This window comes from Actinomadura soli (assembly GCF_005889715.1).
GTDB lineage: Bacteria > Actinomycetota > Actinomycetes > Streptosporangiales > Streptosporangiaceae > Spirillospora > Spirillospora soli.
Genome location: NZ_VCKW01000001.1, coordinates 111,258 through 159,491, shown reverse-complemented (window position 1 = coordinate 159,491; position 48,234 = coordinate 111,258). Strand labels below are relative to the sequence as shown.

At 73.6% G+C, this 48,234-nt stretch carries 44 protein-coding genes and 1 riboswitch (1 of these 45 cut by a window edge); of the genes, 25 read left to right on the top strand and 19 right to left on the bottom strand.

The features are described from left to right. Positions 1-211 precede the first annotated feature (211 nt). The gene (locus tag ETD83_RS00765; protein WP_407921459.1) at positions 212-1,147 is read right to left on the bottom strand and encodes a heme o synthase; all 936 of its coding nucleotides are present in this window, start codon (positions 1,145-1,147) and stop codon (positions 212-214) included. A 566-nt stretch (positions 1,148-1,713) separates the two neighbouring features. Between ETD83_RS00765 and tkt the strand changes: the two genes are divergently transcribed. The 12 genes from tkt to ETD83_RS00705 all read left to right on the top strand — a co-directional run bounded on the left by tkt (position 1,714) and on the right by ETD83_RS00705 (position 17,071). Next, positions 1,714-3,765 (top strand): transketolase, encoded by a 2,052-nt coding sequence (gene tkt, locus ETD83_RS00760; RefSeq protein WP_407921458.1) that lies wholly within the window; start codon positions 1,714-1,716, stop codon positions 3,763-3,765. An 11-nt stretch (positions 3,766-3,776) separates the two neighbouring features. Continuing rightward, a complete protein-coding gene (gene tal / locus ETD83_RS00755) occupies positions 3,777-4,892 on the top strand; it encodes a transaldolase (RefSeq protein WP_138643070.1) in 1,116 nt (371 codons plus the stop codon). After that, positions 4,889-6,574: a glucose-6-phosphate isomerase gene (locus ETD83_RS00750; protein WP_138643069.1), complete on the top strand. Its 1,686-nt coding sequence runs from the start codon at positions 4,889-4,891 to the stop codon at positions 6,572-6,574. The genes tal and ETD83_RS00750 overlap by 4 nt, the downstream gene beginning before the upstream one ends. Before the next feature lie 150 nt (positions 6,575-6,724). Beyond that, positions 6,725-8,407 carry a phosphoheptose isomerase gene (locus ETD83_RS00745; protein WP_138643068.1) on the top strand — a complete coding sequence of 561 codons (1,683 nt, stop codon included), beginning with the start codon at positions 6,725-6,727 and terminating at the stop codon, positions 8,405-8,407. Further along, the gene (locus tag ETD83_RS00740; RefSeq protein ID WP_138643067.1) at positions 8,404-10,059 is read left to right on the top strand and encodes a glucose-6-phosphate isomerase; all 1,656 of its coding nucleotides are present in this window, start codon (positions 8,404-8,406) and stop codon (positions 10,057-10,059) included. Before ETD83_RS00745 ends, ETD83_RS00740 begins: the two co-directional genes overlap by 4 nt. 33 nt (positions 10,060-10,092) lie before the next feature. Continuing rightward, positions 10,093-11,631 (top strand): glucose-6-phosphate dehydrogenase, encoded by a 1,539-nt coding sequence (zwf, locus tag ETD83_RS00735; protein WP_205717411.1) that lies wholly within the window; start codon positions 10,093-10,095, stop codon positions 11,629-11,631. 20 nt (positions 11,632-11,651) lie between these two features. Further along, on the top strand, positions 11,652-12,683 hold the full coding sequence (locus tag ETD83_RS00730) for a glucose-6-phosphate dehydrogenase assembly protein OpcA (RefSeq protein ID WP_138643066.1): 1,032 nt from the start codon (positions 11,652-11,654) through the stop codon (positions 12,681-12,683). Then, positions 12,680-13,459 carry a 6-phosphogluconolactonase gene (gene pgl, locus ETD83_RS00725; protein ID WP_138643065.1) on the top strand — a complete coding sequence of 260 codons (780 nt, stop codon included), beginning with the start codon at positions 12,680-12,682 and terminating at the stop codon, positions 13,457-13,459. The genes ETD83_RS00730 and pgl overlap by 4 nt, the downstream gene beginning before the upstream one ends. Positions 13,460-13,547: 88 nt before the next feature. Continuing rightward, positions 13,548-14,762: a L,D-transpeptidase gene (locus tag ETD83_RS00720; protein WP_138643064.1), complete on the top strand. Its 1,215-nt coding sequence runs from the start codon at positions 13,548-13,550 to the stop codon at positions 14,760-14,762. A 43-nt stretch (positions 14,763-14,805) separates the two neighbouring features. Continuing rightward, the gene (locus tag ETD83_RS00715) at positions 14,806-15,138 is read left to right on the top strand and encodes a cupin domain-containing protein (protein ID WP_138643063.1); all 333 of its coding nucleotides are present in this window, start codon (positions 14,806-14,808) and stop codon (positions 15,136-15,138) included. Between the two features lie 86 nt (positions 15,139-15,224). Next, positions 15,225-16,379 carry a sensor histidine kinase gene (locus tag ETD83_RS00710; protein ID WP_138643062.1) on the top strand — a complete coding sequence of 385 codons (1,155 nt, stop codon included), beginning with the start codon at positions 15,225-15,227 and terminating at the stop codon, positions 16,377-16,379. A 26-nt stretch (positions 16,380-16,405) separates the two neighbouring features. Next, the gene (locus ETD83_RS00705; protein WP_138643061.1) at positions 16,406-17,071 is read left to right on the top strand and encodes a response regulator transcription factor; all 666 of its coding nucleotides are present in this window, start codon (positions 16,406-16,408) and stop codon (positions 17,069-17,071) included. Here ETD83_RS00705 and ETD83_RS00700 read toward each other — a convergent pair. Continuing rightward, positions 17,068-18,615 carry an MDR family MFS transporter gene (locus ETD83_RS00700; RefSeq protein WP_138643060.1) on the bottom strand — a complete coding sequence of 516 codons (1,548 nt, stop codon included), beginning with the start codon at positions 18,613-18,615 and terminating at the stop codon, positions 17,068-17,070. The two genes, ETD83_RS00705 and ETD83_RS00700, sit on opposite strands and share 4 nt — an antisense overlap. Before the next feature lie 83 nt (positions 18,616-18,698). Between ETD83_RS00700 and ETD83_RS00695 the strand changes: the two genes are divergently transcribed. The 3 genes from ETD83_RS00695 (at position 18,699) to ETD83_RS00685 (ending at position 20,834) form a co-directional block, all read left to right on the top strand. Further along, on the top strand, positions 18,699-19,154 hold the full coding sequence (locus tag ETD83_RS00695) for a MarR family winged helix-turn-helix transcriptional regulator (RefSeq protein ID WP_138643059.1): 456 nt from the start codon (positions 18,699-18,701) through the stop codon (positions 19,152-19,154). A 35-nt stretch (positions 19,155-19,189) separates the two neighbouring features. After that, the gene (locus tag ETD83_RS00690; RefSeq protein ID WP_138643058.1) at positions 19,190-20,191 is read left to right on the top strand and encodes an RNA polymerase subunit sigma-70; all 1,002 of its coding nucleotides are present in this window, start codon (positions 19,190-19,192) and stop codon (positions 20,189-20,191) included. A 64-nt stretch (positions 20,192-20,255) separates the two neighbouring features. After that, positions 20,256-20,834 carry a dihydrofolate reductase family protein gene (locus ETD83_RS00685; RefSeq protein ID WP_138643057.1) on the top strand — a complete coding sequence of 193 codons (579 nt, stop codon included), beginning with the start codon at positions 20,256-20,258 and terminating at the stop codon, positions 20,832-20,834. A 37-nt stretch (positions 20,835-20,871) separates the two neighbouring features. Here ETD83_RS00685 and ETD83_RS00680 read toward each other — a convergent pair whose 3' ends face one another. Next, entirely contained in the window at positions 20,872-21,243 is a 372-nt protein-coding gene (locus ETD83_RS00680; RefSeq protein ID WP_138643056.1) for a VOC family protein, read from the bottom strand. 104 nt (positions 21,244-21,347) lie between these two features. Between ETD83_RS00680 and ETD83_RS00675 the strand changes: the two genes are divergently transcribed. Beyond that, positions 21,348-22,142 carry an SDR family NAD(P)-dependent oxidoreductase gene (locus tag ETD83_RS00675; protein ID WP_138643055.1) on the top strand — a complete coding sequence of 265 codons (795 nt, stop codon included), beginning with the start codon at positions 21,348-21,350 and terminating at the stop codon, positions 22,140-22,142. Positions 22,143-22,238: 96 nt separating this feature from the next. Here ETD83_RS00675 and pdxR read toward each other — a convergent pair whose 3' ends face one another. Further along, the gene (gene pdxR / locus ETD83_RS00670) at positions 22,239-23,627 is read right to left on the bottom strand and encodes a MocR-like pyridoxine biosynthesis transcription factor PdxR (protein WP_138643054.1); all 1,389 of its coding nucleotides are present in this window, start codon (positions 23,625-23,627) and stop codon (positions 22,239-22,241) included. A 46-nt stretch (positions 23,628-23,673) separates the two neighbouring features. Between pdxR and ETD83_RS00665 the strand changes: the two genes are divergently transcribed. From ETD83_RS00665 to ETD83_RS00655, 3 genes are all read left to right on the top strand, one after another. Next, positions 23,674-24,408 (top strand): metallophosphoesterase, encoded by a 735-nt coding sequence (locus ETD83_RS00665; RefSeq protein ID WP_138643053.1) that lies wholly within the window; start codon positions 23,674-23,676, stop codon positions 24,406-24,408. A 2-nt stretch (positions 24,409-24,410) separates the two neighbouring features. Beyond that, a complete protein-coding gene (locus ETD83_RS00660) occupies positions 24,411-25,166 on the top strand; it encodes an aspartate/glutamate racemase family protein (protein ID WP_138643052.1) in 756 nt (251 codons plus the stop codon). 83 nt (positions 25,167-25,249) lie between these two features. After that, positions 25,250-26,014 carry an isocitrate lyase/PEP mutase family protein gene (locus ETD83_RS00655; RefSeq protein ID WP_138643051.1) on the top strand — a complete coding sequence of 255 codons (765 nt, stop codon included), beginning with the start codon at positions 25,250-25,252 and terminating at the stop codon, positions 26,012-26,014. A gap of 9 nt (positions 26,015-26,023) precedes the next feature. Here the strand turns inward: ETD83_RS00655 and ETD83_RS00650 are convergent, their stop codons facing one another. Further along, positions 26,024-26,626, bottom strand: coding sequence for a GNAT family N-acetyltransferase (locus ETD83_RS00650; RefSeq protein ID WP_138643050.1), 603 nt, complete (start codon positions 26,624-26,626; stop codon positions 26,024-26,026). Beyond that, a complete protein-coding gene (locus ETD83_RS00645; protein WP_138643049.1) occupies positions 26,619-27,365 on the bottom strand; it encodes a carboxymuconolactone decarboxylase family protein in 747 nt (248 codons plus the stop codon). Before ETD83_RS00645 ends, ETD83_RS00650 begins: the two co-directional genes overlap by 8 nt. A 122-nt stretch (positions 27,366-27,487) precedes the next feature. Here ETD83_RS00645 and ETD83_RS00640 point away from each other — a divergent pair, with 122 nt between their 5' ends. Further along, positions 27,488-28,279: a class I SAM-dependent methyltransferase gene (locus ETD83_RS00640; RefSeq protein ID WP_230420605.1), complete on the top strand. Its 792-nt coding sequence runs from the start codon at positions 27,488-27,490 to the stop codon at positions 28,277-28,279. 18 nt (positions 28,280-28,297) lie between these two features. On the opposite strand, the gene ETD83_RS00635 is transcribed toward ETD83_RS00640, so the two are convergent. From ETD83_RS00635 to gap, 6 genes are all read right to left on the bottom strand, one after another. Next, positions 28,298-29,569, bottom strand: coding sequence for a serine hydroxymethyltransferase (locus ETD83_RS00635; RefSeq protein WP_138643047.1), 1,272 nt, complete (start codon positions 29,567-29,569; stop codon positions 28,298-28,300). A gap of 53 nt (positions 29,570-29,622) precedes the next feature. Beyond that, a riboswitch (ZMP/ZTP riboswitch) is annotated at positions 29,623-29,709 on the bottom strand. Between the two features lie 97 nt (positions 29,710-29,806). Next, positions 29,807-30,178, bottom strand: a complete 372-nt coding sequence (locus tag ETD83_RS00630; protein ID WP_131962259.1) for an RNA polymerase-binding protein RbpA — start codon at positions 30,176-30,178, stop codon at positions 29,807-29,809. 82 nt (positions 30,179-30,260) lie between these two features. After that, on the bottom strand, positions 30,261-30,497 hold the full coding sequence (gene secG, locus ETD83_RS00625; RefSeq protein ID WP_138643046.1) for a preprotein translocase subunit SecG: 237 nt from the start codon (positions 30,495-30,497) through the stop codon (positions 30,261-30,263). A gap of 151 nt (positions 30,498-30,648) precedes the next feature. Further along, a complete protein-coding gene (tpiA, locus tag ETD83_RS00620; protein ID WP_138643045.1) occupies positions 30,649-31,443 on the bottom strand; it encodes a triose-phosphate isomerase in 795 nt (264 codons plus the stop codon). Positions 31,444-31,445: 2 nt separating this feature from the next. Beyond that, complete coding sequence (locus ETD83_RS00615; RefSeq protein WP_138643044.1) at positions 31,446-32,633, bottom strand: phosphoglycerate kinase; 1,188 nt, start codon at positions 32,631-32,633, stop codon at positions 31,446-31,448. Positions 32,634-32,710: 77 nt separating this feature from the next. Further along, on the bottom strand, positions 32,711-33,715 hold the full coding sequence (gene gap / locus ETD83_RS00610; protein WP_138643043.1) for a type I glyceraldehyde-3-phosphate dehydrogenase: 1,005 nt from the start codon (positions 33,713-33,715) through the stop codon (positions 32,711-32,713). Positions 33,716-33,892: 177 nt separating this feature from the next. Here gap and ETD83_RS00605 point away from each other — a divergent pair, with 177 nt between their 5' ends. From ETD83_RS00605 to ETD83_RS00585, 4 genes are all read left to right on the top strand, one after another. Then, positions 33,893-34,660, top strand: a complete 768-nt coding sequence (locus ETD83_RS00605; protein ID WP_138643042.1) for a hypothetical protein — start codon at positions 33,893-33,895, stop codon at positions 34,658-34,660. Then, complete coding sequence (locus ETD83_RS00600; RefSeq protein WP_138643041.1) at positions 34,657-35,919, top strand: hypothetical protein; 1,263 nt, start codon at positions 34,657-34,659, stop codon at positions 35,917-35,919. The genes ETD83_RS00605 and ETD83_RS00600 overlap by 4 nt, the downstream gene beginning before the upstream one ends. Next, positions 35,909-37,138, top strand: a complete 1,230-nt coding sequence (locus tag ETD83_RS00595; RefSeq protein WP_138643040.1) for a hypothetical protein — start codon at positions 35,909-35,911, stop codon at positions 37,136-37,138. Before ETD83_RS00600 ends, ETD83_RS00595 begins: the two co-directional genes overlap by 11 nt. Positions 37,139-37,582: 444 nt before the next feature. Further along, positions 37,583-38,050 carry a hypothetical protein gene (locus tag ETD83_RS00585; protein ID WP_138643038.1) on the top strand — a complete coding sequence of 156 codons (468 nt, stop codon included), beginning with the start codon at positions 37,583-37,585 and terminating at the stop codon, positions 38,048-38,050. 3 nt (positions 38,051-38,053) lie between these two features. Here ETD83_RS00585 and whiA read toward each other — a convergent pair whose 3' ends face one another. The 4 genes from whiA to uvrC form a co-directional block, all read right to left on the bottom strand. Continuing rightward, entirely contained in the window at positions 38,054-39,034 is a 981-nt protein-coding gene (gene whiA, locus ETD83_RS00580; RefSeq protein ID WP_138643037.1) for a DNA-binding protein WhiA, read from the bottom strand. A gap of 62 nt (positions 39,035-39,096) precedes the next feature. Next, positions 39,097-40,062, bottom strand: coding sequence for a gluconeogenesis factor YvcK family protein (locus ETD83_RS00575; RefSeq protein ID WP_171063954.1), 966 nt, complete (start codon positions 40,060-40,062; stop codon positions 39,097-39,099). Positions 40,063-40,160: 98 nt separating this feature from the next. Then, on the bottom strand, positions 40,161-41,039 hold the full coding sequence (gene rapZ, locus ETD83_RS00570) for an RNase adapter RapZ (protein WP_138643035.1): 879 nt from the start codon (positions 41,037-41,039) through the stop codon (positions 40,161-40,163). After that, complete coding sequence (uvrC, locus tag ETD83_RS00565; RefSeq protein ID WP_138643034.1) at positions 41,036-43,084, bottom strand: excinuclease ABC subunit UvrC; 2,049 nt, start codon at positions 43,082-43,084, stop codon at positions 41,036-41,038. The genes rapZ and uvrC overlap by 4 nt, the downstream gene beginning before the upstream one ends. A gap of 198 nt (positions 43,085-43,282) precedes the next feature. Between uvrC and ETD83_RS00560 the strand changes: the two genes are divergently transcribed. After that, on the top strand, positions 43,283-44,530 hold the full coding sequence (locus tag ETD83_RS00560) for a mechanosensitive ion channel family protein (RefSeq protein ID WP_230420604.1): 1,248 nt from the start codon (positions 43,283-43,285) through the stop codon (positions 44,528-44,530). Here ETD83_RS00560 and ETD83_RS00555 read toward each other — a convergent pair. From ETD83_RS00555 to uvrA, 3 genes are all read right to left on the bottom strand, one after another. Beyond that, complete coding sequence (locus ETD83_RS00555) at positions 44,517-45,032, bottom strand: Rieske (2Fe-2S) protein (RefSeq protein ID WP_138643033.1); 516 nt, start codon at positions 45,030-45,032, stop codon at positions 44,517-44,519. The two genes, ETD83_RS00560 and ETD83_RS00555, sit on opposite strands and share 14 nt — an antisense overlap. A 102-nt stretch (positions 45,033-45,134) precedes the next feature. Then, positions 45,135-45,536, bottom strand: a complete 402-nt coding sequence (locus ETD83_RS00550) for a Rieske (2Fe-2S) protein (RefSeq protein ID WP_230420603.1) — start codon at positions 45,534-45,536, stop codon at positions 45,135-45,137. 339 nt (positions 45,537-45,875) lie between these two features. Further along, positions 45,876-48,234 carry the 3' portion of an excinuclease ABC subunit UvrA gene (uvrA, locus tag ETD83_RS00545; RefSeq protein ID WP_138643031.1) on the bottom strand. The gene runs 479 nt beyond the window's last position, so 2,359 of the gene's 2,838 nt are visible here — the last part of the coding sequence; the start codon falls outside the window, past its right edge — the gene reads right to left on this strand; it ends in the stop codon at positions 45,876-45,878.

Genomic DNA, 48,234 nt, shown 5'->3' with positions numbered 1-48,234 from the left:
CACCCAGAAGCCCGCCCCGCCGAGCGCGGCGGTCAGGCCGAGCGCGATGAGGACGCACACGCCCGAGACGGTCATGCCGAGGATCATGCCGAGCGGCGGCCGGCCCGGAACCCGGCCTTCGAGCACCGCCTTGGGGTCCACGTGCGTCATGTTGCGAAGCGTAACGGGAGGTTCCGGCGAACGGAGAGACGCCCGCGGCGGGAACGCCCGCCTAGGACAGGATCGGGTCGACGGCCACGGCCGTGAACAGCAGCGCCAGGTAGACGTTCGACAGGTGGAAGAACCGCATCGGCCGGAGGTGGACGCCCGTCACCCCGGCCCGCACCGCGCGGAGCAGCCGGTGGCCCTCGGCGAGGAACACCAGGCCGAGGACGACGGCGACGGCGCCGTACACCGGGCCCATCCCGGCGACCGGCCACAGCAGCAGCGAGCAGGCCACGGTGGCGTAGGTGTAGACGAGGCTCTCGGTGACGACGCGGCGCTCGGTGGCGACGACCGGCAGCATCGGGACCTTGGCGACCGCGTAGTCGTCGCGGTAGCGCATCGCGAGCGTCCAGGTGTGCGGCGGCGTCCAGAGGAACACGACGCCGAACAGGACCAACGGCGTCCAGGCGACGCCGCCGGTGACCGACGCCCACCCGATGAGGACGGGCATGCACCCGGCGATGCCGCCCCACACGACGTTCTGCGACGTCCGCCGCTTGAGCAGCAGCGAGTACACGAAGACGTAGAACAGGATCGCGAACAGCGACCCCGCGGCGGCGACCGGGTTGACGGCGAGCAGGAACCCGGCCGTGGACAGCACGGCGAGCCCGACGCCGAAGATCAGCGCGCGGGCCGGGGTGACCTGGTGGCGGGCCAGCGGGCGCCGCCGGGTGCGGCGCATCTTGGCGTCGATGTCGCGGTCGATGTAGCAGTTGATCGCGTTGGCGGCGCCGGCGGACATGGTGCCGAACGCCAGCGTCAGCAGCACGGTGGACAGCTCAGGGACGCCGCCGGACGCGAGGAACATCACCGGGATGGTGGTGATCAGGAGCAGCTCGATCACGCGCGGCTTCGTCAGGGCCACGTACGCGCGCACGCTCGCCCCGAACGTCCGCCGGACGGCCGGGGCCAGGTCGAGAGCCGGGTCTGCGGTCACCGGCACGAGCGGGGCCACGGACGCCCCCGCGTCGAGGTCGATCTCGACCTCGACTCCGCGCTTGTTGCTGAGCACCGTCACAATCGGGTCCACGTCCAACTAGGGATGAGAAAGTCGCGTACCACCTCGGCGGCGCCCCCGCGATCCGGGCCGGCCTCGGCTGGATGCAACTTCCGGCTTCTTCCTGCCGCGGCCGCTGTCGTCAACCGCGCAATCACTGTAGTGCGCCCCCTCCGGAGGCCACGCACCGGGTCGCCTGATCACCCCGCCGGATCCCCCCGGCGCGGGGGTTAGCCGCCGGTACGTCCGGGCAGGGGTGCTTGGCGATAGGCTCGCGATGGGCGAGTCATGATCTTCGCCGGTCACGGACGCGGCGTCGCACGGGACCGGCGGGAAGAGGCGCCGCGCCGCCGGACGTTACCGCTCATGGGGCGGACGCGCGCGGACGGCGCACAGAGCACAGTCCGTACACCGGTTCGAGAGGAGCCCGGCGTTCCGTGAGCAGGGCAAACAGCACGTTTGAGTGGTCCGACCAAGACCGGCGGGCGGTGGACGTGGTCCGCGCCCTCGCGATGGACGCGGTCGAGGAGGCGGGCTCCGGCCACCCGGGGACGGCGATGAGCCTCGCGCCCGCCGCCTACCTCCTCTTCCAGCGCTTCCTGCGGCACGACCCGACGGACCCGCACTGGCCCGGCCGGGACAGGTTCGTGTTGTCCTGCGGCCACTCCAGCCTGACCCTCTACATCCAGCTGTACCTGTCGGGCTACCCGATGACGCTGGAGGACCTGCGGGCCCTGCGCAAGTGGGGCAGCCTCACCCCCGGCCACCCGGAGTTCGGGCACACCGCGGGCGTGGAGACGACGACGGGCCCGCTGGGGCAGGGCATCGCGAACGCCGTCGGGATGGCGATGGCGGCGCGGCGCGAGCGCGGCCTGTTCGACCCCGACGCGCCGCAGGGCGAGTCGCCGTTCGACCACATGGTCTGGGCGTTCGCGTCCGACGGCGACGTCCAGGAGGGCATCAGCCACGAGGCGAGCGCCCTCGCCGCCCACCAGCGGCTCGGGAACCTGGTCCTGCTGTACGACGACAACCGCATCTCCATCGAGGACGACACCGCGATCGCGATGTCGGAGGACGTGCGGGCCCGGTACGCCGCCTACGGCTGGGACGTCCACTACGTCGACTGGACGGAGAACGGCGACTACGAGGAGAACGTCGCCGCGCTGGCCGCCGCGTTCGCCGCGGCGAAGGCCGAGACGTCCCGCCCGTCGTTCATCGCGCTGCGGACGATCATCGGCTGGCCCGCGCCGAACAAGAAGAACACCGGCAAGGCCCACGGTTCGGCGCTCGGCGACGACGAGGTCGCGGCGACCAAGCGGATCCTCGGCCTGGACCCGGCGGAGACGTTCCACGTCCCCGAGGACGTCCTGGCGCACGCGCGCGGGGTGTGCGAGCGGGGCCGCGCCGACCACGCCGGATGGAACAAGACGTTCGAGGCGTGGCGGTCGGCGAACCCGGAGCGGGCCGCCGAGTTCGACCGGGTCGCGTCCCGCGCGCTGCCGCCCGAATGGGCCGCCTCGCTGCCGGCGTTCGAGGTCGGCAAGGACATCGCGACCCGCGCCGCGTCCGGGCAGATCCTCGCCGCGCTGGCGCCGGTGCTGCCGGAGCTGTGGGGCGGCTCGGCCGACCTGGCCGAGAGCAACAACACGACGATGAAGGGCGAGCCGTCGTTCATCCCCGAGGAGTTCCAGACCAAGGAGTTCCCCGGGCACCGGTACGGCCGGACGCTGCACTTCGGCGTCCGCGAGCACGCCATGGCCGCGATCTGCAACGGCATCGCGCTGCACGGCGGCACCCGCCCCTACGGCGGCACGTTCCTGGTCTTCAGCGACTACATGCGTCCTGCGGTGCGGCTGGCGGCGCTGATGAAGCTGCCGGTCACATTCGTGTGGACGCACGACTCGATCGGCCTCGGCGAGGACGGCCCCACGCACCAGCCCGTCGAGCACCTGTGGGCGCTGCGGGCGATCCCGGGCCTGGACGTCGTCCGCCCGGGGGACGCCAACGAGACCGCGGTGGCGTGGCGGACGATCCTCGGGCACACCGACCGCCCGGCCGGCCTCGCGCTGACGCGGCAGAAGCTGCCGACGCTCGACCGGGGCGGCGAGCTGGCGTCCGCGGAGGGCGCCGCGAAGGGCGGCTACGTGCTGGCCGACGCCGACGGCGGGCAGCCCGACGTGATCATCATCGCGACCGGCAGCGAGGTGCAGCTCGCGCTGGAGGCCCGCGCCACGCTGCAGGCGGAGGGCACCCCGGCCCGCGTCGTGTCGATGCCGTGCGTGGAGTGGTTCGAGGCGCAGACCGACGCGTACCGGCAGGAGGTCCTGCCGCCCGGCGTGCGCGCCCGCGTCTCGGTCGAGGCCGGGATCGCGCTCGGCTGGCGCTCCTACATCGGGGACGCCGGCGAGGCGGTGAGCCTGGAGCACTTCGGCGCGTCCGCCGACCACAAGACGCTTTTCCTGCAGTTCGGCCTCACCTCCGAGCGGGTCGTGGCGGCGGCGAAGGCCAGCCTGATCAAGGCGAGCGTCAAGCACGCCGGGCGCGGCGAGACCACCGGCAACTAGGGAGAGGGACGATGAGCGACATTCTGAAGGCGCTCTCGGACGAGGGCGTGTCGATCTGGCTGGACGACATCAGCCGCGACCGGCTGAAGTCGGGCAACCTGGCGGAGCTGGTCAAGGACAGGAACGTGGTGGGCGTCACGTCCAACCCGACGATCTTCGCGAAGGCGCTGAGCAAGGGCACGGCCTACGACGACCAGGTCCGCGACCTGGCGGTGCTCGGCATGGACGTCGAGGAGGCGTCCCGCGCGATCATCACCCGCGACATCCGCTGGGGCTGCGACGTGCTGCGCCCGGTGTACGACCGGACGGACGGCCTCGACGGCCGCGTGTCGATCGAGGTCGACCCGAGGCTGGCCCGCGACACCCGCGCGACGGTCGCCGAGGCGCGGGTGCTGTGGTGGCTGGTGGACCGGCCCAACCTGTTCATCAAGATCCCGGCGACGAAGGAGGGCCTGCCGGCGATCACGGCGACGCTGGCGCAGGGCATCAGCGTGAACGTGACGCTGATCTTCTCGCTGGCGCGCTACGGCGAGGTCATCGACGCGTTCTTCGCCGGGCTGGAGCAGGCGAGGGAGAACGGGCACGACCTGTCGAAGATCGCGTCGGTCGCGTCGTTCTTCGTCAGCCGGGTCGACACCGAGATCGACAAGCGGCTGAAGAAGATCGGCACGGACGGGGCGAAGGCGCTGGAGTCCAAGGCGGGCCTCGCCAACGCGCGGCTCGCGTACGCGCTGTACGAGGAGAGGTTCGGCACGGACCGGTGGAAGGCGCTGAAGGACGCGGGGGCGCGTCCGCAGCGTCCGCTGTGGGCCTCGACCGGCGTGAAGGACCCCGACCTCGTCGACACGCTCTACGTGGACGAGCTGGTCGCGCCCGGCACGGTCAACACGATGCCGGAGGCGACGCTGGAGGCGGTGGCCGACCACGGTCAGCTGCGCGGCGACACCGTCCGCGGCGCCTACGACGACGCCCGCGCGCACATGGCGGCGCTGAAGGACGCCGGGGTCGACTACGACGACGTCGTGAAGGTGCTCGAGGACGAGGGCGTCGAGAAGTTCGCGGCCTCGTGGAAGGAACTGCTCGAGTCCATCACCGGCGAGCTGGACGCCAAGAGGGCCGGCGCGTGACCTCGGTGGTGACCGCCGGGGGGATCTCGGTCACCATCCGCGGCGCCGTCGTCGACGAGAGCGAGACGGTCCTGGACCGGCTCGTCTCCGACGGCGTCCCGGGGTCGCTGACGTCCGGGAACGCCAACCTGTGGGGGCCCGACGCGGCCCCGCTTGCCGCCCGCCGCCTCGGCTGGCTGGACCTGCCGGAGACCTCGCGGTCGCTGGCGGGCCGGCTGGCCGATCCGGCGGCCGAGGCCCGCGACGCCGGTCTCGACCGGGTCGTCCTCCTGGGCGCGGGCGGTTCCGCGCTCGCCGCCGACGCGATGTTCCGCACCCTGCTCCGCGACCCCGACGGGGGCGCCTCCGGAGGGACGGAGCTGATCGTTCTGGACACCTCCGACCCGCATGAGGTGTCGGGCGTCCTCGCCGGCGACCTGGACCGGACGCTCGTCGTCGTGGTGGGCGAGAGCGCCGAGGCGGAGTCGCTGCGCCGCGTCTTCGGGCGCGCGTTCACCGAGGCCGGGCTCGGCGGCGCCGAGCTGGCCCGCCGGTTCGTGGTCGTGGCGGAGGAGGGCTCCGCGCTCGCACGCGCCGCCCTGGACGCGGGGCATCACCTCGTCCACGCGGAAACCGACGTCGACTCGCGGTTCGGCGCGCTCGGCGCGCGGGGCGTCGTCGCCGCCGCGCTCGCCGGGGTGGACGTGACCGTCCTGCTGGACGAGGCGTCCCGGCTGGCCCGGGCGCTCCGGCAGCCGTACGACAACCCGGCGCTGGCGCTGGGCGCGGCGCTCGCCTCGTCGGCGCTCGGCGCCCGCGACAAGCTGGTCATCGCCGACCACGGCTCGGGTCTCGGCGGCTTCGCCGCGTGGGCCGAGCAGCTGGTCGGCGGGGCGATGGGCAAGGACGGCAAGGGCCTGCTGCCCGTCGTGGTGGAGAGCGTCGACGCGCCGGGCTTCGAGCTGGCCGACGACCTGCGCCGCGTCATCCTGGGCCGCCGCCCGGACGAGCCCGGCCCGGGACGCGAGGCCGGCGTGAGCGTCGCCGGTCCGCTCGGCGCGCAGTTCCTGCTGTGGGAGTACGCGGTCGCGGCGGCGTCCCGGGTGATCGGCGTGGACCCGTTCGCCGAGCCGGGCGCCGTCCAGTCGCTGGAGAGCACGGCGGCGCTGCTGCGCTCCGATGAGGGCGCGGCGCCCACGGTCGTGCGGCGGCCCCCGGAACTGGTGGCGGGCGCGGTGGAGGTGCACGCCCCGGAGGGCGCGCTGCGCGGCGCGCAGACCTTGACCGAGGTCCTCGACCTGGTTCTGGAGGACGTCCCGGACGGCGGCTACCTCGCCGTGGTCGCCTACCTGGACCGGGTCGGGGACGCGGCGGCGGCCGGGCTCCGGCCGCTGCTGGCCGCGCGGGGTGCGAAGGTCCGCCGGCGTCCGGCGCCCGTGACGTTCGGGTGGGGGCCGCGTTCGCTGCACACCGTCGGCCAGTACCACAAGGGCGGCCCCCAGAACGGGGCGTTCCTGCAGGTCACCGGTGCCGTCACGGACGACGTCCCGATCCCCGGGCGGCCGTACAGCCTCGGGGAGCTGCAGCTCGCGCAGGCGTTCGGCGACCTGCGGGTGGTCCGGTCGCTCGGCCGTCCCGCCGTCCGCCTCCATCTGCGCGACCGCGGGGAGGGCCTCGCCCAGCTCGCCGCGGCGCTCGCCTGATCGCCGACCGCCGATCCGACCCGCGGCCTGACCCACCGGCCTGACCCACCGGCCTGACCCGGCCGCCTGACCGGGCGGCGCGAAGAAGATCGATGGAGAAGGTCGCGAATGCCCTTTCTCTCCTGAAACGATGGGGGGCAGGAGGGTGCAGTGTCCGGATTCGACGTACTGACGCGCGGCGACGTGCTGGACTCGGCGCTGCGCGCGAGGGACTACCTCGTGAGCTGCGGCGTCCCCGGCGCGCTGGCCGCGAAGGACCCGCGGCTGTGGGGCCGCCGCGCGGTCGACCACAGCCGCCTCGGCTGGCTCGACCTGCCGTTCGCCTCCCGCGGGCTGCTGAACCAGGTGGACGGCCTGGTGGCGGAGGCGCGCTACTCGGGTCTCGACCACATCGTGCTGATCGGCGTCGGCGCGGAGAGCCTCGCCGCGCAGGCGATCATGGAGGCGCACGCGCCCCCCGGCGCCGAGCGGGACGCGAACGGGACCGGCCGCCCGGCCGGCGAGCTGACCGTCCTGGACGGCGGCGACACCGCCGCGCTCGCGTTCGCGCTGGAGCGGCTCGACCGGACGCTGGTCGTGCTGGCCAGCAAGGCGGGCGTGTCGCTCGAAGGCGACGCCTACCGCAGGATCTTCGCGGCCGCGTTCCGCGAGCGGGGCCTGTCGGAGCGGGAGATCGCGAGCCGGTTCCTCGTCATCACCGACCACGGGAGCCCGCTGCACGACTTCGCCCGGCAGTGCGGCTACCGGATCGGCCTGACCGACCCGTACCTGCCCGGTCACTACGGGGCGCTGTCGGCGTACGGGCTGGTCCCGGCCGTGCTCGCGGGCGCCGACGCGGAGCGGCTGCTGGAGGAGGCGGCGTCGCTGGTGCCGTCGCTCGGCAAGGACGAGGACAACCCGGGCCTGCTGCTCGGCGCGATCCTCGGCGGCTGCGCGCAGCAGGGGGAGGGCGGTCTCGCCCGCGACAAGGTGCTGCTGCGCGAGCCCGGCGGGACGGGCGCGCTGAGCGCCTGGATCTCCCAGCTCCTCGCGGTCGGCACGGGCAAGCGCGGCCAGGGCGTGCTGACGCTGGAGGCGCTCGGCGGGCGCGGCGCGTTCCCCGACGTGCACGGCGTGTCGATCAACCCGCGGTCGGCGGCCGACGAGGAGTCCGACACCTCGGTGTGGGCGCCGCTCGGCGCGCAGTTCCTGCTGTGGGAGTACGCGACGGCGGTCGCTGGCTGGCTGCTCGGCGTGAACCCGTTCGAGGCGGGCGGCACGGTCGTCCAGGAGGCGGAGGACGACGCGGCGGCGCTGCTGCGCACGGCGGGCGACGGGCCGCCGTCCGGGGAGCGGCCGGTGTACGTCGAGGACGGCATCGAGGTGCACGCCGACTTCCCGTGGCCGCCGGGCGCCGAGCTGCAGACCGTGCTCGGCGGGCTGGTGGCGTCCGTGCCGTCCGACGGTTACCTGGCGGTCATGACGTACCTGGGCGACTTCTCCGGCCGTTATCTCGCGCCGTCGCTCGCCCGCGCGTCCGGGCGTCCGGTCGCCTACGGGCCGGGGCCCGCCTACCCGCACGCCACCGGACCGGTGCACAAGGACGGCCGGGGCAACGGCGCGTTCCTCATCATCACCGGCGACCCGGCGCCGGGTGACGCGCTCGCCGCGCAGCCCGTCCCCGGCCGCCCCTACAGCCTGGCGAAGCTGCAGATCGCGCGGGCGCTCGGTGAGCTGCGGGCGCTGCGCAGGCGGCGGCTCCCGGTGATCCGGCTGCATCTGCGCGACCCGGTGGACGGCGCGGGCAGGCTCACCGAGGCGGTGCGGGCGGTGGCGGGAGCGCGCAGGCCGTGAGCTTCACCGCCGTCGTCTCGGGGGAGACGGCCATCACCGCCCGAGGGCCGCTCAGGGAGGCCGCCGAGCGGGTGCTGGGCCGGCTCTGGATCGACGAGGTGCCCGTCCGGCTCGCCTCGGAGGACCCGACGCTGTGGCCGTCCGCCGGGACCGCAGGGGCGGAGGGCCGCGCGCTGTGCTGGCCGAGTCAGCCCGGGCCGGGACGCGCCGCCCTGGAGCGCGCCGAGGAGCTGCGGCGGCGGGCGCGCGCGGACGGGCTGACCGAGGTCGCGCTGCTCGGGCACGGGGCCCCGGCCCGCGCCGCCGAACTGATCGTCGCGGCGCACCGCCGGGCCGCCGATGGCGAAGGCGGCGCGGACAGCGCGAACGGCGGCCCGCGCTCCCCCGCCGTGCCGCTCACGGTCCTCGACGGGCCGGACCCCGGCCCGGTGCTGCGCCTCGGCGACGACCCGGAGCGGCTGAACCGGACGCTGATCGTGGTGACGGGCGACGACCCCGGCTCCGACGCGCTCCGCCAGGTCCTCGACGGGATGCTCAGGGCCGGCCTCGGCCTGTCGCCCGCGGAGGCGGCGCGGCGGTTCGTCACGGTCGCCGAGCCGCGCGCCGCGGCCGCCAAGTTCGCCGCCGAGGCGGGCCATCCGCTGATCGAGGCGCCCGCGCCGACCGCGTTCGGCGCCCTGTCCCCCTACGCGCTGGTGCCCGCCGCGCTCGCCGGCGCCGACGTCCGCGCGCTGCTCGACGGCGCCACCGCCGTCCTGCCGTCGCTCACCCGGCCGGAGAACAACCCGGGGCTCGTCCTCGGCGCGATCCTCGGCGGCGCGGTCCGCGCCGGGCGGCGCACGGCCGTGCTCGGCGGCTATCCGGCGGCGCTGCCGGGCCTCGCGCGCTGGGTCGCGCTCCTGCTGGAGGAGACGGCGTGCGGACGGCTGACGCCGGTCGTCCAGGACGGCGGCCTCCCCCTGCGGCCCGGCGAGGACCTGTTCCTCGTGACGTTCGACGGCCGCCCCCGCCAGGACGACGCCACCGTCACCGGGCCGCTCGCCGCCCAGCTCGTCGTGTGGGAGTACGCCGCGGCCGTCGCGTCCTACCTGATGGAGCTGGACCCCCTCACACCGCGGCACGGCGCGGCCCCGATCACGCTGGACGACGGGTCGGGCGCGCCGCTCCTCGCCGACGGCGCCCCCGGCCGGGCCGTCGAGGTGTTCACGACCGTCCCGGAGCTGATGGCCGCGCCGGACCTGCCCGCCCTGATGGACGCGCTGGCCGCCCGGATCGGCGCCGACGAGCATCTCGCGATCGTCGCCTACCTGGACCCGGACGAGGCGCACGGGCAGGGCGCGCAGGTCCGCCGGCTGGCCGCGCTGCTCGCCGCCCGCTCCCGCCGCCCGGTCACCGTCGACTGGGGCGCGGGCCACCCCGCGATCTGGAATGATCACCGCGACGGGGGCGTATACCTGATGGTGACCGGGAACGTCGTCCGCGACGTGCCGGTCCCGGGCCGCCATCACCGGCTCGGCATGCTGCAGCTCGCGCGGGCGCTCGGCGACGCCAGGGACGCGCGCGCGGCGGGCCGCCCGGTGGTCCGGCTGCACCTGCAGAACCGCTGGGCGGGGCTCGCCCGGCTGCTCGGCTCCGCCAGAGAAGGGGAATGAGCGCGCAGTGCGACCACCGACGAAGGGGACCACGTGACCGACCCACTGATCAGCCCGGCCAACCCGCTCCGCGACCCCCGGGACAAGCGCCTCCCGCGCGTGGCCGGACCGTGCGTGCTCGTGCTGTTCGGCGTCACCGGCGACCTGTCGCGCAAGAAGCTGCTCCCGGCGATCTACGACCTGGCGAACCGGGGGCTGCTCCCGCCGGGGTTCTCCCTCGTCGGCTTCGCCCGCCGCGACTGGGAGCACGAGGACTTCCGCCAGATCGCCCACGAGTCCATCAAGGCGCACGCCAGGACCCCGTTCCGCGAGGACGTGTGGACGCACCTGTCGGAGGGCATGCACTTCGTCCCCGGGACGTTCGACGACCCGGGCGCGTTCGACGCGCTGTCGATGGCCGTCAAGGAGCTGGACGACACCCGCGGCACGGGCGGCAACTACGCGTTCTACCTGTCGATCCCCCCGAAGTTCTTCCCGAAGGTCGTCGAGCAGCTGCGGCGCAGCGGCCTCGCCGACCGCAGGGACGCGTCGTGGCGGCGGGTCGTCATCGAGAAGCCGTTCGGCCGCGACCTGAAGACCGCCGTCGAGCTGAACGACACCGTCCACCGCGTCTTCCCCGAGGAGTCGATCTTCCGGATCGACCACTACCTCGGCAAGGAGACCGTGCAGAACATCCTGGCGCTGCGGTTCGCCAACACGATGTTCGAGCCGATCTGGAACCGCTCGTTCGTCGACCACGTGCAGATCACGATGGCCGAGGACATCGGCATCGGCGGCCGGGCCGGGTACTACGACGGCATCGGCGCGGCCCGCGACGTCATCCAGAACCACCTGCTGCAGCTGCTCGCGCTGACCGCGATGGAGGAGCCGACGTCGTTCAGCGCGGAGGCCGTCCGGGCCGAGAAGGCGAAGATCCTGTCGTCGGTGCGGGTGCCCGGCGACCTGGAGGCGTCCACGGCGCGCGGGCAGTACGCGGCGGGCTGGCAGGGCGGCGTGAGCGTCAGCGGCTACCTGGACGAGGACGGCATCCCCGCCGACTCCCGCACCGAGACCTACGCCGCGGTCAAGCTGGAGATCGACAACCGGCGCTGGGCGGGCGTCCCGTTCTACCTGCGCACCGGCAAGCGGCTCAGCCGCCGGGTGACGGAGGTCGCGATGGTGTTCCAGCAGGCGCCGCACCTGCCGTTCTCCGAGACCGACACCGAGGAGCTCGGGCAGAACGCCCTGGTCATGCGGGTCCAGCCGGACGAGGGCATCACGGTCAGGTTCGGCTCGAAGGTGCCCGGCACGTCGATGGAGATCCGCGACGTCAACATGGACTTCGCGTACGGCGAGTCGTTCACCGAGACCTCGCCGGAGGCGTACGAGCGGCTGCTGCTGGACGTGCTGATCGGCGACCCGCCGCTGTTCCCGCGCCAGGAGGAGGTCGAGCTGTCCTGGCGGATCCTCGACCCGATCGAGGAGTTCTGGGCCGGCCGGGGCGGTCTCGACCAGTACAAGTCCGGCGGCTACGGGCCCGACAGCGCCGACGAGCTGATGGCGCGCGACGGGCGCACGTGGCGGCGGCTCTAGATCAACGAACGGGGCGTTAGATGAACATCGACCTCACGGGGACCACCACCCGGCAGATCCAGGACGCGCTGACGCAGTCCCGGCATCTGATGGGCGGTCCCGCCGTCGGCATGGTCCTCACCCTGATCATCGTGACGGACGAGTCCGCGCAGTACGACGCGGTGCGCGCGGCGACGGAGGCGGCGCGCGAGCACCCGTGCCGGGTGCTGACGGTGATCTCCCGCGACCCGCGCGGCGGCTCGTCCCGGCTCGACGCCGAGATCCGCATGGGCGAGACCGGCCCGGGCGAGACGGTGCTGCTGCGCATGTACGGCCCGCTCGCCGAGCACGCCGACTCGGTGGTCGTGCCGCTGCTGATGCCCGACACCCCGGTGGTGACGTGGTGGCCGGGCGGCAAGGTGCCGAAGGTCCCGGCGAAGGACCCGCTGGGCAGGCTGGCGCAGCGGCGGGTGACGGACTCCTACGCGGCCCGCGACCGGCTCGGCACCCTGGCGCAGCTCGCGGGCGGCTACCGTCCGGGCGACACCGACTTCACCTGGACGCGGCTGACGAACTGGCGGTCGCTGCTGGCCGCCTCGCTCGACCAGGACCACGACGAGATCGTGTCCGGCGAGGTGACCGCGGAGCCGGACAGCCCGAGCGCGGAGCTGCTGGCGGCGTGGCTGTCGATCCGGCTCGGCGTCCCGATGGACCGGTCGGTGTCGGAGGGCCCCGGCATCACCGGCGTCCGGCTGGCGACGACCGGCGGCGACATCGTGATCCACCGCCCGGACGGGCGGGTCGCGACGCTGTGCCGTCCCGGCCAGCCCGACCGCCAGGTGGCGCTGATGCGGCGCCCGATGTCGGAGCTGCTGGCCGAGGAGCTGCGGCGGCTCGACCCCGACGAGGTGTACCGCGAGGCCGCGGCCCGGTTCGCCAAGGACCTCGCGGGCGGGACGACGCAGGAGGGCGTCGCGAGCGAGCCGGTGTCGGCCACGGCGGAGGCGGCGCGGACCGAGCCCGCCAAGGACGAGGCCGCGGATCAGGGCCGCGACCACGCGGAGGGTTCGTGATCCCCCTGTCGGTCCTGCTGCACCGCGACCAGGACGTCCTCGCCGAGGCCGCGGCGGCGCGGCTCGTGACGCGGCTCGTGGACGCGCAGGCGGCCCGCGGCTCGGCGTCGGTCGTGCTGACCGGCGGCGGCGTCGGCACGGCGGTGCTCGCCGCGCTGGCCGCGTCCGGTGCCCGCGACGCGGTCGACTGGGGGCGCGTGGACGTGTGGTGGGGCGACGAGCGGTTCCTGCCCACCGGGGACCCGGACCGCAACGAGACCGGCGCCCGCGCGGCGCTGCTCGACCACGTCCCGGTCGATCCGGCGCGGGTGCACCCGATGCCGGCGGCGGACGGCCCGGACGGCGACGACCCCGAGGCCGCCGCCGAACGCTACGCCGTCGAGTTGCGGGCCGCTGCGCGTCCCGAGGACGGCGAGCCGGTGCCGCCGTTCGACGTGCTGATGCTCGGCGTCGGCCCGGACGCGCATGTCGCGTCGCTGTTCCCGGAGACGCCCGCGGTGCGCGACGAGCGCCCGGTCGTGGCGGTGCGGGACGCGCCGAAGCCGCCGCCGACCCGGATCTCGCTGACGTTCCCGTCGCTGCGCGCCGCGGAGGAGGTGTGGCTGCTGGCGGCGGGTGACTCGAAGGCCGAGGCCGTCCGGCTCGGGCTGACGGAGCCGTCGCCCGCCCGGGCCCCGGTCGCCGGGGCGCGGGGCCGGCTGGGCACGCTGTTCCTCCTGGACCGGGCCGCCGCCGCCCGCCTCCCGCACGGCGCGCAGGGCCTGGCGGCCCCTTGACCCTGACCAGGGGAAATCCGACCATTCTCCGTGCTTTCGCATGGCTCGCGTAAAACCGTGCATACCCTGACAAAGGGACGCGTCGAGCATGAGGAGGGCTCTGGTGCTGAAGAGCCGGACCGGAAGGGCGATCGCGGCGATCACGGGGGCGGCGGCCATCGCCGCCGCCGGCTGCTCGTCCGGAGGCGGCGGCGCCGGAGGCGACGGCGGCAAGGCCGAGGACGCGGTGAAGCTCGCCATCACGCCCGCGACCGGCGCCCAGCAGGTCGAACCCGACAAGCCCGTCACCGTCACCGCCGACAACGGCAGGCTGACGAGCGTCACCCTCACCTATGGCAAGAAGAACGCCAAGGCCGAAGGGAAGCTCGCGGCGGACGGCTCGTCGTGGAAGTCGTCGTGGAACCTGCGTCCGTCCACGACGTACACGGTGACCGCGCAGGGCACTGGCGAGGGCGGCAAGCAGACCACGGCGACGTCCACGTTCACGACGCTGACGCCGCAGCAGAAGCTGGAGAGCGGCATGTCACCGCTGGACGGCGAGACCGTCGGCGTCGGCATGCCGGTGCAGCTGCTGCTGTCCAGGCCGGTGAGCACGAAGGCCGGGAAGGTCGCCGTGGAGAAGGCCCTTGAGGTCAAGGCGTCCCGGCCGGTCGAGGGCTCCTGGAACTGGGTCAGCGACAAGGAGGTCGACTTCCGGCCCCGCGAGTACTGGCCGTCCGGGCAGAAGGTGAAGGTCGTCGCGCACCTGGCGGGCCTGAAGGCCGGTGAGGGCATGTACGGCATGAAGGACCGCAGCGTCTCCTTCACCGTCGGCCCGCAGCACGTCACCACCATCGACGCGAAGAAGCACCGCGCCACGGTCACCGACGGCGGCAGGACGGTCCGGACGATGAAGGTCAGCCTCGGCAAGCCGGGCCACGAGAGCTACAGCGGCACGATGATCGTCCAGGAGAAGGCGGGCCGCATCGTCATGGACTCCGCGACCACCGGCAACCCCGGCGAGTACCGGATCAAGACGAACTGGAACGTCCGGCTGACCTACAGCGGGACGTTCGTCCACTCGGCGCCGTGGTCGACCGACTCCCAGGGAAACGACAACGTCAGCCACGGCTGCGTGAACGCCTCCCCCTCGGACGCCAAGTGGTTCTACGACTTCGCCCAGCGCGGCGACATCGTCAAGGTGACCGGCACTTCGCGGCAGCTCCAGTTCGGCAACGGCCCAACGCCGTGGGCGAAGTCCTGGCAGGACTGGCTGGCCGGCGCCGCGACCGGTAAACCCGTCACCGCCGCGCCGCTCAGGTGACCCCCCGCGGGTCCGGTCCGCGCGTCCGGGCACACTAGGTCCCATGCAGAAGCTCTCGCTGGACGCACTGGTACGGGACCACTTGAAGCGCGCCGCGGGCGGCTCCACCGGACGCAGCGCCGAGACCGTCTACGGCGGGCATGAGCACGTCCTGCGGCAGACGCTCATCGCGCTCACGGAGGGGACCGTGCTGGCCGAGCACGAGAACCCGGGCGAGGCGACGGTCGCGGTCCTGCGCGGCCGGGTGCGGCTGGTGAGCGGCGAGCACTCCTGGGACGGCATCTCCGGCGACCTCCTCATCGTCCCGGACGCGCGGCACAGCCTGGAGGCCCTGGAGGACGCCGCCGTCCTCCTCACCGTCGCCAAACCCGGCTGAGGCCGGGGGCGGGCGGATACCAAAGTCGATGGGGCGCCTACCTGCGGCCACTGCGGGTGGCGCCCGCGCCGGTTAGCGTGGTCGGCGTGATTCTCCGCAGGTCCGCGCGCGAGTGGAGCCGCGACGCCGCCGTCGCGGCGGCCGCCCTGATGATCGGGCTGCTGGTGCTGGCGGGCTCCCGGGAGGACTACCCGGCGCCGCCGGGCTGGATCGACGACGTCCGGGAGGCCGTGTTCGGCGGCGCCGGCATCCTGGTGCTGGTGCTGTTCCGGCGCCGGTGGCCGGTGTGGGTCTCGCTGTTCCTGACGTTCTACGAGGTCACCAACTCCGTCTCGTGGGGCGCGACGGCGGTGAGCCTGTTCACCGTCGCGGTGCACCGCCGCTGGCTGGCGGCCGTGGCCCTCACCGCGCTGAACTCGGCGATCGTCGTGGTCCTGTTCCAGCTGACGGACGGTGCGATGACGACCCAGCGGGAGCGCTTGGAGGCGTCCCTGGTGTTCGTCCTCGGCTACGCGATGCTGGCCGCCGTCGGGATGCTCGTCCGGTCGCGGCGGCAGCTGATCGAGTCGCTGCACGAGCGGGCCCGGTCCGCGGAGTCGGAGCAGCGGCTGCGGGTCGAGGAGGCGCGGCTGCTGGAGCGGGAGCGGATCGCGCGCGAGATGCACGACGTGCTCGCGCACCGCATCTCGCTGCTGGCCGTGCACGCGGGGGCGCTGGAGTTCCGCCCGGACACGCCCGCCGAGCAGCGCGAGGCCGCCGGGATCATCCGGCAGAGCGCCTACGAGGCGATGGAGGACCTGCGCGAGGTGATCGGCGTGCTGCGAACCGACCCGCCCGGCGCCGACCCGGAGCGGCCGCAGCCGACGCTCGCGGACGTGTCCGGGCTCGTCCAGGAGTCGCGGCGCGCCGGGGGGAGCGTCACGCTGGACGAGAACGTCCCCGACCCGGACCGCGTCCCGTCCAGGGTGGGGCGGCACGCGTACCGGATCGTCCAGGAGGGGCTGACGAACGCCCGCAAGCACGCGCCGGGCGCCGCCGTCCGGGTCACCCTCGACGCGGGCAAGGACCTGGACATCGAGGTCGTCAACGCGGTCCCGCCCGGCCCGTCCGCGCTCGCCATGCCCGGTGCGGGCGCGGGGCTCGTCGGTCTCGCCGAACGGGTGGCGCTGCTCGGCGGCACGCTGGAGCACGGCCGCACCGGCGACGGCCGGTTCCGCCTGCACGCCCGCCTCCCGCTGTAGATCGCGGAGGGCCATAGGGTGGCGGGATGGACTCCCCACCCATCCGCGTCCTGATCGTGGACGACGACGCGCTCGTCCGGGCCGGCCTGTCGATGATGCTGTCCAACGACACCGGTCTCGACGTGGTGGGGGACGTCGCCGACGGCGCCGAGGTCGTCGCCGCCGTCAACCAGCACCGGCCCGACGTCGTCCTCATGGACATCCGGATGCCCCGGCTGGACGGCCTCGCGGCGACCGAGCTGCTGCGCGCCCGCCGCGACCCGCCCGAGATCATCATCCTGACGACGTTCGACACCGACGACCACATCATGCGCGCGATGCGGGCGGGCGCGAGCGGGTTCCTGCTGAAGCACACCCCGCCGCCGGAGATCGTCCGGGCGATCCGGCAGGTCGCGGCCGGTGAGCCGATGATGTCGCCGGCGGTGCTGCGCAAGATGATGTCCTACGTCGCCGACTCCGGCACCGACCCGCGCCAGGCCCGCGCCCGGGAGCTGCTGGGCCGGCTGAGCGACGGCGAGCGGGCCGTCGCCGCCCTCGTCGGACGGGGCCGGACCAACAGCGAGATCGGCGCGGAGCTGTCGCTCAGCGTCGCGACCGTGAAGGCGTACGTGTCGCGGCTGCTGACGAAGCTGGAGCTGAACAACCGGGTCCAGATCGCGCTGCTCGTCCACGACGCCGCCCTCGACGGTTAGCCCTTCGCCCCAGGCCCGGGGCCGCGCGGCGCGAGCGGGACGTCCGGCAGCAGCAGCGCCGCCGCGAACCCCACCGCGAGGAGGGGCAGCCCGGCCAGGAACAGGTCGGAGAAGGCCGCCGCGAACGCCTCGGCGACGCCGTCCCGCACCGGCCCGGGGAGCGTGTCGAGCACCTCGGGACGGACGGCGTCGCGGAACGCGGGGACGCTCCCGTCCGGGACGCGGCGTCCGACCTCCTCGGCGAACCGGCTCGACACGATCGCGCCGAACACCGCCATCCCGGCGGAGGTGCCGAGCATCCTCGTCGCGAAGACCCCGGCGCTCGCCGCGCCGAGATCGCGGCGCGGCGCGGCGTTCTGCGCGATGAGCATGACGACCTGCTGCGACAGCCCCGCGCCGAACCCGAGGACCGCCATGAAGCAGCAGGCGGTGAGCAGGCCGGTGCCGGTGTCCATGGTCGCGAGCAGCGCGACGCCCAGCGCGCTGAGCGCCATGCTCGCGGCGGGCAGGCGGTGGTAGCGGCCGGTCCGCGCGATGCGCCGCCCGGCGCCCATGGACGCGACGAGCAGGCCGGTCATCATCGGCAGGAGCAGCAGGCCCGACTCCGTCGCCCCCGCTCCCCCGACGACCTGGAAGAACATCGGCAGGTAGATCGCGAGCCCGAACCCGGTCGCGCCGCCCACGGCCGCGACGGCGCAGGCCACGGCGAACGACCGGTCGCGGAACAGCCGCGGCGGGATGACGGGTTCGGCGGCGGTCCGTTCGGCGAGCACCCAGACGGCGAACAGCGCCGCCGAGCCCGCGGCCAGCGCGAGGACGACCGGCGAGTCCCACGCGTACCGCGTCCCGGCCCAACTGGTGAAGAGCGTGAAGCAGGTGACCGCCGCGCCGAGCAGCACGATGCCCGCGTAGTCCACCGAACTCGCCCCGCCCGCCCCGCTGCCGGCCCGCGGCCCGCCCTCCGGCTCCGGCAGCCGCAGGAACAGGACGGTCGTGGCGATGGCGGCGAGGCCGAGCGGCAGGTTGACGTAGAACACCCACCGCCAGGACGCGTGGTCGGTGAGGAACCCGCCGACCAGCGGCCCGGCGATGCTCGACACGGCGAAGATCAGCGCCGAGCAGCCCTGGTACCTGGCGCGCTCCCTCGGCTCGAACAGGTCGCCGGTCAGCGCGAACATCGAGCTCATCAGGCAGCCCGCGGCGGCGCCCTGCACGACGCGGAACGCGATCAGCCAGTCCATGGACGGCGCCGCCCCGCACGCCGCCGACCCGGCCAGGAACCCGGCGAGCCCGGCGAGCAGGACGCCGCGGCGCCCGAACAGGTCGCCCAGCCGTCCCGACAGGGGCACGGTGACGCTGGTGGCCAGCACGTACGCGGTCGACACCCAGGCCATCCGGCCGAGCCCGCCGAGGTCCCCGACGAGCGCGGGCAGCGCGGTGCCGAGCACCGTCGCGTCCAGGGAGGACATGAGCCCGGCGAGCATCAGCCCGCCGAACACCACCAGCCGGTGCCCGTGGCTCATCGGCGTCGCGCTCGCAACCATATGCACTCCTCATTCATATGCTTTAGACACTTAAATGCTAAGCACATGCATATGAGCTGCGCAACCTAGCTAGACTGGTCGGCATGAGCGAGGAGGCACTGGACGCCGTCGAGCGGAGCATGGTCAAACTGCGGCGCGGCATGTCGCGGCAGCGGCTGGGCAGGGCCGCGATCCGGGATCACAACCTCCCCGTGGACGTCCAGGTCCTGCACGTCGTGGACGTCATCGACGAGGGCCCCGACGACGCCGGCCAGGAGATGAGCGTCGGGCTGGTCGCCGCTCGCCTCGGCGTCGACGCCTCGCGCGGCAGCCGCATCGTCGCCGAGGCCGTCAAGTCCGGCTACGTCCGCCGCGTCGCGTCCCAGGAGGACGGCCGCCGCATCCACCTGGAGCTGACCGCCGAGGGCCGCGCCGTCGTGGACGCCACCCGCCGCACCCGCCAGGAGCACTTCGCCAAGGCCATGAGCGACTGGACGGACGCCGAGCGCGCCGAGTTCGCCCGCCTCCTCGCCCGCTTCGTCCACACCTACGACGGCTGACGCCCCCGTCTCCCCCGACCGGCTAGGCTCCGCGTGTGGACGAGGCCGAACTCCTCACCAGGGCACGCGCCGGCGACGCGGCGGCGTTCGACGCCCTGGCCGACCGCTACCGGGGCGAGCTGAGGGCGCACTGCTACCGCATGCTCGGCTCCCTGCAGGACGCCGAGGACGGGCTGCAGGAGTCGCTGCTCGCCGCCTGGCGCGGCCTGCCCGGCTTCCAGGGGCGCAGTTCCCTGCGCACCTGGCTGTACCGGGTCAGCACCAACGCCTGCCTGCGGCTCGCCTCGAAGCGCCCGCCGCGCGTCCTCACGCCCGACCACGGGCCGCCGCGCAGCGACGTCCACGACCTCGGCCAGCCCGTCACCGGCCCGGTCTTCCTGGAGCCGTGGCCGGACGACGTCGCCGCCGACGAGCCCGGCCCGGAGGCGTCGTTCGCCCGCCGCGAGAACGTGGAGCTGGCGTTCGTCGCCGCGCTGCAGCACCTGCCCGCGACGCAGCGCGCGGTGCTGATCCTGCGCGAGGTGCTGGAGTTCTCCGCCGCCGAGGTGGCCTCGTTCCTGGATCTCACGCCGACCGCCGTGAACAGCGCCCTGCAGCGCGCGCGGAAGGCCGTCCAGGAACGGGTGCCCGGGCCCAGCCAGCAGACCGAGCTGTCCGCGCTCGGCGCGGACGGGCGGCGCGAGCTGATCGACGCGTTCGTCGCCGCCTGGGAACGGGCCGACGTGGACGCCCTCGTCGCGCTGCTCGCCGACGACGTCCGGTTCACGATGCCGCCGCTGCCCGCCTGGTTCGACGGCCGCGACGACGTCGCCCGGTTCTTCGCCGAGCGGGTCTTCGAGACGCCCTGGCGCCTCGTGCCCGTCCAGGTGAACGGGCAGCCCGGGTTCGCCTGCTACCAGCGGGGGCCCGACGGCCGCTTCCGGACCGGCGCGATCAACGTCCTCAGCCTCCGCGACGGCCGGATCACCCGGATCACCGCCTTCCTCGACCCCGCGCTGTACCCGCTGTTCGGGCTTCCGGAAGAACTTCCGTCCTGACCGATGAGTCCGCGGCGCACCGTGTCTCTCCTCCTGTGAAACGCGAAACCACGAGGAGAAACCGATGCGCAAGCTGATCGTCGCCAACATCGTCTCGCTGGACGGCTACTACGAGGGCCCCGGCAACGACGTCATGGCCCTTCCCTTCCACGACGCCTTCAGCGAGTACAACGCCGAACGCCTCCGCGCCGCCGACACGGTCCTGCTCGGACGCAGCAGCTTTGAGGGCTTCAAGAGCTACTGGCCGCACATCGTCGACGACGCGTCCCAGGCTCCTGTCGAGCGCGAGATCTCCCGGCACATGAACGCCGTCGACAAGGTCGTCGTCTCCGACACGCTCACCCCGGCCCGGACGGCGCCGTGGCACAACACCGAGATCGTCGGGCGCGCGGACGCCCATGCCCGCGTCGCCGGGCTCAAGAACGCCCCGGGCAAGGAGATCCTGACGTTCGGCAGCCACACGCTGTGGAACGACCTGCTGTCCGCCGGCCTGGTCGACGAGCTTCACCTGATGATCGGCCCGGCCTTCCTCGGTGCGGGGACGCCGGTGTTCGGGGGCCGGTCGCCCGTCCGGCTCCGGCTTCTGGAGGCCCGCCCGCTGCCCGGCGGCCACCTCGTCCTCACCCGCCACGCCCCGGCCTGACCGCCGGAGCGTCGCGGCAGGGGCGTGGCCGGACGCGTCAGCCGAGGCGCCGCCTCAGCAGACAGAACTCGTTGCCCTCGGGGTCGGCGAGGACGACCCAGCTCTCCTCGCCGGTCTGGCCGACGTCGGCGCGCCGCGCCCCGGCGGCCAGCAGCCGTTCCAGCTCGGCGTCCTGGTCGCGGTCGGTGGGGTTGACGTCGATGTGCAGCGGCAGCTTGCCGGACTTCGGATCCTCGCTCAGGGAAAGGATCAGCGTCGGCTGGAGCCCGCCGAAGCCCTCCCGGGGACCGATCTCCACGTCGCCGTCCTCCCGGTGCAGCACCACGAATCCCAGCACCTCGCACCAGAACTCCGCCAGCGCCTCCGGGTCGCGGCAGTCGAGCACGAGCTCACTGATCCGACACGCCACCGCCGGGCCCCCGTTCCCTCACGCAGGATCGAATGTACGGCCCGCACCTTAACACCGGCCGCTGACGGCGGGATCGTCGGTGGCCACGGCTAGGGTCCCGAGCCATGGATCTTGAGCTGGGAGGACGGAAGGCGCTGGTCACGGCGAGCAGCGGGGGCATCGGCGCGGCGGTGGCCGTGCGGCTGGCGGCCGAGGGATGCGCGGTGCTGGTCCACGGCCGGGACGCGGCACGCGCGGAGGCGGTCGCCGGACGGGTGCGGTCGGCGGGCGGCACCGCGCAGGTCGTGCTCGGCGACCTCACCGACGATGGCGCGGCGGCCGAGGTCGCCGGACGGGCCGCGGCGTGGGGCGTGGACGTGCTGGTCAACAACGCCGGACCGGTCGCCGAGCACGACTGGGACGACGCCGGGCCCGCGGTGTGGCTGGAGGCGATGAACGGCAACGTCCTGTCTGCCGTCCGCGTGATCCGGGCCGTCCTGCCGGGCATGCGCGAGCGCGGCTGGGGCCGGGTCGTCAACCTGGGGAGCCGGGCGGCGACCACTCCCCTGCCCAACCTGGTCGGGTACTCGGCGGCCAAGGCGGCGGTCGTCAACCTGACCACGAGCCTGGCCCGGCACCTGGCGGGCACGGGCATCACGGCGAACACCGTGAGCCCCGGCGTGATCGTCACCGACGGGATGCGCAGGCTGTTCGAGGACGGCGCCGCCCGTCGCGGCCGGCCGCGGCGGTGGGACGAGCTGGAGCCGCTGGTGACGGCCGAGTACGCCCCCAACCCGACCGGCCGCCTCGGCACCGCCGACGACATCGCCGCCACCGTGGCGTTCCTGGCCAGCCCGCTCGCCGGCTACATCAACGGGATCGACCTCCGCGTGGACGGCGGCCTCGTCCCCGTCCCCTGACATGAACGAGTGGGCGCATGCCCACTAAGGGCGGCGCCTTCACCGCGACCTGCACCACCCTGGCGATCACCGCGACCCGCCAGAGCTGACCGGGTCTCACGCCAGGGCGGCGCAGAGGGCGTCCAGGGCGCTCGGGTAGGCGGAGCCCAGAGGCGTGCTGTAGCCCACGATGAAACCCTGCGGGCGCCCGGACGGGTCCTGCCAGTGGTCGCGGAGAGGCATCAGGGCGAGACCGAGTTTCCCGGCGCGTTCCAGGACCGCAGGCTCATCGGGGCCGCCGTCCGGCAGGAGGACGAGAACGTGCAGCCCGGCGGCGACGCCCTGGACCCGGACGTGCGGGACGCGGTCGCGCAGCGCCGCCGCCAGGCGGTCGCGTCGGCGGCGGTAGCGCAGCCGGGACGCGCGGACGTGCCGGTCGTAGGCGTGCGTGCGCAGGAGGTCGGCGAGGACGAGCTGCCCGAGCGACTGCGTATGGGCGTCGGCGAGGCGTTTGGCCTCGGTCACGGGTTCGACCAGGTGCGCGGGAAGGACCAGCCAGGCCAGGCGCAGCGCGGGGGCGAGGGTCTTGGACGCGGTCCCGGCGTAGACGACGCGGCCGGGCGCCGTGCCCTGCAGTGCCCCGACGGGACGGCGGTCGAAGCGGAACTCGCCGTCGTAGTCGTCCTCGACGATCGTCCCGCCGGTGGCGCGGGCCCAGGCGGCGAAGGCGCGCCTGCGGTCCGGGTGGAGCGTCGCGCCGGACGGGTACTGGTGCGCCGGGGTGAGGACGGCCGCGCCCGCGCGGTCGAGCGCCTCGGTCCGGGCACCGAACTCGTCCACGGGCAGCGGGACGATCTCCGGTCCGTGGCGGCGGACGATCTCCCGGTGGAACGGGTGGCCCGGCTCCTCCATCGCGACCGCCGCCGTCCCGCCACCGGCGAAAACCCCGGCGAGCAGGCCGAGCGACTGCGCGTATCCGGACGTGACGACGATCCGGCCCGGGTCGGCGTGGACGCCGCGGGCCCGCCCGAGATAGGCGGCGAGCGCCTCCCGCAGCTCGGGGCGGCCGCGCGGGTCGCCCAGCGCGTACACCTCGGGCGGCGCGGCGGCCATGACGCGCCGGGTCGAGCGCAGCCATGCCTGCGCGGGGAACGCGCTGAGGTCGGGCCGTCCCGGCAGGAAGTCGTGAACGGGGGCGCGAGCACCCGGCGAAATGTCCGGGCCCGCCGGCGCGGGCCGGGCGGTCTCCGCGACCCGCGTGCCCGAGCCGGGGACGGTCGTCAGGTAGCCCTCGGCCGCGAGCTGGTCGTAGGCGGCGGTGACCGTGCCGCGCGACAGGCGGAGCTGGGCGGCCAGGGCGCGCGTCGACGGGACCGTGTCGCCGGGGGCGAGCCGCCCGGACCGGACGGCGGCGCGGAGGGCGCGTTCGAGGCCCGCCCGGCGGCCACCGGACGTGTCGGGATCCAGATGCAGGTCGATCCCCGAACCGGCCCAGTCTTTCGGCATGAAACCGGATCTTAATCGTGGTCCGATGGTGGCCTAGTTTCGCGGCATGCTCGTTTTCGCCCAGCTCAGCGACACGCACCTGGACGGCGGCGACCTCCGCCTCGACCGGGCGGCGCGGGTCATGGCGCGTGTGAACGCCCTGCCGCTCGACGCCGTCCTCGTCACCGGCGACATCGCCGACCACGGCACGCCCGCCGAGTACGCGCAGGCGCGCGAGGTGCTCCGGTCCCCGCATCCGGTCCTGATGTGCCCCGGCAACCACGACGCGCGAGGCCCGTACAGGGAGGCCCTCCTGGACGAACCATGCGGTGCCCGCCCGATCAACCGGGCGCACAAGGTGGCAGGCGCCCTGTTCGCGATCTGCGACTCCACAGTCCCCGGAAAGGACCACGGATTCCTCGACGACGAGACGATCGACTGGCTCGACCGGCGACTCACCGCTGAGCCCGACGCCCCGGCGTTCGTCTGTTTCCACCATCCGCCGGTGTCGCTGAACATCCCGTACGTGGACGAGATCCGGCAGTTCGGCGAGGAACGGCTCGCGGCGGTCATCGCGCGGCATCCGCGGGTCGTGGCCGTCCTGTGCGGGCACGCGCACACGGCGGCGGCCACGACGTTCGCCGGACGGCCCCTGCTCGTCGCACCGGGCGTCGTGTCCACCCTGAGGCTGCCCGGCGAGGACGGCGGCATCGCCGACTATGACGCACCCCCCGGGTTCGCGGTCCACGTGCTGGACGATGATGGGCGCCTGACCACGCACTTCCGCACCGGACAGGACTGAACATGCAGCACCTCGGCATCCTCGCCCACAGCATGGAAGGCGCCGCGCTGTGCCTCCGCGCCTTCTGCCAGGAGGGTTTCCGGGAACTGGGCCCCGACGACCACCCGGACGTGACGCTCGACCTCATCGCGCTGGCGCGGAGCATGCCCGCGTGGGACGCCGGAGACCACGACCCGATCCGGGTGACGCTGGCCGGGAGCGTCCGGCGGCTCGCGGCGGCGGGCGCCGGCTTCTTCGTCTGCCCGGACAACACCGCGCACATGGCGCTCGAACGTCCCGGCGCCGACCTGCCGCTGCCCGGCCTGCACATCGCCCAGGTGGTGGCCGAGCAGGCCGTCCGGGACGGCCGCGCCCGCGTCGGCGTCCTCGGCACCCGCTACACCATGGACGGTCCCCTCTACCCCCGGGAGCTGGCGGCGCGCGGCATCGCCGCCGAGGTCCCGGACGCCGCCGACCGGGAGACCGTGCACAGGATCATCTTCGAGGAACTGGTCAACGGCGTCTTCACCGACGGCTCGCGGCGCGAGTACGCCCGCGTCATCGCCCGGCTCGCCGACCGGGGCTGCGACGCCGTCGCGCTGGTGTGCACCGAGATCCCGCTGCTGGTCACGCCCGGCGCCTCGCCGCTGCCGACGCTCGACTCCACCCGCCTGCTCGCCCGCGCGGCGTTCGAGGTGGCCGCCGGCCGCCGCCCCCTCCCCACGTGGCGCGGCGGCCCCGCCGACGCTTCGCCCGCAGGCGAAGCGAACCGAGCCTAGATTCGGGGGGTGGAGAGCACGGACCCGGATCGTTTCGATCCCGACCGGCGGGAAGGTCCCCACCTGACGTTCGGAGGTCCACGGTGAGCTTCCACGATCTGCACCACGGTGATCGTCCGCTGCTGCTGCCGAACGCGTGGGACTTCGCCAGCGGAGCGGCGCTGGTCAAGGCAGGGTTCCCCGCGGTCGGGACGACGAGCCTCGGCGTCGCCGCGGCCGCCGGGAAGACCGACGCGGCGGGCGACACCCGCGACGAGACGGTCGCGCTCGCCCGCGTCCTGTCGCGCCTGCCCGTCCCGGTCACCGTGGACATCGAGGGCGGGTTCTCCACCCGGGTCGCGGACGTCGCCGAACTCGTCACCGAGCTGGCCTCGTTCGGGATCGCCGGGATCAACCTGGAGGACGGCCGCGCCGACGGGACGCTCGCCCCGCTCGACCACCAGACCACCGTCATCGCCGCCGTGAAGCGGGCCGCGCCGCAGGTGTTCCTCAACGCCCGCACCGACACGTTCTGGCTGGGCGACCCGGACCGGGACGAGACGCTGCGCCGGGCGCGCGCGTTCGCGGACGCGGGCGCGGACGGGATCTTCGTCCCCGGGATCGTGGACGACGCCGACCTCCGCGCCGTTCTCGTCGCCGCGGAGGTGCCGCTGAACGTGCTGTTCATGCCCGGCAAGACCGAGTACGAGCGGCTGGCGCGCCTCGGTGTCCACCGCGTGAGCACCGGCTCGCTGCTGTTCCGCAAGGCGCTGCAGGCCGCGGTGGTCACGGCCCTCGGCGTCACCGGAGAGAGCGGCGATCACCCGGCGCTCTCCTACGGCGACGTTCAGGGCCTCGTCCGGGATTGAGCGGCTGGCCTAGGGAACGGCGTCGACGATCCGGCGGGTCCCGATCCAGCGGGAGCGTTCGGCGGCGTAGTAGGCGGCGCCGTCGGGCCCGGCGGGGCCGTCCGGACGGCGGCGCATCCCGAGCTGCAGCGCGATCTCCGCCGACGCGGGGTTCGCCGTGTCGATCTCGGCGGTGACCCGGTGCACGCCGACGACCCCGAACGCGTAGTCGAGCACCGCGCGGGACGCCTCGGCCGCCAGGCCCTGGCCCCACCGGTCCGGTTCCAGGCTGTAGAGGATCTCCACGTCCACGCCGTGGCCGAGCGGGCCGTCGTGGTGGCTGAGCCCGGCCACGCCGATCAGCGGCTCGCCCGCCGCGGGCGTCCGGACGTCGGCGCCGTCGATCCCGCCGGGCCACCGGGCGGGACGCAGCGCCCACAGCCCGTAGCCCTCGGTGGCGAAGTCCCGCTCGCTGGAGTCGATGATCTCCGACACCTGGACGGCGGAGATCAGCCGGTCGTGGAAGAGGTGCCGCCGGACGAGCGGGCCCGTCCAGTGCGTCAGCAGCGCGCCGTGGTCGCTCATGGACACCGGGCGCAGCACGAGCCGCACCGTGCGCAGGACCTCACTCATGCCCGTCCTCCGGCAGGCCGCCCGCGGCGGGCCACTCGGGCGCGGGCTCGCCGTCCGGGACGCCGACCCGGAACACGCGCAGCTGCAGCGCCAGCGCCCGGTAGTACCCGACGAGCGTGACCAGCTCCACGACGGCGGCGCGGCCGAGCGTGGTCGCCGCCTCGGTGAACACGGCGTCGCCGAGATCGCCCTCGGCGACGAGCTGCCGGGTCGCCTCGTACACGACGCGCTCGCGGACGTCGCCGAGCATCGGCGCGCGGCCCTCGCGGAGCGCGTCCATCTCGCCGTCGGCGAGCCCGGCGCGGCGGCCGATCCGCTCATGTGCGTACCACTCGAAGTCGGACCGCAGGTGCGCAGCGACGACCAGCGTCGCGATCTCCCGTTCCCGCCTGGTGAACGCGGTGCGGAACCGCAGCGCGGCGCCGAGGTCCTGCAGCGGCAGCCCGACGGACGGGCTGTAGAGCATCGCGTTGAAGGGGCCGAGGAGGCGCCCGGACTCGTCGGCCAGGCCGAACGGCGGTTCGGTGACCGCGGAGTCCGGGGAGTCCGGGGAGTCCGGGGAGTCGTCCGGCCAGGAGGGGGCCGTGCGGCCGGAGCCGCGCGGACCGCCGGTCACCGCCTCGTACACGGTCAGCTGCTCGTCGCTGAGCGAGCCGGGGAGCAGCAGCGGGAGCCGGGTCGTGGACGGACCGCGCGCAGGTCGGTCGTTGACGTGCTCACCGCTCACGGGGTCGATCACTTACCGCACGCTAGGCGGTCGGCCCGGGCGGCTCAAGTCCCGTCCGGAATGTGAAACCCCCGCCGCCACGATGACGTGGCGATCACGTGACACCGGCCTCGACCCGCCTCCGGGCTGGCAGGATGGCCCGGGTGAGCGGCATCTACGACGACCCATGGGCGTACGAGCTGGCGTGCTCGTTCCGCGACGTGCCCGCCGAGGCGGACGCGCTGCTCGGCTGGTGCGCCGAGCACGGCGCGCGGCCCGCGTCGGTGCTGGAGCTGGCCGCCGGGCCGGCGGAGCACGCCCGCGAGTTCGCCCGCCGCGGCCTCGCCGCCACCGCGCTCGACCTGAACGCGGAGATGTGCGCGTACGCCGAACGCGAGGCCGCGCGCGACGGCGTCGAGCTGACGGTCGTCAAGGACGACATGACCCGGTTCGACCTGGGCCGCCGCTTCGACCTCATCGTGACCATGCTGGACTCGACGTCCCACCTGATGACGCTGGACGCGCTGGTCGCGCACCTGCGCCGGGTCGCCGCGCACCTGTCCCCCGGCGGCCTGTACATCGTGGAGATGTCGCATCCGCGCGACCGCCTCACCGACGACCCCACCGTCAGCTCGGGCTGGACGGTCGAGCGCGGCGGCGTCCACGCCACCGTGCGGTGGGGCGAGCCGGGCGACCGGCTCGACCCGGTCACCCAGATCGCCGACGACCACGTCACGATGACCATCACCGGCGACGGGGACACGCGGGTGCTGCGCGACGTGGTCCCCTACCGCTTCTGGACGGCCACCGAACTGGACGCCGCGATCCGCCTCGCGGGCGGCCTGGAGACGCCGGCCCGGCACGGCGACTTCGGGGTCGGCGCGGACGCGGTGCCCCTCACCGACCCCGCCGCCTGGCGCATGATCACGATCCTGCGCGGCGCGTAGCCCCACGACGCGCCGGGGTTACGGCGTGGCCGTCCAGCCGGGCATCGGGTAGGGCGCGAGCAGCTCGCGGACCTGCCCGGCGACCCGCTCGACGACGCTCTCGTCCTGCTTGGCCGCGGCCTGCACGACCTCGTCCATCCAGGCCGCGACCTGCGGCATGTGCTGCTCGCCGAGCCCGCGGGTGGTGAGCGCGGCGGTGCCGGCGCGCAGCCCGGACGGGTCGAACGGCTTGCGCGTGTCGAACGGGACGGCGTTGTAGTTCAGCTCGATCCCGGCGCGGTCGAGGGCCTGCGCGGCGGGCTTGCCCCCGATGCCCTTGCTCGTCAGGTCGATCAGGATGAGGTGGTTGTCGGTGCCGCCGGAGACCAGGTCGTAGCCGCGGTCCATCAGCGCGGCGGCGAGGACCTTGGCGTTCGCGACGATCTGCCGCGCGTACGCCGCGAACCCGGGCTGCGACGCCTCCTTCAGCGCGACGGCGATCGCGGCGGTGGTGTGGTTGTGCGGGCCGCCCTGCAGGCCGGGGAACACGGCCTTGTCGACCGCCTTCGCGTGCTCGGCCGTCGACATGATCATCGCACCGCGGGGGCCGCGCAGCGTCTTGTGCGTGGTCGTGGAGATCACGTCGGCGTGGCCGACCGGGGAGGGGTGCGCGCCGCCCGCGATCAGGCCCGCGATGTGCGCGATGTCGGCGGCCAGCACGGCGCCGGCCTCGCGGGCGATCTCGGCGAACGCGGGGAAGTCGATCGTCCGCGGGATCGCGGTGCCGCCGCACCAGATGAGCTTCGGCCGCTCCTTCAGCGCCAGGTCGCGCACCTGGTCCATGTCGACGCGCCCGGTGTCGGCGCGCACCTCGTACCGGACGGGCCGGAACCACTTGCCGGTGGCCGACACCGACCAGCCGTGCGTGAGGTGCCCGCCCATCGGCAGCGACAGGCCCATCACCGGGTCGCCGGGCTCCAGGAACGCCATGTAGACGGCGAGGTTCGCGGGCGACCCCGAGTACGGCTGGACGTTGGCGTGCTCGACGCCGAACAGCGCCTTCGCGCGGTCGATGGCCAGCGTCTCGATCGGGTCGACGAGCTGCTGGCCCTCGTAGTACCGCTTGCCCGCGTAGCCCTCGGAGTACTTGTTGGTCAGGACGGTCCCGGCGGCCTCCAGGACGGCGGGCGACACGTAGTTCTCCGAGGCGATGAGCCGGAGCTTCTCGTACTGGCGGCGCGCCTCGGCCTCGACGAGCCCGGCGATCTCGGGGTCCTGGGCGTGCAGGTGGGGAACGGCCGGTTCGTGCATGGGATGCCTCCGCGCTGTCCGCGCCGGGGTTCGGGCACCCCGGCGGATGGGGACCCGTACACCCAGGCGCGCGGTGTGCGGACTACTTTCGCTCCCCGGTGGTCAACTCCACCTTGACTGCGCCAGTCGCGTGCCCGCCATCATACCGGCGCGGGCCCGCCCGCTCAGCCCAGGCCGGAAAGCGCACGGCCCGGCCCCCTCCGGGGCCGGGCCGTGCGATGGTCGGTGCGCGGGCCGTCAGCGGCTCGCGGACTCCAGCGCCTTCTTGACGGCGGCGCGCTTCTGCCGGAGCTTGGCCAGCGCCTCTTCGAGGATGGCCTCGCCGTCCTCGTCGCTGCGGCGCTCCTTCACGTACGCCAGGTGCGTCTTGTACGGCTCGGTCTTCGGCGGGGCCGGCGGGTTCTCCGAGTCCTGCCCGGCGGGGAACCCGCAGCGCGGGCAGTCCCAGGTCTCGGGGACCGCGACGTCCGTCGCGAAGCTGGGCCGGGTCTCGTGCCGGTTGGCGCAGTAGAAGGTCACCCACACGCGGGGGGCGGCGTCACCGCGTTCCGCCTCTCCCATCGGACCGGCCCCGACACGGCTGCCCCGAATCGCGTTGCCACTACCCACGGAATACTCCTCGCTTGGTCTTCCGCCGCCGCCCGTGACCTCCTGGGACGGCGCGGCGCTCGCATTGGTCGGAACGGGTGGCTCAGGCGTCGCCCTTGAACAGGAGCCCGAGCGCGACGATCGAGGCGAACCACAGGACGCCGACGGCGATCGTCAGCCTGTCGAGGTTGCGCTCTACCACGGACGACCCGCCCAGGGACGACGAGATACCGCCGCCGAACATGTCTGAGAGTCCGCCGCCCTTGCCCTTGTGCATGAGGACGAGGACGACCATCAGCAGGCTCGTGACGATGAGCACGATGGACGATGCGATGATCACGATTCTTCAGCGCCTTGTCTGTAGTTCAGGACGGTCTGTAGTTCAGACGGTGGGTCAGGCCGGGCGGTTTACCCGTCAGCTACGAAGGGTACGACGAACATCCCGCTGGTTCGGCAAGAACCCCCAGTTCACGCGGAATTGATCAGTTTGATCAGACGGGGAGATCCCGGTACCGGCAGATTTTGACGAATTCTCCCGGGTCCAGGCTGGCACCACCGACCAAGGCGCCGTCCACGTCGGACTGCGCCATGAGCTTGGCGACGTTGCCGCCCTTCACCGAACCGCCGTACAGGATACGCACCTGGTCGGCCACTCCGCCGTCGTAGAGCTCGGCGAGCCGCGTCCTGATGGCCGCGCAGACCTCCTGCGCGTCCTGCGGGGTGGCGACCTCGCCGGTGCCGATCGCCCAGACCGGCTCGTAGGCGATCACGGTGCGCCGCACCTGGTCGGCGGTGATCTTCTCCAGGCCGCCGTCGAGCTGCTCGATGACGTGCGGGACGTGCCCGCCCGCCTTGCGGACCTCCAGGCCCTCCCCGACGCACAGGATCGGGGTGAGGTCGGCGGAGAGCGCGGCCTTGGCCTTGGCGTTGACGAGCGCGTCGTCCTCGGCGTGGTACTGGCGGCGCTCGGAGTGCCCGACGACGACGTACGCGCAGCGCAGCTTGGCGAGCATCGCCGCGGAGATGTCACCGGTGTAGGCGCCGGAGGCGTGCGGGGAGACGTCCTGCGCGCCGTACTGGATCGCGTACTTGTCGGCGTCGATGAGGGTCTGCACCGAGCGGAGCGCCGTGAACGGCGGGATCACGGCGACGTCGACGGCGTCGTAGTCGGCCTCCTTGAGCGCGAACGCCATCTTCTGGACGAGCGCGATCGCCTCGAGGTGGTTGTTGTTCATCTTCCAGTTGCCCGCCATCAGCGGTTTGCGGGCGGGTGTCGCGGGGGCCATCGTCAGTCCTCCAGGGCCTGCAGGCCGGGCAGCGCCTTGCCTTCGAGGTATTCGAGGCTGGCGCCGCCGCCGGTCGAGATGTGGGAGAAGGCGGCCTCGTCGAAGCCGAGCCGCCGGACGGCCGCGGCGGAGTCGCCGCCGCCGACCACGGTGAACGCGCCGGAGTCGATGAGGCCCTGCGCGACGGCGCGGGTGCCGTTGGCGTACGGCTCCATCTCGAACACGCCCATGGGGCCGTTCCAGAAGACCGTGCGGGCGTCCGCGAGGCGCGCGGCGAACAGCTTGCCGGACTCGGGGCCGATGTCCAGGCCGAGCCGGTCGGACGGGATCGCGCCGGCGGCCACCACGCCGTGGTCGGCCTCGGCGGAGAACGCCGTGGCGGCGACGATGTCGACCGGGAGCACGAACTCGACGCCGGCGTTCTCGGCGCGCCGCAGGTACTCGCGGACGGTGCTGAGCTGGTCCTCTTCGAGGAGGCTCTGGCCGACCTCGTGGCCCTGGGCCTTGAGGAACGTGAAGACCATGCCGCCGCCGATCAGGATGCGGTCGGCCTTGCCGAGCAGGTTGTCGATCACGCCGAGCTTGTCGGACACCTTGGAGCCGCCGAGGGCCACCGCGTAGGGGCGCTCGACGTCCTCGGTGAGCTTCCTCAGCACCTCGACCTCGGCGGCGATCAGCCCGCCGGCGGCGTGCGGGAGCCGCTTCGGCACGTCGTACACCGACGCGTGCCTGCGGTGCACGGCGCCGAACCCGTCCCCGACGTAGATCTCGGCGAGCGCGGCGAGCCGGTCGGCGAACGCGCCGCGCTCGGCGTCGTCCTTGCTGGTCTCGCCCGGCTCGAAGCGCAGGTTCTCCAGGAGGGCGACGCCGCCGTCCGCGAGGCCGTCAACGGCGGCGCGGGCGGAGCCGCCGACGACGTCGGCCGCGAACGCGACGTCAGCGCCGAGCAGTTCGCCGAGCCGCGCCGCGACGGGGGCCAGCGAGAACTCGGGCTTGACCTCGCCCTTGGGACGGCCGAGGTGGGCGCAGACGATGACCTTGGCGCCCCTGGCCCGCAGCGCCTCGATCGTCGGCAGGCTCGCCCGGATCCGCCCGTCGTCGGTGATCGCGCCGTCCTCAAGCGGAACGTTCAGGTCGGCCCGGACGAGGACGCGGCGGCCTCCGACGTCGAGGTCGTCAATGGTGCGCATCGGGATGCGGTGTCCTTCCGTACACGGCCGCGCCGTGGCCGCACCGTCGTGCGCGGCCACGGCGCGAAGGGCTGCGGTTACAGCTGCGAGCCGACGAGCTTGACCAGGTCGACGAGCCGGTTGGAGTAGCCCCACTCGTTGTCGTACCAGCCGACGACCTTGACCTGGTCGCCGATGACCTTGGTCAGCCCGGAGTCGAAGATGCAGGACGCCGGGTCGGTGACGATGTCGCTGGAGACGATCGGGTCTTCGGTGTAGGTGAGGTAGCCCTTCAGCGAGCCCTCCGCGGCCGTGCGGAACGCCTCGTTGACCTCGTCCACCGTGACCTCGCGGGACAGCGTGACGGTGAGGTCGGTGGCGGAGCCGGTCGGCACCGGGACGCGCAGCGCGTAGCCGTCCAGCTTGCCCTGCAGCTCGGGCAGCACCAGGCCGATGGCCTTGGCGGCGCCGGTGGAGGTCGGGACGACGTTCAGCGCGGCGGCGCGGGCGCGGCGCAGGTCCTTGTGCGGGGCGTCCTGGAGGTTCTGGTCCTGCGTGTAGGCGTGGATCGTCGTCATCAGTCCCTTCTCGATGACGAAGCTGTCGTGCAGGACCTTCGCCAGCGGGGCCAGGCAGTTGGTGGTGCACGACGCGTTGGAGATCACCGTGTGCTTGGCCGCGTCGTACTTGTCGTCGTTCACGCCGAGGACGAGCGTGACGTCCTCGTTCTTCGCCGGCGCGGAGATGATCACCTTCTTGGCGCCGTTGTCGGCGTGCACCTTGGCCTTGGTCGCGTCGGTGAAGAACCCGGTGGACTCCACGACGACGTCGGCGCCGACGTCGCTCCACTTCAGGTTGGCGGGGTCGCGCTCGGCGAACGCCTTGATGGACTTGCCGCCCACGACGATCTCGTCGGCGGTGGCGCGCACCTCCGCGGGGAAGCGGCCGAGAATGCTGTCGTACTTGAGCAGCTGGGCGAGCGTGGCGTTGTCGGTCAGGTCGTTGACCGCCACGATCTCGATGTCGGCTCCGGACGCCTTCACGGCCCGGTAGAAGTTCCGGCCGATCCGGCCGAACCCGTTGATGCCTACTCGGATGGTCACGGAACGGCTCCTCGCACGTCTGATCGCCCGGTGGTCAGCCGGACTGTTCAACTCCGTCTGGTCGGGGGTCTCCCCCGGCCTCGACCCTATCCAATGACCCGCGGGTAGCCCGACACCGGTGGCGCGGGAGATCAGCCGGTGAGGGCGTTTCGCCGATCATCAGTAGAATCGCGCCCCATGCGCCCCGGCCGGTTGTTCCTCCTTGCCCTGAGCGGGGCCCTGACCTGCATGTTCACGGGCCTGGCCGGGCCCGCCGCCGCGGCGCCGCTGGAACGTGCCGATCAGCCGTCCCGCGCCGATCACCTCGCGGCGGCGCTGCGCCGCGACCCGGTGTACGTCACCGACCACGCGCCGCGGTCGCTGCCGCCGGACGCCGCCGCGCGGATCAGGGCGTCCGTCGCCCGGCTCGGCGTGCCCGCCTATGTGGCGGTGACGCCGACCGTCGGGCTCGGGGAGGAGAATCCGGCCGACTCGCTCGCGGCGCTGCTCCGCGACCGGCTGGGCAAGGACGGGGTCTACATCGTGGTGGACCCGTCCGGCGGGCACGGCGAGGCCCGGCAGTTCGGCGGCTCCCGGCGCCTTCCCGTGGACGACGCCTGGTGGGCCGCGAAGTTCGAGCTGCCCCACGACGTGAGCGCCCCCGACATGGTCGGGCGGTTCGTGGACGTCGCCCTGTCCGGCCGGGCCAGGGAGCGGCGCGATCATCCGCGTCCGAGGCCGGAGTCCGCGACCCGCAAGGCGCTGAACGCCGACGACGAGGCGGATCGGCGGGCCGACCATGTCGAGATGGCCGCGTTCGGCGGTGGCGCCGCGCTGAGCGGGCTGCCGCTGCTCGGCCTGCTGGTCGTGCGACGCGTCCGCCGGGGGAAGAGAAGCCAGGGCAACGGCAGCCAGGGACGCGGCCGGCGCAAGGGCAAGCGGGGCCGCGGCAGGGGGCGGACATGAGGCGGGCGGCCGGCGTCGCGGCGCTGCTCGCCGTCCTGGGCATGGGCGTGGGGCCGGTCGCGGCCGCCGCGGACGATCCGCCGCACGCCTACCAGCGCCTCGACCGGGTCTCCGCCGCGCTGGCCAGGGACCCGCTGTTCGTCGACCCCGACGTCGGCGCCGCCCTCGACGAGGCCGAGCGCGGACGGGTGCGCCAGGCCGTCCTGAAGGCCGCGAGGCAGATCGGCACCCCCGTCTACGTCGTCGTGATCCCGAACCCGGCCGACTCGGAGTCGCAGGGCCGCGACGACGCGTTCCTGTTCGCCCTGCACGACCGGTCGCGCAGGGACGGGCTCTACCTGATGGTCAATTCGCGCGGGCGCCTTGAGTCCGAGGCGTTCCAGGTGCCGCGCGACTACGACTACTCGCCGCTGGACGAGAACGAGCCGGGCTCCTCGCGTCCGGCCGACTTCGACCGCCCGTTCGAGGGGCTCGCGGACCGGCTCGTCCAGCGGCTGAACGGCTACGCCGTGGCACCCACGGCATCGCCGTCCACGCCGAGGCTGTACTCCAGCCCCGATCCGTTCGGGGAGGAGAACAAGCTGACGCCGCGCGACGCCGAGGTCTCGGGCCCGCTCCTCACCGGTCTCCTGCTCGTCGGGCCGCTCACGGCCGCGCTGCTGTACTGGGCGGGCATCGGCGTCCTCGCCCTGGTCCGCAGGAGGCGGTCCGTTCCGGGCGAGGTCGAGAGGCATCCCTGGGCGCCCAGGAAGCCCGGGATGCGGTGGCTGCGGCGCAACGCGTCCAAGGAACTCGGGCGGCTCCGCGGTCTGCTCGCCACGGCCGAGGCGGAGCGCGGGCGCCCCTTCGCAGTGTCGGCCTACGACGCCGCGCAGATCCTCTACGACGACGCCAAGGACGACGAGGAGCGCGCCATCGACCTCGTCGGCGTGATCGTGCTGGCCCGGCGGGGGCGCGTCGCGCTGACGCGGAACGTCGCCTCCCCGCCCGTCCCGTGCCTGGTGAACCCGCTGCACGGCGACTCGGCCGGGCGCGCGTACGTCCCGAAGCTGGACGGCGACGGCGTCCTGCCGAAACCGTGCCCGCTCTGCGGCGCCTGCCAGCAGCGCGAGCGCCGGAACGGGCTGCGGAGGCATCACCTCATGGAGATCGGGGGCCGTCCGCACACCGCGGTCCCCGGCGTGTGGCGTGATGCGGCGTGGGGCGCCAGCGGCAAGAAATTCCTTCCTCGTGTGATGAGGTACCTGGGTGTTGAGTGAACCGTCCCCCGGCGAACGGCTGGCCGCCGCGCTGCGCCGCTCGCCCATCTACGTCGATCCGTCGATCGCGTCCGCGCTGCCGGGCGCGGAGCGGCGCAGGCTCGCCGCCAGGTTCGCCAAGGCGCCGGCGCCGGTCTACGTGGTCCTCGTCCCGCTGGTCACGGGCGGCACCTGGGCGGACGCCGACCAGCTCGCCTCCGTCGTGCACGACCGCCTGGGCCGCGACGGGATCTTCATCACCCTCCGCGAGGGCGGCGAGGACCTGACCGCCCGCGAATGGGGCGGCGACCACCAGGCGCGCGACGCCGCCTGGGCGGTCAGCCTGGACCGCGCCATGGACGACACCCCGCTCGCGGCCCGGCTGTCCCGCGTCGCCGACCTGATCATCTCGGGCACCGGCAAGCAGGAGTACGACCGGATCTCCGCCGAGATCGACCGGCGCCACAAAGCCCGGCAGGGGGCCGCGAGCCGCACCGGCGAGCCCCGTTCCGGCCGGGCGGACGACGACGACGGCGGCCTGGCCCTCCCCCTCGGCGCGGGCGCGGCGGGTCTCGCGGTCGTGGGCGTGGGCGGGTTCCTGCTCTGGCGGCGGCGCCGGATGGCGTCCGTCCGCCGCGAGGGCGGCGGCCTGCTGATGCCCCGCACGGTGTTCGCCACCGCGCTGCGGGCCAACGAGGACCAGCTGCGCGAGCAGGCGTCCCGCGAGGTCATCGCGTTCGGCGAGCTGCTCGACGAGACCACCGTGCCCACCACCGGCGAGCGGGCCCGCGCCCTGATGACCGGCGCGCTGGACGCCTACCAGGCCGCCGGCAAGACCCTCGACGCCGCCCGGGGCGTCCCCGACCTGGCCGGGGTCCTGGTGCTGCTCGACCAGGGGCGCGACGCCTTCGCGTCCGCACAGGCGGTCGCGAACGGCGACCCGGAGATCCCGCCGGTCCCGCTCTGCTTCTTCAACCCGCTCCACGGGGACGCCGCAACCAGGATCGCCTGGCGTCCTGTCGGCTCCCGCAAGAGCCTCCGGGTCCGGGCCTGCCGGCCGTGCGCCCGCGCGGTCCGCGGCAAGGAGGCACCGGACGTCCTCATGGACCGCCGGGACGGCCGCGACGTCCCCTACTACGAGGCCGACCCGGCGGAGAGCGTCTGGGCGGAGACCGGCTACGGGCAGCTCCGCGACGACCTCGTCCACCGCGTCCTGCGCGGGGACGCTACCCCGCGCTGAACGGCAGCCGTTCGAGCATCCTCCCGCGGGCGTCGAAGACGGTGAGAACACCGTGGACGGGGGCTCCGGTCTTGGGCGGGGTGTACGCACGCGGCCTCGTGGTGAACAACGTGACGGGGCCCTTGGGCGTGGTCCGGCGCACACAACTTGCCGTGTCGCCGCACGCGAACCGCATCCGGGCGCCGCCCGCGTAGCGGGCCTCGAAGGCGACGGCGTCGTCCGCCGCGATACCGGTCCAGGAGACCTCTCCGGCGCCGCGCCCGCCGCCGTAGTCGGCGTACGTCCGGGCGCCGTCCGGGGACGCGGCGTACGGCCGGCAGGCGAGCCGTCCTCCGACGCCCGTGACGCGCGGCGACGGCGCTGACCGGCCACAGGTTCCGGCGCGGCGCCGACACGTTCTCGTTCACCGACACCGCCTTCACGGGGACCGTCCGGTCGCGGTCGGTGCTCGCCGCGTCCGGCCCCGACGCCCTCGTGGTGCTGGACGACGTGCGCTCGCCCGTCCCGCACCCCGTGGAGCAGCTCTGGCACCTGCCGCCCGCGTTCACCGCCGTCCCGCGCGGGACGGGCGCCGTCGCCACCGCCGGACGGGTCCGCGTCCACTTCCTGCGGATACCGCTGCCGGGCACGGCCGCGTCGCCCGCCCGGACCGTCCGCGGGTCGCTGGACCCCCTGCAGGGGTGGGTCGCGCGAGGTCACCGGAAGAAGGCGCCCGCGCCCGTCGTGTCGCTCCCGGCGCGGGGGTCGCGGGTGCGGACGCTGACGCTGATCGCCCCCGTCCGCGGCACGGAACGGCCGGGCGTGCGCGTCCGCCCGCTGCCCGGCGGCGGTGTCCGCGTGGACGCGTCGTTCTCCGGTCACCGGCTCGGCTTCGTTGCCGGGCCCGACGGCGGCCTCCACCGCGTCCGCTGAGGGTCAGGGCGCGAGCATGTCCGCGGTCAGGTTGGCCTCCGTGCCGGGGATGCCCTGGTCCCCGGCGCGCTTGTCGGCCATGGCGAGCAGGCGGCGGATGCGGCCGGCGATGGCGTCCTTGGTGAGCGGCGGGTCGGCGAGCTGGCCGAGCTCCTCCAGCGACGCCTGCTTGTGCTCCAGCCGCAGCTGCCCGGCCTTGACCAGGTGCTCGGGCGCCTCGTCACCGAGGATCTCCAGCGCGCGGGCGACGCGGGCACCGGCGGCGACGGCGGCGCGGGCGGAGCGCCGCAGGTTCGCGTCGTCGAAGTTCGCGAGCCGGTTCGCGGTGGCGCGGACCTCGCGGCGCATCCGGCGCTCCTCCCAGGCGAGGACGCTGTCGTGCGCGCCGAGCCGGGTGAGCAGCGCGCTGATCGCGTCGCCGTCGCGGACGACGACCCGGTCGACGCCGCGGACCTCGCGGGCCTTCGCGTGGATCTTCAGGCGGCGGGCCGCGCCGACCAGCGCGAGCGCCGCCTCCGGGCCCGGGCACGTCACCTCCAGCGACATGGACCGGCCCGGCTCGGTCAGCGAGCCGTGCGCGAGGAACGCGCCCCGCCACGCCGACTCGGCGTCGCACGCCGCGCCCGCGACGACGTGCCGCGGCAGGCCGCGCACGGGCCGCCCGTTGTTGTCGATCAGCCCGGTCTGCCGGGCGAGCGACTCGCCGTCCCGGAAGACGCGGACGACATAACGGTTGCCTTTACGCAACCCGCTCGGCGCGAGCACGACGACCTCGGAGGTGTGCCCGAACACCTCCGCGATGTCCTTGATCAGGCGCCGGGCCGCGACTCCGGTGTCGATCTCGGCCTCGATCACGATGCGCCCGCTGACCAGGTGCAGGCCGCCCGCGAAGCGCAGCAGCGTCGAGACCTCGGCCTTGCGGCAGCACGGCTTCATGATCGTGAGCCTGCCCAGCTCGTCCTTGACCACACCGGTCATCGCCATGAGTTGGACCCCTCCCCCTATCGGACTCCCAGCAGTGTCGCCGATCGCGGCGGCACCGGGCGTCACTCACTGAATATCTGTACGAAGGCTTGGGCCAGACGGGCGGGTTCATGGCGCGGGGACCCGTCCTCGGCGGCATCATCGGCGGCGACGTCCGCGAGGACGAGGCGCCCGCCGATCTCCTGGACGGCCTTGTCGAGCGCCGCCGGGTCGTCCACCACCCCGCGGTCGGCGAGGACGACGTCCACGCTCAGGTCGGGTGCGTGCGCCCGCAGGACCTCCAGGTGGGTCTGCGGGGAGAAGTCGTCGGTCTCGCCGGGCTGCGGCGCGAGGTTCAGCGCGACGGCGCGGCGGGCGCGGGAGCCGGCCAGGGCGCGGGCCAGCGCCGGGACCTTCAGGTGCGGCAGGACGCTGGTGAACCAGGACCCGGGCCCGAACACGATCCAGTCGGCGTCGTCGACGGCGGCGAGCGCCTCGGGGCAGGCGGGCGGGTCGGCCGGGACGAGCGAGACGCCGAGCACGCTGCCGGGCGTCTTCGCGCACGCGACCTGCCCCTTGACGTGGGTGATCTCGTCGGGCCTCGACGGGTCGGCGCCGCGGACCTCCGCGACGATGTCCATCGGGACGGCCGCCATCGGCAGGACCCGGCCGTGCGCGCCGAGCAGCCGCCCGACCCAGTCGAGCCCGTCGACCGCGCCCTCCTGGCCGAGCAGCTCCCACAGCGCGACGATGAGGAGGTTCCCGACCGCGTGGCCCCGCAGGTCGCCCTCGCTGCGGAAGCGGTGCTGGACGACGTCGCGCCACGTCTGGCCCCACTCGTCGTCGCCGCACAGCGCGGCGAGCGCCATGCGCAGGTCGCCGGGCGGCAGCACCCCCAGCTCGCGGCGGAGCCGCCCGCTGGACCCGCCGTCGTCGGCGACGGTGACGATCGCGGTCAGCCGGTCGGTGACGCGGCGCAGCGCCGACAGCGAGGCGTAGAGGCCGTGGCCGCCGCCGAGCGCGACGACCTTCGGGCCGTTGGGCTTCACCGTGCCGTCGACCTGCTCTCCTCGTCCGGGACCGCCGGGCGCCTGATCCTCACCCGGGGGTGCGGGGGTCGGCCCCCGCAAGGGACCGGACGGGAATTCTACTCGCGGCCGAGGTCGCGGTGGGCCACCTGCACCTCGATGCCCTCGTCCCGCAGCCGGGCGGCGATCTGTTCCGCCATGGCCACACTACGGTGTTTGCCGCCGGTGCAGCCCACGGCCAGGGTCACGTAGTGCTTCCCCTCGCGCTCGTAGCCGTCGGCGAGGAGCCGCAGCACCTCCGCGTAGGCGTACAGGAACTCCTTGGCGCCGCGCTGCCCGAGGACGTAGTCGCGGACGGCGGCGTCGCGGCCCGTCTTCGGCCGCAGCTCCGGCACCCAGTGCGGGTTCGGCAGGAACCGGCAGTCGACGACGAGGTCGGCGTCGACGGGCAGCCCGTACTTGTAGCCGAACGACACGACGGTCGCGCGGAGGCTGGTCTCGCCGGTGTCGTTGCCGAAGAACCCGATGATCTTGTTGCGCAGCTCGTGCACGTTGAGGCCGCTGGTGTCGATCACCAGGTCGGCCTCGGCGCGGACCTCGCGGACCAGCTCCCGCTCGCGGGCGATGCCGTCGACGAGGCGGCCGTCGTCCTGCAGCGGGTGCGGGCGGCGGACGCTCTCGAACCGGCGCACCAGGTCGGCGTCGTTCGCCTCCAGGAACACCACGCGCGGGTGGACGCCGCGCGCCTCCAGCTCGGCGATGGAGGAGTGCAGATCCTCGGTGAAGGCGCGGCTGCGGACGTCGACGACCACGGCGATGCGGGGCACCGCGTCCTTCACCCGGCCGCCGAGGTCGGCCATCGTGGCCAGCAGGCCCGGCGGCAGGTTGTCGACCACGAACCAGTCGAGGTCCTCCAGGGACTTGGCCGCGGTGCTGCGGCCCGCCCCGGACATGCCGGTGACGATCACGATGTCCGGGATCTTCGTCTCGCTGGTCATGACCCTCTCCCCGTGTGCTCCCCGTCGTTTCCGCCCGTCGCGGCGCCGCCGGGCCCGCCGCCCCCGCGCGGGGCCGCGGCGCCGTGCAGCGCCGCGACGATGCCCTCGGCGCTGCGCCGGCCGATCCCCGGGACCTCGGCGACCTGCTCCGGCGTCGCGTCCCTCAGCCGCTTCAGCGAGCCGAAGTGCTTCAGCAGCGCCGCGCGGCGCGCCGGGCCCAGACCCGGAACGTTATCGAGTTCGCTCACCGTCATGGACTTGGACCGCCGCTGCCTATGGAACGTGATCGCGAACCGGTGCGCCTCGTCGCGGACCCGCTGGACGAGGAACATGCCCTCGCTGTTGCGCGGCAGGATCACCGGGTCGCCTTCGCCGGGCAGCCAGATCTCCTCCAGCCGCTTGGCGATGCCGCAGACGGCGATGTCGTCGACGCCCAGCTCGTCCAGCGCCCGCTGCGCGGCGGCGACCTGCGGCGGGCCGCCGTCGACGACGACGAGGTTCGGCGGGTAGGCGAACTTGCGCGGCCGGCCCGTCTCCGGATCGATCGGCTGGTGCGCCCCCTCCTCGATTTCATTCTGGGGGGACGACCCCCCAGACCCCCCGGCAACCGATTCGGGAGGATCTCCCAGATGGTCGAGCTCGCCCATCTTCTCGCTTTCGGCGAGGTACCGCTTGAACCGGCGGGTGATGACCTCGTGGATGGAGCGGACGTCGTCCTGCCCCTCCACGGCCTTGATCGTGAACCGGCGGTACTCGCTCTTGCGGGCCAGGCCGTCCTCGAACACGACCATCGACGCGACCACGTTGGTGCCCTGCAGGTTCGACACGTCGTAGCACTCGATGCGCAGGGGCGCGTCGTCCAGCTCCAGCGCGTCCTGGATCTCCTGGAGCGCGCGGCTGCGGGTGGTGAGGTCGGACGCGCGGCGCGTCTTGTGCTGCTTGAGCGCCTCGTGCGCGTTGCGCGCGACCGTCTCCAGCAGGGACTTCTTGTCGCCGCGCTGCGGGACGCGGAGCCGGACGGGCCCGCCGCGCTGCTCGGACAGCAGCTCGGTCATCGCCTCCTCCTCGGGCGGCAAGGCCGGGACGAGCACCTCCCGCGGCACCGATTCGCTCTCGCTGTAGATCTGGATGAGGAAGTGCTCGACGAGGTCGGCGGTGGTGACGTCCTCGACCTTGTCGACGACCCAGCCGCGCTGCCCGCGGATCCGGCCGCCGCGGACGTAGAAGACCTGGACGGCCGCCTCCAGCTCGTCCTCCGCGAACGCGATCATGTCGCAGTCGGTGGTGTCGGCGAGGACGACGGCCTGCTTCTCCAGCGCCCGTTCGAGGGCGCGGACGTCGTCGCGGAGCCGGGCGGCGCGCTCGTACTCCTGGGACGCGGCGGCCTCGCGCATTTCGCGTTCGAGGCGCTTGGTGAACCGGGTGGTGTGCCCGGCCATGAAGTCGCAGAAGTCCTCGGCGAGGAGGCGGTGCTCGTCGGGCGTGACGCGGCCGACGCACGGCGCCGAGCATTTGCCGATGTAGCCGAGCAGGCAGGGGCGGTCGAGCTGGTGCTGCCGCTTGAACACGCCGGCGCTGCACGTCCGGACGGGGAACACGCGCAGCAGCTGGTCGACCGTCTCCCGGATCGCCCACGCGTGGGAGTACGGCCCGAAGTAGCGCACGCCCTTGCGCTTGGCACCGCGCATCACCATCACCCTCGGGAACTCCTCGTTCAGGGTGACGGCGAGGTAGGGATACGACTTGTCATCGCGGTAACGGACGTTGAACCGCGGATCGAACTCCTTGATCCAGGAGTATTCGAGCTGGAGGGCCTCGACCTCGGTGGCGACGACCGTCCAGTCGACCTTGGCGGCCGTCCGCACCATGGTCTGCGTGCGCGGATGCAGCGCGGAGAAGTCGGCGAAGTAGGAGCTGAGGCGCTGGCGCAGGCTCTTGGCCTTGCCCACGTAGATGACCCGGCCGTGCTCGTCGCGGAACCGGTACACCCCGGGTGACTCGGGGATGGAGCCGGGTGCGGGTCGGTAGGTCGCCGGGTCTGCCACGTTCAAAAGCCTAGTGGGCGGCACCGACACGCCGTGCTCCCGCGCGTCCCGGCCGCCACCGTGCGTGACGCGATCGGGACCATCTGCGACACCGTGGGTGACGGAGATCTCGCCGTCCGGTTCACATGATCGTAAAACTCTGGGAAAGGGAAGGTCGGATAGGGATTCCGAGTCCGGTGTGAGGAGGTCGGTGCGAGCGTGTCCGCGTTCGGGGCCTGGATCGTGCTGGCGGCTGTGGTCGCCGCGTCCGTGACGATCGTGGAGGCGGGGCGGCGGCTGCTGGCGGGACGGCTGTCGGCGCGCTGGCCGGGCGCCGGGCTCGCCGCCCGGCGGGTCGCCGCGCCGGCGTTCGCGTTCGCCGCGGTCGTGGGCTGCAACACGGCGATGCCGTACCGGCTGCTCGCCGACCCTGCGGAGAGCGCCGTCCGGCAGGTGCTGCGGATCGCGGCGATCGGCGCGACGACGTGGCTGGTGCTGCGGATCGGCTACGCGCTGAGCGATCCGCCGCTGGAGCGGCTGATGCGGATCGAGGGCGACCGCAACCGGCGGGCCAGGAAGGCCCGCACGCAGATGCTGCTGCTGCGTCGCATCGCCGCCGTGCTGATCGTGGTGCTGGCGCTCGGCGCCGCGCTGTTCACCTTCCCGGGGGTGCGCGCGGTCGGCGCCGGGGTGCTGGCGTCGGCGGGCGTCGCCGGGCTGGTCGTCGGGATCGCCGCGCGGCCGACCCTGGGCAACCTGCTCGCCGGGCTGCAGCTGGCGTTCAGCGACGCGCTGCGGCTGGACGACGTCGTCGTCGTGCAGGGCGAGTGGGGACGGGTCGAGGAGCTGACCCTGTCCTATGTGGCGCTGCGGCTCTGGGACGACCGCCGGATGATCTTCCCGGTGTCGTACTTCACCGAGCAGCCGTTCGAGAACTGGACCCGGCACTCGTCCCGGCTGCTCGGCTCGGTGGACCTGCACGTCGACTGGTCGGTCCCGATCGAGGAGCTGCGCGCCGAGCTGTACTCGGCGCTCCGCGACAACCCGCTGTGGGACCGGCGCGAGTGGATCCTGCAGGCGGTGGGCGTCCAGCCGAACGGGCTGGTCACGATCCGCGCGATGATGAGCGCGGCCGACTCGGCGAGCACCTGGGACCTGCGCTGCGACGTGCGCGAGCATCTCATCTCCCACATCCGCGACCGCTATCCCGAGGCGCTCCCCCGCTTCCGCGTCGAACCGCAGGAGCCCGCCCTCGACGGCCAGGGCGACGGCGGCCGTGCCGCGCCCGACGGCGACGGGACCGCCCGGACCGCCCCCGGCGGCGCTCACGCCGGGCCCGGCGGACCCCGCACGGCGCCCGGCGGCCCCCGGACCGCGCCCGAGGACGGCCGCGCGGTCTCCGACGACGGCCGGGCCGGCCCCGGTGGGGACGGCCCGGCGCACGCGAGGACGGTCAGGCGAGCATGATCTGCCCGCCCTGAACGTTGATCTTCTTCTCCTCCAGCGGCTCGTCCGCGGGCGGGTTCGCCACCGAACCGTCGGTGATCTTGAACTTGCTGCCGTGGCAGTGGCAGTTGATCGTGCCGCCGGACACCGAGCCGACGGCGCAGCCACGGTGCGTGCAGGCGGCCGAGAACGCCTTGAACTCGCCCTGCGACGGCTGGCACACCACGACCTTGGCGTCCTTGAAGACCTTGCCGCCGCCGACCGGGATGTCGGCGGCCGCGGCCAGCGCCGTGCCCCCGCCGGAGCCGCCGGTCTCCTGGCCCCCGCCGGAGCCGCCGCCCGTGCCGGTGTCCGCCGAGCCGCCCGCGTCGTCGTCGCCGGAACCGCCGCAGGCCGCCGCCAGCCCGGCGACGCCCGCGAGGCCCGCTCCGATGAGCAGTCCTCTGCGGGTGCCGCCCCCGGCCGCCGTGCCCCCCGGCGCCTGCTCCGCCCCGTCCAGTCGCGTCTCGGACCCCTCTGGCATGCTCGCCCTCCGGTGACATCTCGATTCCCGTACGTCACCAGGAAGCACGTACGCGCGACCGCGATGGTTCAATTCCGAACCAGTTCGGCGGGCGCCGGACGGTCAGGTGACGACGATCCCGCCGCCCCTGACCTGCACCGGATACTCCTTCAGCGGCTTGTCCGCCGGGCCGCGCCGCACCGCCCCGTCCGCGACCGCGAACTCGCTGCCGTGGCAGTCGCACGTGATCACGCCGTTGGACACCCCGCCCACGGTGCAGCCCTGGTGCGTGCACACCGCCGTGAACGCCTTGAAGACGCCCTGCGCCGGCTGCGTCACCACGATCTTCTCCGTCGCGTTGATCTTCCCGCCGCCGACCGGGACGTCGGCGGCCTTCGCGACCTCCTTGCCCTTGAGCTCCTCGGCCGACTTCTCCCCGCCGCCGCACCCGGCCAGGGCGGCGGCGCCGACGACTCCGGCGCCGCACAGCACCGTGCGGCGGCCGATCCCCTCTGCGTCTGTCATGCGGTCCATGATCCTGGACGGCGGCCCCGGGACCTGCGGCGACCCGCCCACGGGCGCTCACTCGGACACGGGCGGAGCCTCCGGCCGATGCCCTGGAGGCCCCTCCCCCTTGACCGGAAGGGGCCTGGAACGGCGGACCGGGCCCGCGGCGTCCCTGCCCGCGGGGGTGTCCCCGCACGCCGCCGGCCCGGCCGGTCCCGCCTCGGAAGGCGCTCGCGCCGCGGTCCCCCGGTCCGCGGCGGCGAGGACGCGCCTTTCGGCGCCTCACCCACAACACGGCTCCGCCCACCCGGATGGTTCAGCGAATCCGGGGGCAATTTCCGGCGGGTGCCGAACCGGTCAGGAAAGGATCTTGGCGAGGAACTGGCCGGTGTGGCTGGCGTCCACGGCGGCGACGTCCTCGGGGGTGCCGGTGGCGACGATGGTGCCGCCCCGGGAGCCGCCCTCGGGGCCCATGTCGACGATCCAGTCGGCGGTCTTGATGACGTCCAGGTTGTGCTCGATGACGATCACCGTGTTGCCCTTGTCGACCAGGCCGTTCAGGACGCCGAGGAGCCTGCGGATGTCCTCGAAGTGCAGGCCGGTGGTCGGCTCGTCCAGGACGTAGATGGTACGGCCGGTGGAGCGCTTCTGCAGCTCGGACGCCAGCTTGACGCGCTGCGCCTCGCCGCCCGACAGGGTCGGGGCGGGCTGGCCGAGCCGGACGTACCCGAGCCCGACGTCGTTGAGCGTCTTCAGATGCCGGTGGATCGCGGTGACGGGCTCGAAGAACTGGGTGGCCTGCTCGATCGGCATGTCGAGCACCTCGGAGATCGTCTTGCCCTTGTAGTGGACCTCGAGGGTCTCCCGGTTGTAGCGGGCGCCGTGGCAGACCTCGCAGGGGACGTAGACGTCCGGCAGGAAGTTCATCTCGATCTTGATGGTGCCGTCGCCGGAGCAGTTCTCGCAGCGCCCGCCCTTGACGTTGAAGGAGAACCGGCCCGGCTGGTAGCCGCGCACCTTCGCCTCGGTCGTCTGCGCGAACAGCTTGCGGATGTGGTCGAAGACGCCGGTGTAGGTCGCCGGGTTGGAGCGCGGGGTGCGCCCGATCGGCGACTGGTCGACGTGGACGACCTTGTCGAGCTGGTCGACGCCGTTGACGCGCTTGTGCTTGCCGGGGACGGTCCTCGCGCCGTTCAGCTTCTTGGCGAGCGCGTTGTAGAGGATGTCGTTGACCAGCGTCGACTTGCCGGAGCCCGACACGCCGGTCACGGCGGTGAGGACGCCGAGCGGGAACGAGACGTCAACGTCGCGCAGGTTGTTCTGCTGGGCGCCCTTGACGGTGACCTCGCGGCCCCGCGTCCGCGGGCGGCGGATCTCGGGGACGGCGATCTCGCGGCGCCCGTCCAGGTAGGCGCCGGTCAGCGAGCGCTCGGACTTCTTCAGGTCGTCGAGCGTGCCGGACACGACGATCTCGCCGCCGTGCTCGCCCGCGCGGGGGCCGATGTCGACGATCCAGTCGGCGGCGGCGATGGTGTCCTCGTCGTGCTCGACGACGATCAGCGTGTTGCCCATGTCGCGGAGCCGGAGCAGCGTCTCCAGCAGCCGGTGGTTGTCGCGCTGGTGCAGGCCGATGGACGGCTCGTCCAGCACGTACAGGACGCCGACCAGACCGGAGCCGATCTGCGTCGCCAGCCGGATGCGCTGCGCCTCGCCGCCCGCCAGCGTCGCCGACGCCCGGTCGAGGGTGAGGTAGTCGAGGCCGACGTCGAGCAGGAACCCGAGCCGCGCGTTGATCTCCTTGAGGACGCGCTCGGCGATGTGCGTCTCGCGCTCGTTCAGCTCCATCGCCAGCAGGAACTTCGCGGCCTCGCCGATCGGCATCGCGGCGACCTCGGCGATCGACATCCCGCCCATGGTGACGGCGAGCACGACCGGCTTGAGCCGGGCGCCCTCGCACGTCGGGCACGGGATCTCCCGCATGTAGCCCTCGAACTTCTCCCGGCTGGCGTCGCTCTCGGACTCGGCGTGGCGCCGCTGGATGTACGGGATCACGCCCTCGTAGGCCGTGTAGTACGACCTCGTCCGGCCGTAGCGGTTCTTGTAGCGGACGTGGACCTGGGTCTCGTGCCCGTTCAGGATCGCCTTGCGCGCCTTGGCGGGCAGCCGCTCCCACGGCGTGTTCAGGTCGAAGCCCATCGCGTCGCCGAGCGCGGACAGCAGCCGCAGGAAGTAGTCGCTGACGTGCCCGTTCGACCACGGCTGGATCGCGCCCTCGCCGAGGCTGATCTCCACGTCCGGGACGACGAGCTCGGGGTCGACCTCCATGCGGGTGCCGAGCCCGGTGCAGTCGGGGCAGGCGCCGTAGGGCGAGTTGAACGAGAACGACCGCGGCTCCAACTCCTCGAACGACAGGTCGTCGTAGGGGCAGTAGAGGTGCTCGGAGTACATCCGGGTGCGGTGCTCGTCGCCTTCCGGGAGGTCGACGAAGTCGAGGACGATCGTGCCGCCCGCGAGGCCCAGCGCGGTCTCCACCGAGTCGGCGAGCCGCTGGCGCGCGGAGTCTTTCACGGAGAGGCGGTCGACCACGATGGAGATGTCGTGCTTCTCCTGCTTCTTCAGCTGGGGCGGCTCGTCGAGGCGGATCATCTCGCCGTCGACCAGGGCCCGCGAGTAGCCCTTGGACTGCAGCTCGCGGAACAGCTCCAGGTACTCGCCC

What these genes read in the sequence shown, in the direction of transcription:
- ETD83_RS00650 (WP_138643050.1), bottom strand. Translation starts at nt 26,626, where the DNA reads ATGAGTGAGGTCCTGCGCACGGTGCGGCTCGTGCTGCGCCCGGTGTCC.
- ETD83_RS00660 (WP_138643052.1), top strand. Translation starts at nt 24,411, where the DNA reads ATGCAGCACCTCGGCATCCTCGCCCACAGCATGGAAGGCGCCGCGCTG.
- tal (WP_138643070.1), top strand. Translation starts at nt 3,777, where the DNA reads ATGAGCGACATTCTGAAGGCGCTCTCGGACGAGGGCGTGTCGATCTGG.
- whiA (WP_138643037.1), bottom strand. Translation starts at nt 39,034, where the DNA reads ATGGCGATGACCGGTGTGGTCAAGGACGAGCTGGGCAGGCTCACGATC.
- ETD83_RS00665 (WP_138643053.1), top strand. Translation starts at nt 23,674, where the DNA reads ATGCTCGTTTTCGCCCAGCTCAGCGACACGCACCTGGACGGCGGCGAC.
- tkt (WP_407921458.1), top strand. Translation starts at nt 1,714, where the DNA reads ATGGACGCGGTCGAGGAGGCGGGCTCCGGCCACCCGGGGACGGCGATG.
- ETD83_RS00720 (WP_138643064.1), top strand. Translation starts at nt 13,548, where the DNA reads ATGAGGAGGGCTCTGGTGCTGAAGAGCCGGACCGGAAGGGCGATCGCG.
- tpiA (WP_138643045.1), bottom strand. Translation starts at nt 31,443, where the DNA reads ATGGCCCCCGCGACACCCGCCCGCAAACCGCTGATGGCGGGCAACTGG.
- ETD83_RS00635 (WP_138643047.1), bottom strand. Translation starts at nt 29,569, where the DNA reads ATGCACGAACCGGCCGTTCCCCACCTGCACGCCCAGGACCCCGAGATC.
- ETD83_RS00555 (WP_138643033.1), bottom strand. Translation starts at nt 45,032, where the DNA reads ATGCCAGAGGGGTCCGAGACGCGACTGGACGGGGCGGAGCAGGCGCCG.
- ETD83_RS00550 (WP_230420603.1), bottom strand. Translation starts at nt 45,536, where the DNA reads ATGACAGACGCAGAGGGGATCGGCCGCCGCACGGTGCTGTGCGGCGCC.
- ETD83_RS00600 (WP_138643041.1), top strand. Translation starts at nt 34,657, where the DNA reads ATGAGGCGGGCGGCCGGCGTCGCGGCGCTGCTCGCCGTCCTGGGCATG.
- ETD83_RS00700 (WP_138643060.1), bottom strand. Translation starts at nt 18,615, where the DNA reads ATGGTTGCGAGCGCGACGCCGATGAGCCACGGGCACCGGCTGGTGGTG.
- ETD83_RS00685 (WP_138643057.1), top strand. Translation starts at nt 20,256, where the DNA reads ATGCGCAAGCTGATCGTCGCCAACATCGTCTCGCTGGACGGCTACTAC.
- ETD83_RS00695 (WP_138643059.1), top strand. Translation starts at nt 18,699, where the DNA reads ATGAGCGAGGAGGCACTGGACGCCGTCGAGCGGAGCATGGTCAAACTG.
- ETD83_RS00730 (WP_138643066.1), top strand. Translation starts at nt 11,652, where the DNA reads ATGAACATCGACCTCACGGGGACCACCACCCGGCAGATCCAGGACGCG.
- ETD83_RS00705 (WP_138643061.1), top strand. Translation starts at nt 16,406, where the DNA reads ATGGACTCCCCACCCATCCGCGTCCTGATCGTGGACGACGACGCGCTC.
- ETD83_RS00715 (WP_138643063.1), top strand. Translation starts at nt 14,806, where the DNA reads ATGCAGAAGCTCTCGCTGGACGCACTGGTACGGGACCACTTGAAGCGC.
- ETD83_RS00615 (WP_138643044.1), bottom strand. Translation starts at nt 32,633, where the DNA reads ATGCGCACCATTGACGACCTCGACGTCGGAGGCCGCCGCGTCCTCGTC.
- ETD83_RS00675 (WP_138643055.1), top strand. Translation starts at nt 21,348, where the DNA reads ATGGATCTTGAGCTGGGAGGACGGAAGGCGCTGGTCACGGCGAGCAGC.
- ETD83_RS00605 (WP_138643042.1), top strand. Translation starts at nt 33,893, where the DNA reads ATGCGCCCCGGCCGGTTGTTCCTCCTTGCCCTGAGCGGGGCCCTGACC.
- ETD83_RS00640 (WP_230420605.1), top strand. Translation starts at nt 27,488, where the DNA reads ATGGCCCGGGTGAGCGGCATCTACGACGACCCATGGGCGTACGAGCTG.
- pdxR (WP_138643054.1), bottom strand. Translation starts at nt 23,627, where the DNA reads ATGCCGAAAGACTGGGCCGGTTCGGGGATCGACCTGCATCTGGATCCC.
- rapZ (WP_138643035.1), bottom strand. Translation starts at nt 41,039, where the DNA reads ATGACCAGCGAGACGAAGATCCCGGACATCGTGATCGTCACCGGCATG.